Raw genomic sequence first — 51,927 nt, 5'->3', positions numbered from 1 at the left:
ACCTTCGGCTGAGGCTTGGGTTTCTGGACGGCAAGATGGGCCTTGTGGACCACCTTCGTGTCCGCCGGCGCCGCCACCTTGCCCTTGTGGAGCGCCTGCTGCGGCGCCGCGTTGCCAACCAGCGTGACATCGACTGCCTCGGAAGGCGGGGCGTTCAGCTTCTCCGTCGGCAGGACGGCGACGAGCAGGAGAATGATCGCCAGATGAGCGATTCCCGAGACGATCGCACCGCGCCGAAGCTCAGGTTCCATGGGTCGATCCCGTCTCAATCCATCCGCCTGCCGGTGATCCCGTTCCGGCTGGCTCAGCGTTTCGTGGCCGTCGGCTGCTGGGCGAGCAGCGCGACCTTGGTGAACCCGCCATTGGTGATCGTGGCCATCACCTTCAGCATCGTGCCGTAGGGCACTGCCGTGTCTCCACGCACGAAGATGCGGCGGTCGGTGTTGTGCTTGGCGATCTGTTGCAGCGTCGAAACCAGATTGTCGAGCTGGACCGACGAGTTCTGCAGATACACCGAGCCATCAGCCTTCACCGAGATGGTGATCGGCGTCGCGTCGGTATTGACCGGCTTCGCGTTGGCGTGCGGCAAATTGACGGTGACGCCGGAGGTGATGAGCGGCGCCGTGATCATGAAGATGATCAGCAAGACGAGCATCACGTCGACGAGGGGGGTGACGTTGATTTCCGCCATGGGCCGGTAACGACCGCGCCTTCCGCCGGATTTCCGATCGAGCAGACCGCCGGCCATGGTCAGGTGCGCTCCTCGGCCTGGCGGGAGAGGATCGCGCTGAACTCGGCGCCGAAGGCCTCGAGGCGCGCGGCCAGGCGGGCAAGATCGGTCGACAGCTTGTTGTAGGCAAGCACGGCCGGAATGGCCGCGACGAGGCCGATCGCGGTGGCGAACAGCGCTTCGGCGATGCCGGGCGCGACAACGGCGAGATTGGTGTTGTGCATCGCCGCGATCGCCGAGAACGAGTGCATGATGCCCCAGACCGTGCCGAACAGGCCGACGAACGGGGCCACCGCGCCGATCGAGGCCAGAAACACCATGTAGCGTTCAAGGCGTTCCATTTCCCGCATCGTCGTGACGCCCATCGCCCGGTCGATCCGTTCGGCGACGCTGGAGCGCACCACGTCGGCGCCCGCGATCCGGCTGGAACGGCGCCATTCGCCCATGGCGGCGCCGAAAACGGCCGCCATCGGATGGCCCGGTTCCGCGCCTTCCTGGTCGTAAAGCTCATCCAGGCTGCGGCCGGACCAGAACTTGTCCTCGAACGCGTTGGCCTCGCGGTTGACGCGGCGGATGCTGAGCGACTTCTCGATGATGATCGCCCACACCCAGACGCTGGCCGCAAGCAGCAGCACGATGACGACCTGCACCACGAAACCCGCATGCAGGAACATGCCCAGCAGCGAGAGGTTGGTGCCAGGCGCCGCGAGCCCGGCAGTATTCACAGCCTGATCCACGTTCAGTCCCCTTCCACGGCCGCCAGGCCGTCTTCTGTTTTGCCGCCCGCGACAGCGTCATCGTGCATCCGCACGAGGGCGGCGCGCATCTCCGCCGGCAGGCGCGCCGCTCTCCCGCTCGCCCGATCGACGCAGGCGAGCTGCAGCCTGATTCGCACCAGCGTAATGGCGTCGCGCCGGATCGTCTGGTCCAGCGCGACACGCGCGGCGGCAACCTGCCGCACACGGGTCACGACGGTGATCAGATCATCGAGTCGCGCGGGCCGCTCATAGTCGATTTCCGCGCGGTGCACTACGAACATCCGGTCGTGGACATCTACCATTTCCGCGTGTGGCATCCCCAGCGAACGCAGGGCTTCCGACCGCGCCCGCTCGGCGTAACGCAGATAATTGGCGTGATAGACGATGCCGCCCGCATCGGTATCCTCGAAATAGATTCGCACGTCGAGCCGGTGCTCGCCGCCGCGAAGCGCATTTTCCAGCATGTTCGAGACGTCGTTCATGGGTCGAACGGCAGATCCGACTGGCCGGGAGCAGCGGTGGGCGGCAGCAGGCCGAGATGCGCCCAGGCCTCGCGCCCGAGCATTCGACCGCGCGGGGTGCGGATCACGAACCCCTCCTGGATGAGAAAGGGCTCGATCACGTCTTCGAGCGTGTCGCGCGGTTCGGACAGTGCCGCGGCCAGGGTCTCGATACCGACCGGCCCGCCATTGTGGTGCTCGGCGATGCGGCGGAGATAGCGCCGGTCCATCGCATCGAGCCCGCGCTGATCGACGTCGAGCCGCGTCAGCGCCGCGTCGGCCGCCGCGCGGTCGACCCTCGCCGTGCCCGCGACGGCGGCGAAGTCACGCACCCGCCGCGTCAGCCGGCCGGCGATCCGCGGTGTCCCGCGCGAGCGGCGGGCGATTTCCGCCGCGCCATCCGCCGTGATGTCCATCTCCAGCAGCGTGGCGGCGCGGGTGACGATCAGGGTCAGTTCCTCCGGCGTGTAGAAGACGAGCCGGAGCGGAATGCCGAACCGGTCGCGCAACGGATTGGCGAGCAGGCCGGAACGCGTGGTCGCGCCGATCAGCGTGAACCGCGGCAGGTCGATCCGCACCGATCGCGCCCCGGGCCCCTCGCCGATGATCAGGTCGAGCACGAAATCCTCCATCGCGGGATAGAGAACCTCCTCGATCGAGGGCTGCAGGCGATGAATCTCGTCGATGAACAGAACGTCCCTCGGTTGCAGGTTGGTCAGGATGGCCGCCAGATCGCCCGATTTCTGGATGATCGGCCCCGAGGTCGCCCGGAAACCAACCCCCATCTCGCGCGCGATGATCTGCGCCAGCGTGGTCTTGCCCAGCCCCGGCGGGCCGTGCAGCAGCACATGGTCGAGCGATTCGCCCCGGCCGCGCGCCGCGGCGATGAATATCGCAAGATTTTCTCGGCTTGCTTTCTGCCCCGTGAATTCCGCGAGAGTTTGCGGCCGCAGGGCGGCTTCCGGCCCGTCCTCGGCATCGCGCGCGCCGGAGAGCAGCGCCCGGTCTTCCGCGCCGCTCATCGGGCGAGCCGCCGCAGCCCGCCGCGGATCAGCTCATCCAGCGCCGCGTCCTCGCCGGCCTCCGCCTGCACCGCGGAAAGGGCCGCCTCTGCTTCGGCACGGCGGTAGCCGAGATTGACCAGGGCCGAAAGCGCGTCGGCCAGCTTCCCCTGCGGCGGAGCGACGGGCGGGGCCGTTCCGGTCGGGATGAAGGCCGAGCCGGTCGGCATTGCGGCAATCCGCTCGCGCAGCTCGGAAATCAGCCTTGCGGCAAGCTTTGGGCCGACGCCGGGCGCACGGGTGATCGCCCCCCGGTCGCTCGCGGCGATGGCGCTGGCGAGCTGGTCCGGCGGCAGCGCCGAAAGCAGGTTGAGCGCCACTTTCGCGCCCACGCCCTGAATGGTGGTGAGCAGGCGGAACCAGTCGCGCTCGGCGGCATCGATGAAGCCGAACAGGGTGATCGCATCCTCGCGGACCTGGGTTTCGACGAGCAGCGTCGCGCGCGCCGGCGGCGCCGGCAAGGCGGCCAGGCTGCGCGCGGAGCAGAACACCACGTAGCCGACGCCGCTCACATCGATCAGGCAGCGCCCGTCCTCGATCTGCTCGGCCGTGCCGCAGAGCCGCCCGATCATGCCGCCGGCACCCGGCTGGCGGTGGCGAGATGATGCGCATGGCAGATGGCGACGGCGAGTGCATCCGCCGCATCGGCGCGGGTGATCGCCGCCCCCGGCAGCAGGCGGCGCACCATGAGGGCGACCTGGTCCTTTTCCGCGGCCCCGGTGCCGACCACGGCGCGCTTCACCGTCTTGGCGCCGTATTCGGCGACCGCGATTCCCGCCCGCGCCGGGGCGAGCAGGGCGACGCCGCGGGCATAGCCGAGCTTGAGCGTCGCGGTCGCGTTGCGGTTGACATAGGTTTCCTCGACCGCCGCATGGTCGGGCGCATAGGTCGCGAGCAGCCGGGCGAGGGCGGCGTCGAGCGTATGCAGCCGCTCCGCCACCGCCGCCGCGCCGTCGGTCGCGATCACCCCGTCGGCGACATGCCGCAGCCGGTTGCCATCGGCGTCGATGATGCCGAAGCCGGTGAAGCGAAGGCCGGGATCGATCCCGATGATGCGCGCGCGAATCGGCATGCTCACGGACTATAAAGGATTCCGCGCCCCCCGTCCGGTCAGGCGGACAGTGCCTGCATCACGTCGTCGGGAATCTCGAAATTGGCGTAGACGCTCTGCACGTCGTCGCTCTCCTCGAGCGCGTCGATCAGCTTCATCACGCTGCGGGCGGCCTCCTCGTCGAGCGGCGTGGTGGTGGTCGGCCGCCAGTCGAGCTTCGCGGCTTCGGGCTCGCCGAATTTCTGCTCCATCGCGTCGCGCACGGCGAAGAAGTTTTCCACCGCGCAGATGATCTCGTGGCCCTCGTCGGTGCTCTGCACGTCGTCCGCCCCGGCCTCGATCGCGGCTTCGAGCATGTCGTCCGCGCTGGCGGCCGCGGTCGGATAGCGGATCAGGCCGATCCGGTCGAACATGAAGGCGACGGAATTGGTCTCGCCCAGCGCGCCGCCATGTTTCGAGAAGGCCGCCCGCACGTCGGAGGCCGTGCGGTTGCGGTTGTCGGTCAGCGCCTCGACGATGATCGCGATCCCGGACGGGCCGTAACCCTCGTAGCGCACCTCCACGTAATCGTCACCGCCGGCGCCGCCCGCCGCCTTCTTGATCGCCCGCTCGATCGTGTCGCGCGGCATGTTCGCCTGGCGGGCGGCGGCGCAGGCCGCGCGCAGCCGCGGGTTCGCTGCCGGGTCGGGCAGGCCGGTCTTGGCCGAGACGGTGATCTCGCGGATCAGCTTGGCGAACTGCCTGGCGCGCCGCGCATCCTGCGCGCCCTTGCGGTGCATGATGTTCTTGAATTGCGAATGTCCGGCCATCAGAAAATCCATGATTCATCGCCGGTGCGCGCCCGCGCGCGTCCCGGAAGTTTGGTCGCGGCCGGCGATACCATGTCCGGCCCGAATTTGATATGCCCCATCGGCGACCCGTTTTTGCGGTCATGATCGGGGGATGGATGGAGAGTGCGTCGCTGGGGCTGGCGCATCGCGCATGACGGCTGCTGCCCGCCGAGACGCGCCGCCGCGCGATGACGCGGGTGGCGGGCCTCATCGCCGGCCGGCCGGATCGCCTGCCGCCGGCGGCGAGCGAGGGCATCGTGGTGGCCGGCGATATCGACGGGGCGAACGGCCTCGCCGAGACCAGCCGGATCATGGACACGGTGTTCCGTCAGATCGGCGTGGGGCGCGGCACGCTCCAGCTCGGCCTGCCCAGCGTCACCCCCGCGCCGGGCGCGCTGCCGCCCGCCGATGCCGCGATGCTCGCGGTGGTGAACGCGCCGATCCTGCCCGTCGGCCTCGCCCGCTGGCCGCGCGCGCTGATGCGGGGCCGCCGGGTCATCGGTCTCTTCGTGTGGGAACTGCCGGCGGTGCCGGCCGCCTGGCACGTGGGGGCGAAATTCGTCCACGAGATCTGGGCGCCGTCCGCCTTCTGCGCCGAGGCGTTCGAGCCCCTGGCGCCGGGCCGCGTGCGCGTCGTGCCCTATCCGCTCGCCGCCCTGCCACCGCGCCCGGTCGAGGGCGGACGCGCCGATTTCGGCCTGCCCGACGGCGCGCTGGTGGTGCTGGTCGTGTTCAATCTCGCGTCCAGCCGCGTGCGCAAGAACCCCGAGGGCGCCATCCGCGCCTTCCGCGCCGCCTTCGGCGACCGCCGCGACCGGATGCTGGTGCTCAAACTGTCCGGCACCTCGCTGTATCCCGAGGACCTCGCGGAGATCCGGGCGATGGTCGCGGATGCGCCGAACATCCGGGTGATCGACGAGACCATTCCCGAGCCCGCCCTGCGCGGCCTCATCGCGGCGAGCGACATCGTGATGTCGCTGCATCGCGCCGAGGGGTTCGGCCTCATCCCGGCCACCGCGATGCTGCTCGGCCGCCCGGTGGTGACCACCGGCTGGTCCGGCAACATGAGCTTCATGGACGCGGACAGCGCTGGCCTTGTGAAATACGATCTGGTGCCGGTGAACGACCCGCGCGGCACTTACCGGCTGGAGGGCAGCCGCTGGGCGGAGCCGGACGCCGGGCATGCGGCGGCGCTGCTCCGGCAACTGGCCGACGATCCCTCCGCGCGGGCCGCACTCGCCGCGCGCGGGCGCGAGACCGCGATGCGCGCGCTGGGAGACGCGCCGGTGCGCGACGCGCTCGCCGCCTCCGGCATCCGATGAGGATTCTCACCTGGCAATGGGGACGGCGCGGCGCCGGGCCGCGCTTCGCCGCCCTGCTCCATGCGGCACTCGGCCGCCTGCCGGCGACCGAATCGGTGCTGTCGCTCTCGGCCGAGGCGGAAATCCTCGGCGCGGCGGATGCGCCGGACTGCGCCTGGCGCTACCCGACCTATTCGAGCGCCGCCGGCGCGCTGGCGCGGCTACTCACCCTGCCCCTCGCCGGGCGCCGCGTTCGGGCGGAACTCGACCGTCTCGCACCGGATGTGGCGCTCTGCGCCATGCCCGCGGTGCTCGACCGGCTGATGGTCGCCAATCTGCGCGTGCCTTACGGGATCATCGTGCACGACGCGGTCTCGCACCCCGGCGAAAGCCTGAGCTTCCGGCTGGTGGATCAGGCGCGGCTGCTGCGCGGCGCGGCGCTGCTGGCCACGCTCAGCCAGGCGGTGACCGACGAGTTGCACAATGCCGGCGCGGTCCGCCCCGGCCAGCGGGTTCTCACCCTCACGCATCCGCCGATGCCGGTGGGCGACGGCGCGATGCCGGCCCCGCCCTTCGCCCATGGCGGCCGGCCGCGGCTGCTGATGTTCGGCCGGCTGCTGCCCTACAAGGGGCTCGACCTGCTGTGCCAGGCGATGGCGGATCTCGGCCCCGATCCCGGGTTCATTCTCAAGGTGGCGGGCGATGGCCCGGATTCCGCCGAACTCGGTCGCCTCGGCGCGATGCCGCATGTCGTGGTCGACCGGCGCTGGATTCCCGAGGCCGAACTGGCGCAACTGATCGGCGATTCGGATGCGCTGGTGCTGCCCTACCGGCAGGCGAGCCAGTCCGGCGTGGCGGCGGCGGCGCTCGCCCTGGGCCGCCAGGTGATCGCCACCGATGTCGGCGGCCTTGCCGAGCAACTGCGCGACGCGCCGCAGGCGATCCTCTGTCCGCCGGATGCCGGCGCGCTGGCCGATGCCCTTCGGCGCTGGCGCGACCGGCGCTTCACGCCGGGGCCGACGCCCGCCGCCGATCCGATGGCGGCATGGACGGCGATGGCGGCTCAGTTGCGCGCCGGGCTGGGCGCGATTTCGGGCGCGGCCTGAACCGGCTTCACCGACCAGACCAGCATTGCGGCGCCGGCCAGCATCACCGCCACCATCACGAACGGCGCGCCCGGAAACCGCCACGGCAGGACGCCGCTGAACGCCTCGAACACGGCAGCCCCGGTCAGCGGCGCGACGATTGCCGTCAGCCCCTCGATGGAGGAGAGCGCGCCGTTCATCCGCCCCTGCTGGTCCGCCGGTGCTGCGCGCGAGAGCATGCTGCGGATCGCCGGATTGGCGATCGAGCCCAGCGCCATCAGCCCCACCCCGGCGAACAGCCACGAAGCGGTCGGCGCAACGCCGAAGATCATGTAGGCGGCCGCGTTGCAGGCGAAGCCGACAAAGGCGGCGCCGCGTTCGCCAAGCAGTGTCACGGCCCGGCGGACCAGACCGAACTGCACGAGCGTCGACGCGATGCCGGTGCATGCGAAGAAGATGCCGTTCTCGCGCGGCCCCCAGCCGAAGCGCAACGAGGCATAGAGTACAAAAACCGCCTGGATCGCCCCGAGGCCGAACCATCGCACGCTCCACGCCGCGGCGAGGCGCCAGAGGCGCGGCACGGTGGTGAGCAGCCGCATGGCGCCGAGCGGTGTCGCTTCCCGCAGGCGAAACGGCCGCCGCCGCTCCGGCGGCAGCGATTCGGGCAGGACGAAAATACCGTAGACCACGTTCACCGCGACCAGCCCGGCCGAGACCAGAAAGGGCAACCGCAGATCGATCGCGCCGAGAAACCCGCCGATCACCGGCCCGGTGGTGAAGCCGAGCCCGAACGCGGCGCCGATCAGGCCGAAACGCTGGGCGCGCCGTTCCGGCGGGGTGATGTCGGCGATATACGCGCTGGCGGCCGAGACGTTGCCGGCCGTCGCACCGGCGATCAGCCGGCCGACGAACAGCCAGAGCAGGTTGGGCGCGAAGGCGAGGAGCAGATAGTTCGCCGCACTCCCGGCGAGGGAAACGAGAATGAGGCGGCGGCGGCCGAACCGGTCGCTCAGCTGGCCGAGCACCGGGGCGGCGAAGAACTGCGTCGCCGCGAAGGTCATGCTCAGCACGCCGACCCAGAGGGCCGCGTGCGAGGCGGGTGTTGCGGACAGCTTCTCGACGAGATCGGGCAGAATCGGCGCGATGAGGCCGAAACCGATCGAATCGATGACGAGAACCGCGAAAATGAACCCCATGGTGAGATCGATCCATCCCGTTCAGCAGAGGGCGGGTAGACTGATTCGAACCGGAAGGGGAAGTCTGGCTCCCGGAGTAGGACTCGAACCTACGACCGAGCGGTTAACAGCCGCTTGCTCTACCAGCTGAGCTATCCGGGAACCGTGAAGCGCCTCATAGCCAAGCCCGTGGAGAATGGCAACAGGGTCTGTTCATATCGGCCCTGCCCGATCGACGGGCCGGCCGCCGGCGAGAGGTGGCGATGAAGAAGAGACGGAGAAAAAAGGTGGTGGCCCTCCCCGGACTCGAACCGGGATGCCCGCAAGGGCGCGCGATTTTCGTACCACTTCGGCTTTCGCCGCCCCATGCGGGTTCGTGGTCTGGACTGTCCCTTCACCATACCCCGGCTTTCGCCGGAGGTTTAGGTGCCGCCCGTCCAGTCTCTACACCTTCCCGTTTCCGGGCTTGGCTCGGGATTAGCAGTGAAGCCTTCCCCGACTTTGAGCGGTTCTACGCCGGGCATTTCCACCCGGGCACCCAATTTACGATGAGTCGCGTTCGTCTACCATTCCGACAGAGGGCCAACGGACAAAGTGTATACTCAACAGCATGCGCTCTGCAAAGGGCCGGATGCCGGAGCGTCCGGTCATGCCGGCTGGCGCGCAGGTCCGGGCGGTATCGGGCCGCAGGTTTCGCGAGGACGTCACACAAGGCGGATGGACAAACCGGGGCGGACGGAGCTAGGCTCTGGGCGAACAACTTGTATAGATATCTATTTATGAGAGATGCCTGATATGTCCCGCGCCGCATGGCTTGGCGTCCTCGCCCGGGCGACATGTGCTGAACTGGCGGCCTGCCTCGCCGCCGTGCCGCCTTTGGCCGGCTTCGTGAGGCTGCGCGGCCCGGAAATCGGCATGTCGATGGTGCGCGGGCGGATCGGCGGCGGCGGCCCCCCATTCAATCTCGGAGAGATGACGATCGCCCGTTGCAGCATCCGCGACGAGGCGGGCCGCATCGGCCACGGCTACGCGGCGGGGCGTGACCGCGATCTCGTCGAACTGATCGCCAGGCTGGACGCGGTATTGCAGGACGAGGCGCTTCATCCGCTCTACCATGAAGCGGTCGTCGTGCCGCTGGCGGCGGCGCAGACTGCGCGCCGGGCGGCGGCCGAGGCCCGCGCCGCGGCGACGGAAGTGCGCTTCTTCACCCTCTCGACGATGCGGGGCGATCTGCCATGACCCGCCTTGAGCCCGGATTCGCATCGCCTCTGGCGGCACAGGCCTGTTTTCGCGCCCTGCTCACCGCGTTTGGCGCCCCGGGCCGGATCGTTGCGCTGCCCCACGTGGTTGAACCGCCCGCCGGGCTTTCGCCGGCCGCCGCCGCCGTTCTTCTGACCCTCGCCGATCCCGCGACGGGCGTCGCCCTGCCGGCACAAGCCGCCGCGCGGGACTGGCTGGCGTTCCACACCGGCGCGCCGCTCGCCGCGCCGGCGGATGCCGCATTCTGCGTCGCCGCCGCGCGGCCGGCCCTCGCGTCTTTGCGACAAGGCAGCGACGAGGTTCCGGAAGATGGCGCAACCCTGATCCTCGATGTTCCGGCCCTCGATGCCGGCCGCCGCTGCCGGCTGGCCGGGCCGGGCCTGGCGGCGCCGGTGACGGTGCCGCTGCCGGTGGATGGCGCCTTCGTGGCCGAATGGCGGGCGCAGATGCGCCGCGCGCCTTGCGGCATCGACGTCCTGCTCTGCGCCGGCCACCGCGTGATTGCCCTGCCGCGCAGCCTGTCCATCGAGGAGGCCTGACATGTATGTGGCGGTCAAGGGCGGCGAGGCGGCCATCGATGCGGCGCATCGCTGGACGGCCGATGAGCGCCGCGGCGATCCGTCGGTGCCGCCTCTGGCGCTCGACCAGATCGCCAACCAGCTCGGCCGCGCGGTCGACCGCGTGATGGCGGAGGGCGCCCTGTACGACCGCGAACTGGCCGCGCGGGCGATCCGCCAGGCGCAGGGCGACCTGATCGAGGCGGCGTTCCTGCTGCGCGCCTATCGCACGACGCTGCCGCGCCTGGTCGATTCGGAGCCGGTCGACACCGCGGCAATGCTGCTGAAGCGCCGGATCTCCGCCGTTTTCAAGGATCTGCCGGGCGGCCAGCGCCTGGGGCCGACGACGGACTACACCCATCGCCTGCTCGATCTGTCGCCGGATGCGCCTGACCCGCCGCCCGCGGAGCCGCGTGCGGAGCCTGTCCCGCCGCCCGCGCCGGTGCCGCGCGTGACCGATCTTCTGGGCGCGGAATCGCTGATCGAGCCGGATGGCTCCGGCGAACGGCCTGCCGGCGACCTGACCATGGAACCCGTCTCCTTCCCGGCCCCGCGCGGGGTGCGCCTTCAGGCCCTCGCCCGGGGCGACGAGGGCTTCCTGCTCGCGCTCGGCTATTCCACGCAGCGCGGCTACGGCAACAATCACCCCTTCGTCGGCGAACTCAGGGTCGGCGAGGTGCCGGTCAGCATCGTGCCGCCGGAACTCGGCTTCGCGATCGAGATCGGCGACATCACGCTCACCGAGTGCCAGATGGTGAACCAGTTCATCGGCAGCCGGGCGGCGCCGCCGCAATTCACGCGCGGCTACGGGCTCTGCTTCGGCCATGCCGACCGCAAGGCGATCGCGATGGCGCTGGTCGACCGGGCGATGCGCGCGGACGAACTGGGCGAGGATGCCGCATCGCCGGCGCAGGACGTCGAATTCGTCGTATCCCACTGCGACAACATCGAAGCGACCGGCTTCGTCGAACATCTCAAATTGCCGCATCACGTGGATTTCCAGAGCGAGCTGGAAACGATCCGCGCCATGCGGGCCGCAGCGGGGGCCGACGATGCAGGGCTATAATTTCGCCTATCTGGACGAGCACACGAAGCGCATGATCCGCCGCGCGATCCTCAAGGCCGTGGCGATACCGGGCCATCAGGTCCCCTTCGCGAGCCGCGAGATGCCGCTGCCCTATGGCTGGGGCACCGGCGGCATCCAGCTGACGGCGTCGCTCCTCGGCCCGGACGACGTTCTCAAGGTGATCGACCAGGGGGCGGACGACACGACGAACGCGGTGTCGATCCGGCGGTTCTTCGCCCGCACCGCCGGCATCCGCACCACGACCCGCACGGCCGAGGCGACGGTGATCCAGACAAGGCACCGGATTCCCGAGACGCCGCTGCGGGAAGGACAGATCATCGTCTACCAGGTGCCGATACCCGAGCCGCTCTACCGGCTCGAACCGAGCCGCGCCGCGGCCGCGCAGATGCACGCGCTGGCGGATTACGGGGCCATGCATGTCAGGCTCTACGAAGAGATCACGCGCCATGGCCGCGTCGCGCTGTCCTACGATTATCCGGTCATGGTGAACGAGCGCTATCTGATGTCGCCATCGCCGATTCCGGCCTTCGACAATCCGAAGCTGCACATGAACCCGGCCATGCAGCTCTTCGGCGCGGGGCGCGAGAAGCGCATCTACGCGGTGCCGCCGTTCACGGCCGTGCGCTCGCTGGATTTCGAGGATCATCCCTTCGACCCCCGCCGCGCGGATGCCGCCTGCGCGCTGTGCGGCGCGCGGGAGACCTATCTCGACGAGATCGTCTCGGACGATCGCGGCGGCAAGATGTTCGTCTGCTCGGATACCGATTGCTGCGAGGCGCGGCGGGAGACGGCGCCATGACGCTGCTGCAGGCGCGGAACCTCCGCAAGCGGTTCGGCCCGGTCGCCGCGCTGGACGATGTTTCGCTGTCGCTGCGCCGGCGCGAGATCGTGGCGATCGTCGGCGAGAGCGGGTCCGGCAAGTCCACCCTCCTGAACGTCCTGAGCGGCCGCATCGCGCCCGATTCGGGAACCGTGCTGTATGACGAGGGCGAGGGCCTGTCGCCGATCGCCGGGCGCGGCGAGGCGCGGCTGCGGCACCTGCAGCGCACCCGCTGGGGCTTCGTCCAGCAGGACCCGCGGCAGGCGCTCCGGCTTTCGGTCACGGCGGGCGGCAATATCGGCGAGCGGCTGATGGTCTCCGGCGCCCGGCACTACGGCGATATCCGCGCCACCGCCGCGCGCTGGCTCGAAACCGTCGAGATCGATCCGGCGCGGCTCGACGATCTGCCCCGCACCTTCTCCGGCGGCATGCTCCAGCGCCTGCAGATCGCCGCGACCCTGGTGACCGAGCCGGAACTCGTCTTCATGGACGAGCCGACCGGCGGGCTCGACGTGTCCGTCCAGGCGCGGATTCTCGACCTGGTGCGCGGCCTCGTGCGCCGGCTCGGCCTCGCGGTCCTCCTCGTCACGCACGATATCGGCGTGGCGCGCCTCCTCGCCGACCGGCTCGTGGTGATGCGCCACGGCCGCATCGTCGAGACCGGATTGACCGATCAGGTGCTGGACGATCCGCACCATGAATACACCCAGCTCCTCGTCTCCTCGGTGCTGCCCGCATGATCGTGCTCGACGCCGCCGGGCTTGAGAAAACCTTCGTGCTGCACCTGCAGAACGGAACCCGGCTGCCGGTGCTGCGCGGCGCCGGGCTGACGCTGCGCGCCGGCCGGTGCGTCGCGCTGACCGGCCCTTCGGGTGCCGGAAAATCGACCCTGTTGCGCGCGCTCTACGGAAACTACCGGGTTAGTGTCGGATCGATCCGCGTCCGCCATCGCGGCGCCATGATCGACATGGCCGATGCGCCGCCGGAGCGGGTGATCGAGATCCGGCGCGAGACGCTGGGCTATGTCTCCCAGTTCCTGCGCGCCATGCCGCGCCTCGCCGCGCGCGACGTCGTGGCCGCGCCCCTGCTCGACCGTGGCGCCGCCGCGGAGGCCGCCGCCGCGCGGGCGGGGGCGATGCTGGACCGGCTCGGCATTCCAACCCCCCTGCATGCCCTGCCGCCGGTGACCTTCTCGGGCGGCGAGCAGCAGCGCGTGAACCTCGCCCGCGCCTTCGCCTGCGAGTGGCCGATCCTCCTCCTCGACGAGCCGACCGCCTCGCTCGATGCCGCCAACCGGGACATCGTGATCGGGCTGATGCGCGAGGCGAAGGCTCGCGGCGCGGCCCTGCTCGGGATATTCCACGACCGGCACGTCCGCGACGCCGTGGCGGACGAAACGCTGTCGCTCGAACCCCTGAAGGAAAGCGCATGACGACGTTCACCAATGCAAGGCTCGTGCTGCCCGACCAAATCCGCGACGGCAGCCTGTCCGTCGCGCAGGGCCGGATCGCGGCATTCGGCGGCTCCGGCGCGGATGTCGACCTCGAGGGCGATTACCTGATTCCGGGCATCATCGACCTGCACACCGACAATCTGGAACGGCAGACCCAGCCGCGCAACAACGCGCGCTGGCCGTCGCGGTCCGCCCTGCTGACGCATGACGCGCAATGCGCTGCGGCCGGCATCACGACGGTGTTCGACGCCCTCTGCCTCGGCGATATCGGCTTCGGCAAGGCCCGCAACCAGACCTTCGAGGACGCCTTTGTCGACCTGCGCGCCCTGTTGCCGCTCGGCGCCCTGAAGAGCGAGCACTTCCTGCATCTGCGCTGCGAACTCCCCGCGCCCGAAATGCCCGGCATGCTGGCCCGCGCCATCGACGACGATCGCGTGCGGCTGATCTCGCTGATGGATCACAGCCCCGGTTTGAGCGGGCAGTATGCGGATGTCGAGCGTTACCGGCAGATGCGGCGCGACGAGGGCGTCGCCGAGGGCGAGCTCGACACCATCATCGCCGAGTTGCAGGACAATCATCACGCCTATCACGGCCCGAACCGCGCCTTCGTGATCGCCGAGGCGCGGCAGCGCGGCATTCCGCTCGCCTCCCACGACGATCACACCGAGGCCGATGTGGCGCGCAACGCGGAGGAAGGGATCGGGATCGCCGAATTTCCCGTCTCGCTCGCCGCCGCGCGGGCCGCCCGCGCGCGCGGCATGCGCAGCATCGCCGGCGCGCCGAACATCGTGCGCGGCGGGTCGCATTCCGGCAATGTCGCGGTGCTCGACCTGGTCCGCGAGGGCCTGCTCGATGCGCTGGCCTCGGACTACGTGCCGGCGTCCATGCTGGAAGCGGTGTTCTGCCTCGCCGCGCGCGAGATCCTGCCGCTGCCCGCCGCGATCGGGCTGGTCACCGCGGGGGCCGCGGACATCGCCGGGCTCGACGATCGCGGCCGGCTCGCCGTCGGACTGCGGGCCGATCTCGTGCAGGTGCGGGTCTACGAGGGTCTGCCGGTGGTCCGGTCCGTCTGGCGGGAGGGCGTGCGCATTGCCTGAACCCCACCGCGCCGCCGTCTACTACGTTCCCGAACCGGATGATCCGCTCTGGTCGCGGGGCTGCGCCTGGCTCGGCCGCGATCCGCTGAGCGGAGAGCGCCTGCCCCAGCCGCCGGTCGCCGGACTCGAGGGCATGACGGAGTCGCCAAGGCGCTACGGCTTCCACGCGACGCTGAAGCCGCCGATGGCGCTGCGGCACGGGCTCGACGCCTTCATCGCCGATGCGGCGGCGCTCGCCGCGCGGTGGCGGCCCTTCGACCTGCCGCCCCTCGACATCGCCAACCTGCACGGCTTCCTCGCCCTGTGCCTCGCCGGGGCTTGCCCGCCGATGCGCGACCTCGCGGATGCCTGCGTCGCCGAACTCGATCACCACCGCGTGCCGGAGGACGCGGCGGCGCGGGCGCGGCGCGCCGAAGGCCGCCCCGCCGCCGAGCGCGCGTATATCGAGCGGTGGGGCTATCCGCTGGTGTTCGATGCGTTCCGCTTCCACATGACGCTGACCGACCGGATCGCCGACAATCCGCTCGTCCCCGCCGCCGCCGCGCATTTCGGCGAGACCCTGGCCGCGTCGCGGCGCGTCACCGGGATCGCCGTCTTCGTGGAAGAGGGCGCGGGGGCGCCGTTCCGTCTTGCCCGCCGCCTGCGCTTCGGCGCCTGATGCCGCGATCGGGCCGCCTCGTGCTGGTCGTCGGCCCGTCCGGCGCGGGCAAGGATACGGTGCTGCGCGAGGCCAGGCGCCACCTCGGGCATGCGCCGGACATCGTGTTCCCCCGGCGCGTCATCACCCGGCCGCCCGATCCGGCGGAGGATCACGAACCGGTCTCCGACGATGAGTTCCAGCGCCGCGCCTTCGCCCTCTCCTGGTCGGCGCATGGCCTGAGCTACGGCATTCCGGCAAGCATCGTCGGCGATCTCGACGCCGGGCGGATCGTCGTGGTCAACGTCTCCCGCGCGATCGTGGCCGATGCGCGGCGCCGCTTTCCCTGTTTCGTCGTCGCGGTGACGGCGGCGCCCGCCATCCTCGCCGCGCGGCTCGCGGTCCGGCGGCGCGAAACCGCGGCCGAAATCGGCGCGCGGCTGGCCCGCGCCGCGGCCCCGGTCGAGGCCGATGCCGTCGTCGCCAACGAAACCACGCCGGAAGCGGCGGGGGCGGCGTTTCTCGGCATCCTGCTCCGCTGCCGCGACCTGCCCTGCCTGCCGTGATGCGGCGGGCGCCCCGCCGCTAGAGCACTTTCCGATCCTGTTGGATCGGATAACGATACTCTACGGCTCGAACACCAGTTGCACGCGCGGCGCCGGATAGATCGACAGGCCGAATTCGATCGGCGCCCCGCCCTCCGCGATGTTCAGGGATTCCGTGGCCAGCAGGGCGTCGCTGCGGGCCATGCGCAGCAGCCGCGCCTCGCGCGCATCCGGCTGGCGGGCGCAGACGCGCGTCCACTTGCGCGTGTAGTCGGCGATCCCGAGCGCGGCCAGCGCCGCGGTGATCGACCCGCTGTGCCGCAGCGCCTCCAGCAGTCCCGGCAGTGCCCGCGCGGGGAAAATGTGCCGCGACAGCGAGATCGGCGTCGAATCCGCCGAGCCGATGCGCTCCAGCAGGATCACCGGTTGCGCCGGCGCCAGCCGCAGCGCCTCGGCGGCGGCGGCGGCTTCGGGCAGGGTGTCGAGGGCGGTTTCCTCCAGCATCAGGATATCGCCGAGCGGCGTGCGGTTGTGGCCGCGCACCCATTCCGAGAATCGCGGCCGCTGGCCGATCCGGTAATCCAGCACCTCCTCCGCCACGAACGACCCCCGTCCATGCTCGGTGCGGATGATGCGCGCCTTGGCCAGTTCCTCCAGCGCGCGGCGAACGGTGTGGCGGTTGACGCCGTAGCCCTGGGCGAGCCGCGCCTCGGTCGGCAACCTCGTGTCGTGCGGGTAGACCCCCTCGCGAATGTCGCGGGCCAGCGCGTTGGCGATCTGGCTCCAGAGGGCCTCACCCCGTTTGCGTTCGAAATCCATGCCTAGCAGATGCCGGAAACGGCGGCCCGAATCCAGAGATGGCCGGCCTCAGGCGGCATCAGCCCGCTTGCCGCCGCCGGGGCTTCGGTGCCGCCGCCGCCGGCGCGGCCGGGAACCGGGCGGGCGCGGGCGGCGAAACACGCCGGACGTCCGCCGGGTCGATCACCCGCAGGTCGCGATACACGCCGCCCTCGCGGCTGAAATGCGGATTGTAGAACGGGTCGCGTTTCAGCGCTTCGTCCCATCTTTCGCGCATCGTCTCGTTTTCCAGCATGAACCGCGCCAGCTTGCTCTCGTCGAAATCGTCGCCCCGGCTCAGGCTCTCGCGATGTTCGCAGACCGCGTCGGCGCTGAAGATGATGCGGTATCCCGCCTGCCTGATCTTCATGCAGAGATCGACGTCGTTGAACGCCACGCTCAGCCCGTCCTCGTCGAAGCCGCCAGCCGCCTCGAACGCCTCGCGGCGGACCAGCATGCACGCGGCGGTCACCGCAGAAACCTCGCGGCAGGCGATGGCATTGGCGATGTAGCCCGGCTTGTCGGCCGGCAGTCCGCGGAAACTGTGATCGGCGATCCCGCCGACACCCAGAACCACGCCGGCATGCTGCACGGTCTCGTTCGGATAGAGCAGTTTCGCGCCGACCGCGCCCACGCCCGGATCGGCCAGCGCCTCGTTCAGCATCGTGCGCAGCCATTCCGGGTCGCTCACGAACACGTCGTTGTTCATGAACAGCAGAAATGGGAAGCGCGCCGCCTCCACCCCGCGATTGTTGATGCGCGAGTAGTTGAACGGCTCGGCGATGCGGATCACCCTCGTGTCCGGCAGGTTGCCCTGCTCGACGGCGAAGCCCTCCGCCTCCTCGTCCTGCGACCAGTTGTCGAGGAGAAGAATCTCGTAGCGCGCGCCCCGCGTCACGTCCCGGATCGCCTCGACGCACGCGCGCGTCATCCCGATATGGTCGCGATACGGGATCAGGATCGAAACGCCCGGGTCCTCGCTCATGCGGAAGCTGGTGCGATAGCAGGTCAGCCCGCCCCGCCGTTCGGTCCGCGCCGCCAGGCCCCGCCGCTTCAGGTGCGCGGCGACGGCGGCGGCGCCGGCCAGCGCCGCCTTCGGCTTGGCCGCCCCGGAGCCGGCGGTCGACTGCGGCGTGATCCGCCAGTGATACAGGATTTCCGGCACATGGTGGATCTCGTGCGCGCCGAGCCGCTCGACCAGGCGCAGCAGCAGGTCGTGGTCCTGCGCGCCGTCCAGATCCGGGTCGAGCCCGCCGGCGGCGCGGACCAGCGCCGCCTCGGCGACGACGAGATGGCAGATATAGTTCAGGTCGAGCAGCAGCCGGTAATTGAAGTCCGGCTTGAAATTGGGCTCGGAAAACGCGCCGCGCCGGTCGATCTTGTCCTCGTCGGAATAGAGCAGCCGCGCCCCGGTCGCGGCCTGAGCCCGCATCATCGCGTCGAGCGCGCAGGGTTCCAGCACGTCGTCATGATCGAAGAAGGCGATGAAATCGCCCGTCGCCGCCTCGATCGCGCGGTTGGTCGCGGCGGCGATCCCGGCATTGGCCCTGCGCGCATGCACGCGGATGCGCGGATCGGCGTCGGCGAGGCGCTTCATCAGCGCGGCCAGCCGCGCATCGCCGCTGCCATCGTCCACCAGGATGAGTTCCCAGTTCCGGTAGGTCTGCGCGCGCACGGAATCCACCGCGGTCACGAACTCGCCGTGATCGGGCCGGTAGACCGGGCAGATCACCGAAACCAGCGGCGCGTCGGCGCGCGCGCCGTAGCGGGCGGCGATCCGGGCCCCGGCGAGGGGTTGGCTGCGCGCGGCCCAGCTCCGGTAGCTCGCCAGCGAATGGCCCTCGGCCGGCAGCACCGCCTTGAGCTCGCGCCGCAGCCGGTAGGCGTAGCGGAACAGGTCGTCCGCCTGTTCGATCAGCCCTTCGATGCGCTCGCGCTCGGCCGAGCCGGGCATGCGCAGCTCGACCGGGCTGCCGCGCAGGGCGACGCGGCCGGGCATCACGTGGAAGTCGAAGCTGAGCGTTCCGCCGCTGCGCCGAAGCTCCGGCGGCGGCGACCACGAGAAGCCGCAGGCCGGGTCGGCGCCGAGCGCCTCCGCCACGTCCGCCCGGAACTGGTCGGCCATCAGCTCGGCGACCGGCTGGCCGTTCGTCGACACCACGACGCGGGCGCCGCCCGCTTTCTGCCCCGTCCGCTCGTCGACCTGCAGCACCCAGCCCTGGATCAGCCCGTCCACCAGCCCGTCCAGAACGCCGTCCACGCGCACCTGCCGCGCGAGGCAGAAATGCAGCTCCGGCAGCACGAAGCCGCCCCGGCCCGGCAGGCCGACCGGGCGGCCATCCACGGTGGCCAGGGTGAGGACGTGGCGAAGCCCGTCCTGATGCATGGCCGGGATGGCGAACTGGAAGCCGACCTTCGTGTTCGGCAGGCTCAGCCGCCGCAGGTCCGGCCGGTCGAGATCGCACTGGATCACATCGGCGACCTGCCCGTCGATCAGCACGCGCAGCGCCAGCGGCCGGTCGATATCGGCCGTATCCACCGCCCATCCGGCCAGCGTCGCATCCTCGATCCTGTCGAGAAACCCGAGAATGGTCGACGCGGGCATGGTCGGCGCGGGCGCCGCGCGCGGCGCGGAGGGTTTGGACTTCGCGCGTCCCGCTCCGCTGGCCGGCAATCTGGCCATGGAAATCTCCTTGTCTGAAATGTCGTGCGCCGCGGCACGGCGCGGCCTCAAATGCGGATTCGACGATGCATGTTTTCTAACCGCCGGACAGTCCGGCGGCAAGCGATCGGCCGGGGGTGCGGCCGGCGAGTTGCCAAGCCCGGCACGATTGCCTATACCGCCCCCTTCCAGCGCGATCAGGTCGCGAGCCCGGGCCATTTTGGCATGCCCGGCCGCACGCCGCGCGCCCGGCAGGCGTCGGGTATGGACGAGAAGGAGTATGAAATGCCGAAGATGAAGACCAAGTCGTCGGTCAAGAAGCGGTTCAAGATCACCGCGACCGGCAAGGTGATGGCCGGCCACGGCAACAAGCGCCACGGCCTGATCAACCGCTCCCAGAAGATGAAGCGCACCAATCGCGGCACGATGGCGCTGCCCGAGCAGGACGGCAAGACCGTCAAGCAGTGGGCTCCCTACGGTCTGGATTGAGGAGCGATAGACAATGGCACGCGTCAAACGGGGTGTGACGACCCACGCCCGTCACAAGAAGGTTCTCAAGCAGTCCAAGGGGTTTGTCGGCCGTTCGTCGACCAATTACCGGATTGCGCTCGAGCGTCTCGAAAAGGCGCTCCGCTACGCCTATCGCGACCGCCGGAACAAGAAGCGCGAGTTCCGCGCCCTCTGGATCCAGCGCATCAACGCGGCCGTGCGCGAGCAGGGCATGACCTACAGCCAGTTCATCGCCGCCCTCAAGGCCGCGAATATCGAGCTGGACCGCAAGGTGCTCGCCGCCATGGCGTTCGACGATCCGGCCGGTTTCACCGCGATCGTCGAGGCCGCGAAGGCCGTGCGCGGCTGATCGGCTAATCCGGTGCCGGTCCGCGCCCGCGGATCGGCACCAGGTGCCGCATGAACAGCGCGGCACAGGACGCCCAGCTGTGGCGTTCGGCAAAGCGCCGGCAGTCGGCGCGGTCAAGCTTCAGGGCGGCCAGCGCCGCCGATCCCAGATCCTCATCGAGAACACCGACCGGCGGCGTCGCGCCCCCGATGATGTCGGCCGGCCCCGCCACCGGAAACGCCGCGACGGGCGTGCCGCTCGCCAGCGCCTCGAGCACGACGAGGCCGAACGTGTCCGTCCGGCTCGGAAACACGAAAACATCCGCGCTGGCGAACAGGCTCGCCAGGTCCGGGCCGTGCCGCGTGCCCAGAAACACCGTCCGCGGTCCCGCATGGCGCCGTTCGAGCGCCGGCCGGGCCGGGCCATCGCCGACGATGAGCTTCGTGCCCGGCAGGTCGAGATCGAGAAAGGCGGGCAGGTTCTTCTCCACCGCGAGCCGCCCGACCGAGAGAAAGATCGGCCGCTCGTAAGGCAGGTCGATCGCCCGGCCGGGGTTGAAGAGGTCGGCATCCACGCCACGCGACCAGAGCAGCGTGTTCGAAAACCCCCGCGCGCGGAGCTCGTCGGCGAGCGAAACGGTCGCCACCATCGTGCCGGCGCCATGCAGATGGAAGCGCCGCAGCCAGGCATACGAGAGCCGCCGGGGCAGGGCGGTCCGCGCCGCGAGATAGTCGGGAAAGCGGGTATGATAGGCGGTGGTGAACTGCCAGCCCCGGCGGCGGGCCAGGCGCGCGGCGGCGACGCCGAGCGGCCCTTCGGTGGCGATGTGCAGCGCGTCCGGGGCAAAATTGTCGACAATCCGGCCGAGCCGCCGGCCCGGCGCGACCGCGAGGCGGATTTCGGGATAGAACGGGCAGGGCAGCGTGAGGAACCGGTCCGGCCCGACGACGAGCACCCGCTGGCCGAGCCGCGCAAGCTGATCCGCCAGCATCGAGAGTGTCCGCACGACACCGTTCACCTGGGCGTGCCAGGCGTCGGTGACGATCATGATTCCGGCGGGATCAGGCAGGTGCCGCATCCATTGCGCCGGGCTGGGCGGTCTCGCCGCGGGGAGCGAGGAAGGAGAGCCGGTTGAGCGCGGCCCAGTCGAGCAGTTCGAGCCTTCCGTCGTGATGCTCGACGAGCGCCGTGCAGCTTTCCACCCAGTCGCCGTCGTTGATGTAGCGCACGCCGTTGACCACGCGCATTTCCGGATGATGGATATGGCCGCAGACCACGCCGTCGAAGCCGCGCGCCGAGGCCTCGGCGGCCAGCGCGACCTCGAACCGGTCGATCGCCTTCACCGCCTCCTTCACCTGGCGCTTGAGATAGGCGGAGAGCGACCAGTACGGGTAGCCGAACCGCGCGCGGGCGATGTTGAACCAGCGGTTGAGAACCAGCGCCCCGGTATAGGCCCAGTCGCCGAGAACCGCGAGCAGCTTCGCATAGCGCACGACCGAGTCGAACTGGTCGCCGTGGATCACCAGCAGCCGCTCGCCGGCGGCGGTGACGTGCTCCGCTTCCTCGGCGAACCGCACGCCGGCGATTTCGAGCCCGAGATGAAGATAGCGCCGCACGAGTTCGTCGTGATTGCCCGGCACATACGTGATCTTCGCGCCGGCCCGCGCATGGCGGAGCAGCAGGTTGATCACGTCGTCATGGTGGCGGTCCCAGTACCAGCCGCGGCGCAGCCGCCAGCCGTCGATGATGTCGCCGACGAGGTAGATGTGCTCGGCGCTGGTCCGCCGCAGGAAATCGGCGAGGAAATCCGCCCGGCTGCCGCGCGTGCCGAGATGGATGTCCGAGATGAACACGCTGCGATAGCGGATGATCGCGCCGGGGACTGTCATGGCGCGCTCACTACGGCGTGCCGGCGCGTCGCGCCTAATGAAAGTCCGGTGACAGGGCCTCGATCTTTACAACGACATGACGCACTGCGCCGATAAAGGCGGGCGAAATCAACCGCCGACCTGGGCCGTCCAGTCCTGCAAATTGTAATAATTGGTGACGCGCGCGATCTTGCCGTCGCGCACATCGAAGAAGGCGCCCGCGGGCAGCACGTAGCGCTGGCCGCGCGCCTCGGGCAGCCCGGCATCGGTCTTCAGATATTCGCCATGCACCACGAATTCCGCCGCGGCGCGCCGCCCGTCGGCGCTGGCGAAGACGACGATGTCGGTCAGGCGCTCGCGATACGAGACATTCATGTGATCGAGAAAGGCGGCGAAGGCGGCACGGCCGGTCTCCCGCTGGCCCTGGTTGATGTCGTGCGCGACATCCTCGCTCAGCAGGTCGAGCATGCCCTGCGGCCGCCCCTCATTGAACGCGGCGTAATAGGCTTCGATGAGGGCCCGGGTCGCTTCGGCTGGCGTGCTGTGCATGGTCATCCATTCCTGAAAGGAGCGGATACATTCCAGACTTTGCGGCGGGCTTCAAGGCCGCATCCCCTTGCCGGCCCCTCGGCCAGAGATTACCCTATACGTAAACTTATTGGAGCGAAACATGAGCCAGCCCGAAAGCCGCCAGTTCCGTCTGATCCGCCGCCCCGTCGGCCTGCCGAAGCGGGATGATTTCGAATTCCGCGTCGAGCCGGCGCGCCCGCCGGAAGCCGGCGAAGTCATGGTCGGCGTCGAATACATCTCGCTCGACCCCGCGATGCGCGGCTGGATGAACGAGGGCAAGTCCTACATCAAGCCGGTCGGGCTTGGCGAGGTGATGCGCGCCGGCGCGATCGGCACGGTGATCGAAAGCCGCGCCGAGGGCTTCGCCGCCGGCGACGTGGTGACCGGCCCGCTCGGCGTGCAGAGCGTCGCGACCCTCGCCGCGAAGGACTGCCTGAAGGTCGATCCGTCCCTGGCGCCGAAGCCGCTGTTCATTTCCACCCTCGGCATGCCGGGCATGACCGCCTATTTCGGCCTTCTTGCCGTCGGCGAGCCGAAGCAAGGCGAGACGGTGGTGGTCTCCGCCGCCGCCGGCGCCGTCGGCGCGCTGGTCGGGCAGATTGCGAAGATCCAGGGCTGCCGCGTGGTCGGCATCGCCGGCCGCGAAGACAAATGCCGCTACATCGTCGACGAACTCGGGTTCGATGCGGCGATCGACTACAAGACCGAAAGCGTGCCCGACCGTCTGCGCGAAACCTGCCCGAACGGCATCGACGTCTATTTCGACAATGTCGGCGGCCAGATCCTCGACGATTGCCTGGCCCGCATCAACCTGCGCGCGAGGATCGTCATCTGCGGCGCGATCTCGCAATACAACAGCACGACGCCGGTGCGCGGGCCGGCGAACTATCTCTCGCTGCTCGTCAATCGCGCGCGGATGCAGGGCATGATCGTGTTCGACTGGGCCGACCGCTACCCCGAAGGCATGCGGGCGATGGCCGGCTGGCTGAAAGAGGGCAAGCTGAAGAGCCGCGAAGACATCGTGGACGGACTCGACAATTTTCCCGAAACGCTTCTGAAACTTTTCACCGGCGAAAATTTTGGAAAGCTTGTCCTGAAGGTCTGAAATGACGATCGGCGGTATTGGGGACTTGCACTGATGCCGCCGATATGCCACGAGGCCGTCACAATTTAGTGACTGGCCCCGCTGGGGCCGACGAGGGGAAAATGTCTTTCATCTTGATCTCGGCCCCCGCCGTTGCGGCGGCAGGCGATCGCCTGTGCAATGGCTGACAATATTCTCGAAGCTCGTGGCCTGTCCAAGGCATTCCGTGGTTTCATGGCCGTGCAGGACGTCGATCTGTCGATCGAACGGGGTAGTATTCATGCCCTGATCGGTCCGAACGGGGCCGGCAAAACCACCTGCTTCAACCTGCTGACCAAATTCCTGCAGCCGAGTGCCGGACGCATCGTGTTCGAGGGGCGCGACATCACCGAGCTCAAGCCGGCGGACGTCGCGCGTCGCGGCATGGTCCGCAGCTTCCAGATTTCGGCGGTGTTCGGGCACATGAGCGCGCTGGAGAACGTCCGCGTCGCCCTGGCCCGGTCGCGCGGCGGCAATTTCGATTTCTGGCGCAGCGAACGCGCGCTTTCGGTCTTCAACGACCGCGCGCACGAACTCCTCTACGATGTCGGCCTTTCGGACAGTGTCGATGTCCCCGCGGCCGAGCTTTCCTACGGCCGCAAGCGCGCCCTCGAGATCGCGACGACGCTGGCGCTCGATCCGAAGCTGATGCTGCTCGACGAGCCGACCGCCGGGATGACGGAATCCGACGTGGCGCGGATCGTCGCCCTCATTCGCCAGATCCGCAGCGGCCGGACCATCCTCATGGTCGAGCACAATCTCTCGGTCGTTTCCGGCCTCTCGGACCGGATCACCGTGCTGGCGCGCGGACGGGTGCTGGCCGAGGGCGACTATGCCAGCGTTTCCGCCGATGAAGCGGTGATCACCGCCTATCTCGGCTCGGAGCATGCCGATGCTTGAAGTTGCCGATCTCAACGCCTGGTACGACGAAAGCCATGTCCTGCACGGCATGAAATTCGAGGTGCGCGAGGGCGAGTGCGTCACCCTGCTCGGCCGCAACGGCGCCGGAAAATCCACGACGCTGAAGGCGATCATGGGCCTGGTGCCGAAGCGGTCCGGCAGCATCCGCTTCCGCGGCGCGGAACTGATCGCCGCCCGTCCGGACACGATCGGCCGGGCCGGAATCGGCTTCTGCCCGGAGGATCGCGGCATCTTCGCGGGCCTGTCGGTCGAGGAAAACCTGATGCTGCCGCCGGTCGTCGCCCCCGGCGGCATGAGTGTCGCCGATATTCACGAGCTGTTTCCCAACCTCCGCGAACGCGCGAAGAGCCCCGGAACGAAACTCTCCGGCGGCGAGCAGCAGATGCTGGCGATCGCCCGGATCCTGCGCACCGGCGCGAAGCTGCTGCTGCTCGACGAGCCCACCGAAGGCCTCGCCCCGGTCATCGTGCAGCAGATCGGCCACATGATCGCCGAGATCAAGCGCCGCGGTTTCACCGTTCTGCTTGTCGAACAGAATTTCCGTTTTGCCGCCAAACTTGCTGACCGGCACTACCTCGTCGAGCATGGCCAGGTCGTCGACATGATCCCGGCCCATGAACTCGCGGCCCGCGCCGAGTCGCTCAACCGGCGACTTGGTATCTGAACCCCAACGAAGGAAACATCCATGGACCTGACCAGAAGAAACCTTCTCGGCGGCGCCGCCGCCGGTGTTGCCGCCGCCACCCTGCCGGGCGCGCGGGCGCGCGCGGCCTCGGCGAAGAAGCTCAAGATCGCGGTGATCAGCGATTTCTCCGGCCCCTATCGCGACATCGGCGGCCCGACCTCGGTGGCCTGCGTCGAGCAGGCGATCGCCGATTTCGGCGCCAAGCAGAAGGGCTACGACGTCGAGGTGATCAAGGGCGATCACCAGGAGAATCCCGGCGTCGGCACCGCTCTCGCGCGCCGCTTCTACGATGAGGGCGCCGACCTGGTGATCGACGTGCCGAACTCGGCGATCGGCATCGCCATCGAGGGCGTCGCGCACGACAAGAACCGCGCCTACATCAACACGAACTCGGCGTCGTCCGAAATCACCGGCAAGTTCTGCAACGCGCAGACCGTGCACTGGACCTACGACACCTACATGCTGTCGCACTCCACCGGTGGCGCCATCGTCAAGGCTGGCGGCAAGAAGTGGTTCTTCATCACCGCCGATTACGCGTTCGGCCACCTGCTGCATGACCAGACCGCGGCGGTCGTCAAGCAGATGGGCGGCCAGGTGCTGGGCAACATCAACTATCCGTTCCCGCAGACGACCGACTTCTCCTCCTACCTGATCCAGGCCCAGTCCTCCGGCGCCGACGTGCTCGGCCTCGCCAACGCCGGCAAGGACACGGTCAACTCGATCAAGCAGGCGCACCAGTTCGGCCTCAACAAGAAGATGCGGATCGCCGGTCTGCTGATCTTCCTGAACGACGTCCACGGCATGGGTCTCGATATCGCCCAGGGCCTGACGCTGACCGAGAGCTTCTACTGGAACCTGAACGACCGCACGCGCGCCTTCATGAAGCGCGTGAAGCCCCGCACGCCGAACAACTACCCCTCGATGGGCCAGGCCGGCTGCTACTCCGGCACGCTGCACTTCCTCAAGGCCGTCGAGGCCATGAACAACATGAAGGACGTCAAGAACGGCGCCGCCGTCATCGCCCAGATGAAGAAGATGCCGACCGATGACGACGCCTACGGCAAGAAGTACATCCGCGAGGATGGCCGCTTCATGTGCGACGCCTACCTGTTCCGCGTGAAGTCGCCCTCCGAGAGCAAGGAGCCGTGGGACTACTACGAACTCCTCGCGACCACCCCCGCGAAGGACGCCTTCATGCCGATGGCGGCAGAAGGCTGCCCGCTGGTCAAGGCCTGAGGCACAGCCTGCCATGAAGAGATCCACGTCATGCTCATGATCCTCGGCAAGCCGGCGCCGCTGCTGTTCGGGCAGTTGCTGCTCGGCATCATCAACGGCTCGTTCTATGCGATGCTGTCGCTCGGGCTGGCGATCATCTTCGGCCTGCTCAACGTGATCAACTTCGCGCATGGCGCGCTCTTCATGGTCGGCGCCTTCGTGACCTGGGGGCTGCTGCATTATCTCGGCATCGGCTACTGGCCGGCGATGGTGCTCGCCCCCGTCATGGTCGGTGCGTTCGGGCTCGGGCTCGAACGCACGCTGATCCGCTTCACCTACAAGCTCGACATTCTCTATGGCCTGCTGCTGACCTTCGGCCTCGCCCTCGTGCTCGAAGGGCTGTTCACCAACGCCTATGGCAGCTCCGGCGTGTCCTATTCCGCACCGGGCATCCTCTCCGGCACGCTGGATCTCGGCTTCATGTATCTGCCGGTCTATCGCGGCTTCGTGGTCGTCGCGGCGATCGTCATCTGCGTCGCGGTGTGGTTCGTGATCGAGAAGACGAGCCTCGGCGCATTGCTGCGCGCCGCGACGGAGAACCCCTCGCTCGTGCAGGCCTTCGGCGTGAACGTGCCGCGCGTGATCGCGCTCACCTTCGCCGCCGGCGTCGCCCTCGCGGGGCTCGCCGGCGTGCTGGCGGCGCCGCTCTATTCGGTGAACCCGGGCATGGGAACCGACCTGATCAACACCGTCTTCGCCGTCGTCGTCATCGGCGGCATGGGATCGATCGGCGGCGCCATCCTCACCGGCTTCGGTCTTGGCATCATCCAGGGCTTCACCGAGGTCTATTACCCGGCGGCGTCGTCGGTGGTCGTGTTCGCGGTGATGGCCGTGGTGCTGCTGGCCCGTCCGGCCGGCCTGTTCGGAAGGGTGGCGTGATGTTCGGTTTCACCCGTGCCCAGGCCGTGGGCTTTCTGCTCATGGCCGCGCTTCTCGCGGTCGCCCCGTTCGTCGTCTACCCGATCTTCGTCATGCAGGTGATGTGCTTCGCCCTGTTCGCGATGGGGGCGAACCTGCTCATGGGCTACACCGGCCTGCTGTCGCTCGGCCAGGCCGCGTTCTTCGGCATGGGCGGCTATGTCGCCGGCTACATGATCCAGACGATGCACGCCTCGACCGAGGTCGGCCTTCTCCTCGGCGGCCTCACCGCCGCCGCGATCGGCGTCGTGTTCGGCTGGCTCGCCATCCGCCGGCAGACCATCTATTTCGCGATGATCACGCTGGCGCTCGCCCAGCTGGTCTATTTCTTCGCCGTGCAGGACACCGGCTTCACCGGCGGCGAGAACGGCATCCAGAACATCCCGCGCGGCGCGCTCTTCGGCAGCATCCCCTTGCATGCCGACAAGCAGATCTACTGGCTGGTCTTCGCGGTGTTCATCCTGGGGTTCCTCTTCGTGCACCGGGTGATCCACTCGCCCTTCGGGCAGGTCGTGAAGGCGATCCGGGAGAACGAGAACCGCGCCATATCGCTCGGCTACAAGGTCGAGCACTACAAGTGGATCATCTTCGTCCTGGCCGCCGCCCTCGGCGGCGTGGCCGGCGGGTTGAATGCCCTGGTCGTCCGCATCGCGACGCTCACCGATGTCGGCAACGTGACATCCGGCCTCGTCGTCCTGATGGTGCTGGTCGGCGGCATCGGCACCGTCTTCGGCCCGCTGGTCGGCGCGGCGATCATCGTCGCGATGCAATACTACCTCGCCAGCTTCAGCGACTGGGTGACGGTGATCCAGGGAACGATCTTCATCGCCTGCGTGCTGGCGTTCCGCCGCGGCGTTGCCGGCGAAGTTGCCTCCTGGCTCAAATTGTCCCTTTAATGCGGGATGCCGACTGACGAACTGCGCGAACATGACGCCACGTCGCTTGCCGGGCTGATCCGCGCCGGCGAACTCTCGCCGGACGAACTGCTCGACGCGACGCTGGCGCGAATCGACTCGTGCGATGGCCGATACAACGCCATCGCCGCCGACCTGCGCGACCGCGCCCGGCGGCAGATCGCCGCCGGCCTCAACGGCCCCTTCGCCGGCGTGCCCTTCCTGCTGAAGGATCTGGGTCACGACTACGAAGGCGCGCCGATGACGATGGGCGCCCATGCCATGCGCCATCACGTCGCCGCCCGTTCCGCTTATTACGTCGAACGCTGCCTGCGCGCCGGGCTGGTCATCGCCGGAACCACCACCTCGCCGGAACTCGGCCTGAAGGCGATCACCGAAACCCGGCTGCACGGCGCCACCCGCAACCCGTGGAATCCCGCGCACACGCCCGGCGGCTCCTCCGGCGGCGCCGGTGCGGCCGTCGCCGCCGGCTACGTGCCGATGGCCGGCGCCTCCGATGGCGGCGGGTCGATCCGCATCCCCGCCGCCTATTGCGGCCTGTTCGGGCTCAAGCCCTCGCGCGGCCGGGTCACCGCCGGCCCCCTGGCCGGCGAGGTGTGGGACGGCGCGGTGGCCGACCATGTCGTGACCCGCAGCGTCCGCGATTCCGCCGCCATGCTCGATTGCCTGGCCGGCCCGGCGCCCGGCGATCCCTTCGTCATCGCCCCGCCGGCGCGGCCCTTCCTCGCCGAACTCGGCGCGGCGCCGGGCCAGCTCAGGATCGCCTTTTCGCTCCGCTCGCCGATCGGCGGCCGCGTCGCCCCCGAGATCGCCGAGGCGACCCGCGCCACCGCGCACCTCCTCGAGTCGCTCGGCCACATCGTCGAGGAGGCCGAACCCGCGATCGACGGCACCCTGCTCGCCCGCTGCTACATGGGCATGTATTACGGCCAGGTCGCCGCCATGCTGTCCACGCTGAAACGCCGGCACGGCTGCCGCGAGTCCGATTTCCACCCGGATACCAGGGCCATCGCGGCGATCGGCCGCGCCATGTCGGCCGGCGCCTATGCCGAGCTGCGCGAGCAGTGGAACGGCTTCGCCCGCGCCCTCGGCGCCTTCCACGAAACCTACGATCTCTACCTCACCCCGACCACCGCACTCGGTCCGGCGCGGATCGGCGAGCTCGACTCCCCGCCCGCCATCCAGGCGCTGAGCCGGCTGATCAGCCGCGCGCGCGCCGGCGGGCTGCTGATCCGCTCCGGCGTGGTCGACGATCTCGCCTTCCGCAACCTCGAACGCACCCCCTTCACCCAGCTCGCCAACCTGACCTTCGTGCCTGCAATGTCGGTGCCGCTGCATCACGGGCCGGACGGTCTGCCGATCGGCATGCAGTTCATCGGCCGCTCCGGCGACGAGGCGACGCTGTTCCGCCTCGCCGCGCAGCTCGAACAGGCCGCCCCCTGGGCCGGACGCCGACCGCCGCCGATCTGACGGCGGGCCGTCTCGTGGGTTGACCAGGTCCCTCTGCCGGCCCACATCGGAAGGGCTGTAACATGACCAGAGGGCCGGCTTCCGTCCCCGCGGGCAGAATCGCGCCGCCGCGGGCACCGAACCTCGCCTGATGCCAAGTGGAGCTGCGCCGCATGAACGAGCCGGCCGCGACGACTGCGAACCGGGCGCCCGCCCCCGTCTCGATCCGCCGCATCGATCCCCTGGCGAGCGCGACGTTCGACGATGTCGCGACGCAAATCGCCGATGCGGCGGATCTGGGGTTCGATACCATCCTGATCGGCGGGCCGTTCGCCACCGATCCGTCGCGCGACGCCGCCTCCGAGCTCGACCCCCTGCTGATTGCGCCCGATGGCGGGCCCTCCATGCCGGCACTCGCCCGGCTTGCGGGCGAGGCCAGGCGGCACGGGCTCGCGATGTGCCTCGAACTCCGGCTCGATCAGGTCGCGCCGGGCGCGGCGCTGGTGCGGCGGCATCCCGGCTGGTTCACCTACACCGCCGACGGGCTGGCGTTCCGCTTCGGCGCGGATGGCGTTCCGGACGCCTGGTGGAACGACCTGGTCCTCCGGCTCCAGGAACACGGTCTGGACGGCCTCTGCCTGCTCGGCGCGCACCGCATGCCGGTGGCGGCGGCCGCGCGGCTGAACCGCGACGCGCGCGCGCGCAATCCGGGCTGGACCGCCATCGCCGCCCCCTTCGGCGCGGCGCCGCCGCAGATCGCCGACCTCGTGGGCGGGGAATTCGATCACATCGCCGCATCGTCGTGCTGGTGGGATGGCGAGGCCGCCTGGCTCGCCGACGATCTCGAACGGATCGCCTGCGCGGGCAACGTCGCCAGCTTCGCCGTGCCGCCGCTCGCGGCGTCGCAAACCGTCGCGGACTGGCGCCTCGCCGTCGCGGGCTTTCTCGGCACGGCCTGGGTGATGAACGCCGCCATTCCACCCCGCCAGCGCGCCGCCGTGACGGCGCTCAACAACTTGCGCCGGGCCAGCCGCGAGGTGTTCGCGGGGCGGCCCTTCAGCCTCGCGCCGCCGCACGCGGCAACGTCCCTGTTCGCCCGGTTCGGCGCCGATGGTCGCGGACTGGCGCTCGCCTGCTCCCCAACGGGTGCCGAGCCCGATCGCCACGAACTGCATGCGTTTCTGGCCGGCCGGGCCGCGGCGCCGGTTCCGGTCCCGCTCGAGGGATGGAACGCCGCCGGCCTCGCCTGGTTCACGACCTCGCCGCTGCCCGCCCACCATTCACCGGAATCCCCGCGCCATTCGGTCGATGCGCCGCGCATCGCGATCGAGGCGATTGCGCCGGCCGTCGATGGCGGGCGCTTTCCGGTGAAGCGGATGGCCGGTGAAGACGTGACGGTCGAGGCCGATCTCCTTTGCGACGGCCACGGCCGCCTCGCGGCCGACCTGCTCTGGCGGATGTCCGGCGAGCCAGCCTGGCGGCGCGCGCCGATGGCGGCCATCGGCAACGATCGCTGGCGCGCCCAATTCGGGCTGAGCGCGATCGGCCGCGCCGAATTCACCATCGAGGCATGGGTGGATCGCTACGGCACCTTCGCCGACGAGCTCGCGAAGAAACACGAGGCCGGCCTCGATGTCCGGCTTGAGCTTGTTGAAGGCCGGCAGTTGCTGGACGCCGCGATCGCGCGGGCCGGCGAAGAGGCCAGAACCATTCTGGCCGAATGCCGAGCGGGGCTCGAACGCTGCGCTCCCGGAGAGCAGGTCGGAAAACTGACCGCGCCCGCCATCATCGCCGCGATGCGCGATGCCGAGGAGCGTCGCTTCCTGGAACGGCACGAACCCGCCTTGCCGATCGATTCCGAGCGTCGCGCCGCGGGTTTCGCGAGCTGGTACGAAATCTTCCCCCGCAGCCAGAGCGGCGACGCCGATCGCCACGGCACCTTCGACGACGTGATCGCCGCATTGCCGCGAATCCGCGCCATGGGATTCGATGTCCTGTATTTCCCGCCGATCCATCCCATCGGCCGGAAGAACCGCAAGGGGCCGAACAACACGCTCGTCGCCAATCCCGGCGATCCGGGAAGCCCCTACGCCATCGGCGGTGCCGAGGGCGGACATGACGCGATCCATCCCGAGCTCGGCTCGTTCGACGATTTTCGCCGCCTGATCTCTGCGGCGGCCGGGCAGGGCCTCGAAATCGCGCTGGACTTCGCCATCCAGTGCGCTCCGGACCATCCATGGCTGGCCGAGCACCCGGAATGGTTCGACTGGCGGCCGGACGGCTCGATCAAGTATGCCGAAAATCCGCCGAAGAAATACCAGGATATCGTGAATGTCGATTTCTACGCCGATGGCGCGCGACCCGCGCTCTGGCACGCCTTGCGCGATATCGTCCTCTTCTGGATCCGCGAGGGGATACGGATCTTTCGCGTCGACAATCCGCATACCAAGCCGTTCCCGTTCTGGGAGTGGCTGATCGCCGATATCCGGCGGAACCATCCCGACGTGATCTTTCTCGCCGAGGCCTTCACCCGGCCGAAGATCATGCACCGCCTGGCGAAGATCGGATTCTCGCAATCCTACACCTATTTCACCTGGCGAAATTCCGCCGACGAAATGAAAAATTACCTCGTCGAACTGACGCAGTCATCGACACGGGACTATTTCCGTCCCCATTTCTTCGTCAACACGCCGGACATAAATCCCGCGTTCCTGCAGACATGCGGCCGCCCCGGCTTCCTGATCCGCGCGGCCCTCGCCGCGACGCTGTCCGGCCTCTGGGGCGTCTATAACGGCTTCGAGCTCTGCGAAGCCGCCGCGCCGCCAGGGACGGAGGAATATCTCGATTCGGAAAAATACCAGATCAGAAGCTGGGATTATGGGCGGTCCGGAAATATCGTGGCGGAAATTTCCCTGCTCAACCGGATCCGCCGGCAGAACCCGGCCCTGCAAAGCCACCTCGGCGTGCACTTCATCGATTGCGATAATGACAACGTCCTGTGCTTCGAAAAGGCCAGTCCCGATCGCTCGAACATCGTGCTGGTCGCGATCAGTTTCGATCCCCGCCAGTGGCAGACAACCACGATCGACCTCCCTCTCGAACGCTACGGGTCTTCCGGGCGGGATGCCCTGCATCTCGAAGATCTCATGCGCGGCGTCGCATTCACCTGGCACGGGCGGCAGCAGGTCGTCGATTTCGACCCGGGCGAACTACCCTTCAGCATCTGGAGGATTCGCAAATGACATCATTAACCGATCAGATCATTCGACCCCAGGCGAACATGTTCGATCCGCTCTGGTACAAGGACGCGGTGATCTATCAGGTTCACGTCAAATCGTTCTTCGACAAGAACAACGATGGCGTCGGCGACTTTGCCGGCTTGACCGAAAAGCTCGATTATATCGCCGAACTCGGCGTGACGGCCGTCTGGATCCTGCCGTTCTATCCCTCGCCGCGCCGCGATGACGGATACGACATCAGCGCCTATCGCGCGGTTCATCCCGAATACGGCTCGCTTGGCGACCTGCGGCGCTTCATCGACGCGGCGCACCGCCGCGGCTTGCGCGTCATTACCGAACTCGTCGTCAACCACACGTCCGACCAGCACCCCTGGTTCCAGCGCGCGCGGCATGCCCGGCCGGGCTCGGCGGCGCGGAACTACTATGTCTGGTCCGACACCGACCGGAAATACGACGGCACACGCATCATCTTTCTCGATACCGAGAAATCGAACTGGACGTGGGATCCGGTGGCGGGAGCCTATTACTGGCATCGGTTCTACAGTCACCAGCCAGATCTCAATTTCGACAATCCGCGTGTCCTGCAGGAAGTGCTGGGCATCATGCGCTTCTGGCTCGATCTCGGTGTGGACGGCATGCGGCTCGATGCGGTCCCCTACCTGATCGAGCGTGACGGAACGAACAACGAAAATCTCCCCGAAACCCACGCCATCCTGAAGCAGATCCGCGCCGCGCTCGATGCCCATGCGCCCGGGCGGATGCTCCTCGCCGAAGCCAATCAATGGCCCGAGGACGCCCGCCCCTATTTCGGCGAAGGCGACGAGTGCCACATGGCGTTTCATTTCCCGCTGATGCCGCGCATGTATATGGCGATCGCCCAGGAAGACCGCTTTCCCATTTCCGACATCATGCGCCAGACACCGGAGATTCCGGAAAACTGCCAGTGGGCGGTGTTCCTGCGCAATCACGACGAGCTCACGCTCGAAATGGTTACGGACAAGGAACGTGATTACCTTTGGGAAACCTACGCGGCCGATCGCCGGGCGCGGATCAATCTCGGCATTCGCCGCCGCCTCGCCCCCCTGCTCGAACGGGACCGGCGCCGCATCGAGCTGATGAACGGCCTGCTGCTGTCGATGCCCGGCACGCCGGTCATCTACTATGGCGACGAGATCGGCATGGGCGACAACATCCATCTCGGCGATCGGGACGGGGTGCGAACGCCGATGCAGTGGTCGCCCGACCGCAATGGCGGCTTCTCGCGCGCCGACCCGGCCGCCCTCGTCCTGCCGCCGATCATGGATCCGCTCTACGGCTATCAGGCGCTGAATGTCGAGGCGCAGGCGAAGGATCCGTATTCGCTGCTGAACTGGATGCGCAGGATGCTCGCCGTCCGCCGCCGGCATCGCGCATTCGGGCGCGGCGGCTTGCGCTTTCTCTATCCCGGCAACCGAAAGGTGCTCGCCTATGTGCGGGAGTGGACCGATCAGGACGGCGGAGAGGAAACGATACTCTGCGTCTACAACCTCGCCCGCACCGCCCAGGCGGTCGAACTCGACCTCGCGACCTTCGATGGCCGGATTCCGCTCGACCTCATCGGCGGCGCGCCGTTCCCGCCGGTGGGCCAGCTTCCCTACATGCTGACCCTGCCGCCGTTCGCATTCTACTGGTTCAGCCTGACGACCGAAGCGGCGATGCCCTTCTGGCGCATCCAGCCGTCGGAGCCGCTGCCCGATTACATCACCCTCGTCATGCGGCTCGGCCTCGCCGACCTCGTTGCCGTCGACAGCCGGCACAGTCTCGAGACCGAAATTCTGCCGCCCTATCTCCAGCGCCGGCGCTGGTTCGCCGCGAAGGACAGGCATGTCCGGAGCGTGACGATCGCCAATGCCCATATGCTCGGCACGGCGGAGGACGATTTCCTGCTCTGCGAAATCGAGGTCGAGTTCGCGGGCGAGGGGAGGGGGGATGTGTATCTCCTGCCGCTCGCGGTGGTCTGGGATGACGGCCCGGTTGCAAGTATCGTCCAGCAGCTCGCCTTGGCCCGCATTCGCCGGCACCGCCGGGTCGGCTATCTGACGGACGCATTTGCGCTCGACCGCTTCTGCCACGACATCATCGCCAGATTGAGGACAAAATCCTGCATCTCGCTCGACTCGGGCCGGCTCAGCTATGAACCCACCGCGCTGATCGACGACCTGCCGCCGCTCGACGATGCGGAAATCCGCCGCTTTTCCGCCGAACAATCCAACAGTTCCCTGATCGTCGGCGACGCCGCGGTCATGAAGATCCTGCGGCGGACGGAGCGCGGGATTCATCCCGAAACCGAAATGAGCCGCTTTCTGACCGACGCGTCCTTTGCGAACATTCCCGCATTGCTGGGCGAAGTCGTGCGGCTCGATCCGGATGGCGAACGGCGCACACTGATCGTCGTCCAGCAGTTTGTCCGCAACCAGGGCGATGCCTGGCAGTGGACGCTGGATGTCCTCGGGCGCGCGGTCGATGGCGCGATTCACGCCGAACTCCGCGACCCCGGCGGGATCGATCCGCTCTCCGGCTATCTCTCCTTCGTCTCGGTGATCGGACGGCGCCTCGCGGAGATGCACTCGGTCCTCGCGCAGTTCGGCACCGGACCCGATTTCGCGCCCGAACGGGCCGGCGAGGCCGAGATCGCGGCATGGGCCGAGGGCGCGAAAGGCCAGCTGGACGCCGCCGTCGCCGCGGTCGAGCAGATGGCCGACCGGGCCGGGCCGGAAACGCAAGGCCTGATCCGGCGCCTGCGCGACGAGCGGACGGCGATCGAAACCCGATTGCGGCGCCTCGCCGAGGCGGGCGCCGGAACCCTGCTGACCCGTGTGCATGGCGACTTTCATCTCGGCCAGGTTCTGGTGGCGCAGGGCGATGCGTTCATCATCGATTTCGAAGGCGAGCCCATCAAGCCGATTGCCGAGCGGCGAAAGAAATCCTCTCCCCTGCGTGATGTCGCCGGTCTGTTGCGATCCCTCGATTACGCGGCCGCCACGGTGGAGCGCGCGGCTTTCGCGGCCAGCGAACGCGGCGAAGACCGTCAGCAGGCCATGATCGCGCGCTTTCGCACCGATGCCGCCGCGGCCTTCATCGAGGCCTATCGCGCGGTCGCGATGACGGCGCCGCGGCCATGGATCACGGAAGCCGCGTGGCGCGATGTCCTGGCATTGTTCATGATCGAGAAGGCCGCATATGAAATCTGTTACGAGGCGGCGAACCGGCCCGGCTGGATCGACATCCCGCTGAGCGGCCTGGTCCGGATTCATGAGCGGCACGAGGGAGGCGGGGATGCCGGCATCGGCTGACGAAACGCTGGACGCGCTTGCGGCCGGAACCCATGCCGACCCGTTCAGCGTGCTTGGTCCCTGCCACGGGCCGCTCGGAACGTTCGTCCGGACCATCCAGCCCGGCGCGAGCGGCGTCACGCTCCTGTGCGGCACGGGTCTGGAACTGCCGATGACCCGCGTGCATGCGGGCGGCATTTTCGAAAGCGCGCCGGTCGAGGCCGCGTCCTACCGGCTCAGGATCGATTGGGGTGGTTCCAGCCAGGAGATCGACGATCCCTACCGCTACGGCCCGCTGCTCGGCCGCGACGAAATCCGCGATCTCGCCGAGGGGCGGAAACTGCGGCTCGCCGAATGCCTCGGCGCCATCCCCGTCGCGATCGGGGGCGTCGAGGGCGTCCACTTCGCGGTCTGGGCGCCGAACGCGCGGCGGGTTTCCGTTATCGGGTCGTTCAACGGCTGGGATGGCCGCCGGCACCCGATGCGGTTCCGGCACGATGCCGGCGTCTGGGAACTCTTCATTCCGGAACTTTCCGCCGGAACTCTCTACAAGTATGAAATTCTCCAGCACTCGGGCGAAGTCCAGCAGAAATCGGACCCCGTCGCGCGGCAGGTCGAGGGCCCGCCGGCAACCGCCTCCATCGTCGCGCCGGTCCCGGCGTTTCGCTGGCGGGATGGCGCCTGGTGTGCCGCGCGCGAAGCCCGTGCTGACAAGCCGTTATCCATCTACGAAGTCCACGCCCCCTCGTGGCGCCGTCACCCGGATGGCCGCCCCTTGCTCTGGCGCGAACTCGCCGACACGCTGATCCCCTATGTGCGCGATCTCGGCTTTACCCATATCGAATTCCTGCCGCTCACGGCGCACCCTTTCGGCGGGTCGTGGGGGTACCAGCCGCTGTCGCAATTCGCGCCGCTCCCCGCCCTCGGCACGCCGGAAGAACTGGCGGACTTCGTCGATCGCTGTCATGCGGCGGGTCTCGGAGTCATTCTCGACTGGGTGCCCGGACATTTTCCGACCGATGCCCACGGGCTCGTCCGGTTCGACGGAACCGCGCTCTACGAACACGAAGATCCCAGAGAGGGATTCCATCAGGACTGGAATACGCTGATCTACAATCTCGGCCGGACCGAAGTCAGGAATTTCCTGATTGCCAGCGCGGTGTTCTGGCTCGAGACATTTCACATCGATGGACTCCGCGTCGATGCGGTCGCGTCGATGCTGTATCGCGACTATTCGCGCCAGCCCGGCGAGTGGATCCCGAACCGCCATGGCGGGCGGGAGAACCTCGAAGCCGTCGCCTTCCTCCGGGAGCTTTCAGCCGCCATCGCTGAAAATGTTCCCGGCGCCATGCTGATCGCCGAGGAATCGACGGCGTGGCCGGGGGTGAGCCATCCGGTCGAACAGGGCGGTCTCGGCTTTACCCACAAGTGGAACATGGGCTGGATGCACGACACGTTGCGGTATGTCGGACATGATCCGGTGCATCGCAAATTCTCCCACCACGACATGACCTTTGGCCTCGTTTACGCGTTTTCCGAGCGCTTCGTGCTGCCGATCTCGCACGACGAGGTCGTGCACGGAAAGCGGTCGCTGCTCGGCAAGATGCCCGGCGACGCCTGGCAGCGTCTGGCCAACCTCCGGCTCTACCTCGCCTTCATGTGGACCCAGCCTGGCAAGAAGCTGTTGTTCATGGGGCAGGAATTCGGCCAGAGTGCGGAATGGAATCACGATACCGAATTGAACTGGGCCGAGGCGGCAACGCCGGAACACGCGGCCTTGCGCCTGCTGCTGCGCGACCTGAACCATCTCTATCGCGACGCCCCCTCGCTGTCGTGCACGGATTTCGATCCGGATGGCTTTCGCTGGGTGGTCGAGGATGACGCGGATCAAAGCGTCTTTGCCTGGCTGCGGCATGTGGGAAATGACCCAAACGCCCTTCTGGTCGTATGCAACTTCACGCCGGTGCCGCGTGAGCGATACCATGTGGGCGTGCCGCTGCCGGGGCGCTGGCGCGAAGTGCTGAACACCGACGCCGTCGAGTATGGCGGCAGCGGCCTCGGCAATCTCGGCGGGATCGACAGTGACGATCGCCCCGCCCACGGCTTCGCGCAGTCGCTGTCGCTGACATTGCCCCCGCTGGGAGCGCTGATCCTGCGTGCGGAGAGCTGATGGCCAGCCTGCCGAAATATATGACCGCGGGGCGGTGCGATCCGCTGGGCGCGACCTGGGACGGGTTCGGGGTCAATTTCGCGGTGTTCTCGGCCAATGCCGACCGGATCGAACTATGCGTGTTCGACAGGAGCGGCCGCCGCGAGATCGCGCGCTACGACCTGCCGGACTGCACGGACGAGGTCTTTCACGGCTATCTGCCCGATGCCCTGCCCGGCCTCGTCTACGGATACCGCGCCCATGGTCCGTATCAGCCCGAACTGGGCCATCGCTTCAACCCGAACAAGCTGCTGCTCGATCCTTACGCCCGCGCCCTGATCGGCGAGGTCCGCTGGTCCGACACGTTGTTCGGCTACCGGCCTGGTGCCACCCGCGCCGACCTCTCGTTCGATCGCCGCGACTCGGCCCAGGCGATGCCCAAGGCCGTCGTCCTCACCGACGACGCAACCTGGGGCGATGACCGCAAGCCGCTTCTGGGCTGGGCGGAGACGGTCATCTACGAGGCGCACATACGCGGCCTGACGCGGCAACGCGCCGACCTTCCGGACGACAGGCGCGGCACCTTCGCCGCGCTGCGCGATCCCCGCATGATCGATCATCTCGTCAGGCTCGGGATCACCGCGATCGAGCTTCTCCCGGTTCACGCGATCCTGCAGGACCGGTTCCTCGTCGAGCGGCGACTCTCGAATTACTGGGGCTACTCGACGCTTTCCTTCTTCGCGCCGGAGCGGCGCTATTTCGCCGAGCCCGACAACCCGGATGACGAGTTGCGCGCCACCGTCCGGCGCCTGCACGAAGCCGGAATCGAGATCATCCTCGATGTCGTCTACAATCATACCTGCGAGGGGGACGAGACCGGCCCCACGCTCTCCTGGCGCGGGCTCGACAATGCCAGCTATTACCGGCTGATGCCCGGCCACCAACGCCGCTGCGTCAACCACACGGGGTGCGGAAACACGGTCAACATCGCCCACCCGCGCGTGCTGCAGATGGTGACCGACAGTCTGCGCCATTGGGCAACGCGCTTCCGGATCGACGGATTCAGATTCGATCTCGCAACGACGCTTGGCCGCGAAGCGGACGATTTCGATCCCTCCGCCGGCTTCTTCGATGCCATCCGGCAGGATCCCGTGCTCTCCCGCCTCAAGCTGATCGCCGAGCCGTGGGATCTCGGGCCCGGCGGCTATCAGCTGGGCAATTATCCGCCCGGCTTCGCCGAATGGAACGCGGCATTCAGGGACGGCGCGCGGCGGTTCTGGCGTGGCGATCCCGGGCAGCGGCCGGAAATCGCGCGCCGGCTGATGGGCTCGCCCGAATTGTTCGATCGCCGCCGCCGGCGTCCCTCGGCCTCGGTCAATTTGGTCACCGCGCATGATGGCTTCACCCTGCGCGATCTCGTCTCGTATTCGGAACGGCATAATTTCGCCAACGGCGAGGACAACCGCGACGGCGCCGAGGACAACGTCTCCTCGAACTGGGGCGTCGAGGGCGAGACCGCGGACGTCGCGATCAATGCCCTGCGCGATCGCGTGCGCCGGGCGCTGCTGACGACTTTGTTTTCATCATACGGCACGCCGATGCTGCTCGCGGGAGACGAGATCAACCGCACCCAGCGCGGGAACAACAACGCCTATTGCCAGGACAACGAGCTTTCCTGGCTCGACTGGACCGCGCTCGACGACGAGTCCGGCACCGGCATGCTCGGCTTCGTCACCGCGCTGGCCGCCGTGCGTCGCCGCTATCCCAGTCTGCGCAGCGCCGTCTTTCTCCACGGTATCGGCATGATCGCGGATGACCTGCCGGACACCGCCTGGTTCGACGAGGCCGGAAACCCGCTCGACAGCCACGCCTGGTCCGATGCCGCGGCGCGCCTGCTGGTGCTGCGGCGCGCCACCGCGAGCGAACGGCGGCGCGAGGCAACCCTGCTGCTGCTGAACGCCTCCGAGGATGACAGGGTCTTCACCCTGCCCGCACCCGCCTTCGCCTGGATCGTCGAAATCGATTCCGCCCGGGCGGAGCAGTCCCGCCGCCCGGTGGACGGCCCCGATCTCACCGTCGCCGCGCGGTCGATGATGATCCTCGGCGCCGAGCTCGCGCCGCCCATCGCATGAGCGGATCGGCATTGCACGCGCTCGCCGAGCGGGCGGGCCTGCAGGTGGTCTGGCAGGACGCGTCGGGCGTCCGGCGCACGGTCTCGCCGGCCACGCTTCGCGCGATCCTCGGCTGCCTCGGCCTCGAAGCGACCACCGACGCGGCGTGCCGCGACACCATGCGCCGGCTCGACGACGAGGACCGCGCGGCCGCGCCCCTGCTCGCCGCGACCGCGGGCGAAGCGCTGACGCTTCCGGCACTCCGCGGCCCGGCGGTCATCCATCTCGAGGACGGGCGTCGGCTCGATGTCACGCCCGGCACGGCTGCCGGCGGGAACGCCACGCTGCCCGCCACCCTGCCGCCGGGCTATCACCGTCTGGAGACGGCCTCAGGCGTCCGCACGCTCGCCATCGCGCCGCGGCGCGCCCACACCGTGGCCGACGCGCTCGCCGCCGCCGGACGGGAGGGCAAGGCGTGGGGACTTGCCGTCCAGCTCTACGGCCTGAGACGCGAGGGCGATTGCGGCAACGGCGATTTCGCCGCCCTGGCCGATCTTGCCGGGCCGGCCGGCCGCCTCGGCGCCGATGCCCTGGCGATCAGCCCCATTCACGCCCTGCACGCCGCCGAGCCCGATCATTACAGCCCCTATGCGCCATCGAGCCGCTTCGCCCTGAACCCGGCCTATGCGCCCCTCGATTGCGCGCCGCTGGCGGAGGCCGGGCTGATCGACTGGCGCAAGGCGCTCTCCCGCCGCGAGGCGCTGCTGCGCGCGGCGTTCGCCGCCGGGCGCGAGGATCCGGCATTCCGCGCCTTCCGCGACGATGCGCCGGCGGGAATCAGGCATTACGCCTTGTTCGAAGCCCTCGTCGCCGAACGCGTCGCCCGCGGCGAGGGGCGCGACTGGCGCGGCTGGCCCGCCTCGTGGCGCGATCCGGCCAGCGCCGATGTCGCCGCGGCGGCCCAACGCCTCGACGATGAGGTGTCGTTCCACCTTTACGCCCAGTTCCGCGCCCGCCAGGGCCTGGAGATGGCCCAGCGCTCCGCGCGCGGCGCCGGCATGGCGATCGGCCTCATCGCCGACCTCGCGGTCGGCGCCGATCCCGCCGGCTGCGATGCCTGGGCGCGGCCGGGCGAGATGCTGCGCGGCGTCTCGGTCGGCGCGCCGCCGGATGCGTTCAACCGTGCGGGACAGAACTGGGGCCTGACCACCGTCTCGCCGCGCGGCCTGCGTCGGTCGGGCTTCGCCGCCCTGCGGGACATGATGGCATCGGCGCTGCGCTTCACCGGCGGCGTGCGGATCGACCATGCGATGGGCCTCGCCCGGCTGTGGCTCGTCCCCGACGGCGCCAGCCCCGCCGAAGGGTGCTACCTGCACTATCCGTTCGCGGACATGCGCCGGATCGTGGCGCTGGAATCGGTCCGCCACCGCGGCATCATCGTGGCCGAGGATCTCGGCACCGTTCCGCCAGGCTTCCGCGCCGAGCTCGCCGCCTCCGGAATGTCGGGGATGGCGGTGATGTGGTTCGAACGCGAGGGCCGCCGCTTCCTGCCCCCGGCCGACTGGCGCCCCAATTCGGTGGCGATGACCACGACGCACGACCTGCCGACCGTCGCCGGCTGGTGGCGCGGCACCGACCTCGGCTGGCGGGAGCGGCTCGGCATCGCCGGCGAAAGCGCCGCAGATCGGGCGGAGGACCGCCGTCACCTGTGGTCCGCCCTCCGGCAATCCGGTTGCGTCCGCGGGCCGCGGCCGCAGGATCGGGAGCCCGAAGCGGTCATCGACGCCGCGGTGGCCCATATCGGCACGGCCTCATCCGCGCTTGCGCTTCTTCCCCTGGAGGATGCGCTCGGACTGCCGGACCAGCCCAATCTCCCCGGCACGACCACCGAACATCCGAACTGGCGACGGCGAATGCCGCAACCGGCCAGCCGCATGCTCGACCCGCCCGAGGTCACCGCCCGGCTGTCACGGCTTGCCCGCGCGCGGAAAACCACGCCGCCACCAAGGTAGATTTTTGCATCTGCCAGATTCCCGCCACTCACTTCAAATCCGGCCCCTCAGCCAATGGAGGCAAGCCGGAAGTACGACGCCTTGCCGGACAAATTGCAACATCAGCCGCCGCTGTATGGTATCTTTCGCAACGCTGAAAATCGACATGAATTCCATACATTTCAGCCAACAACAATTTGTGTCGCTCTATATTCGGCGACGAAGACAAATAATAAATGTCTTTTGCTTTCGAAAGTTTTTTCAGATAGTTTTTTTGAAAACGAGTCGTCAAGTATGGTATCCGTTCGGGTATTCCGATGACCTGGTCGGTATCTGGAAAATACGGAACCATAAATCCAAGAGGCACAGTACCGAGGATCAGCAGCGAATTTTCATATTTCCCGAATTCTCCCTTGTTGATCCCGAAATAGGTTCTGCCAAATTGTTCGCGGCCCCAATTGGTGTCGGCCAATGCGTGGGTCCCATATAGGCTGCCGCCGGCGATCAAGGCGACAAACAGAGCCGCCCCCGCAATGGAGGCGGACCGCATGCGCCTCCACGACAAAAGTCTGGCAAGTGAAACCAAGGAAAAAGCGGGGGCGATTGTTTCAATTGCTGAAAAATATCGATAATAACTAAACATCTTTTCCCATACAATAAAAGAAAGCAATACAAAACTAGCCAAAAAATACATCTCAATAACGGATGGTTTGAACCGGCACGTCGATGATCTTTTTGCGTAAGCCCAAAAATAAACGGCTGGAACCAGAATCAGGACGAGGGCAGGGAAGAGCGTACGAAAGGGAATTTCCAACCCGACCAGATGATTGTCCGTCGTATGATGATGAACAAAGGCAAACCTGAACGGCAGGGCCAGGTAGCCCGCGAAATCCACCGGGAACCAACGGCCATCATGGATTGCACGTGGCGCCATGAAGGGTGAGTGAAAGATGTTGTTGAAATAGGGAAAAATCGGGTTGCGGAAATGCGACCACATCTGCCAGCCGAAATATCCATAGGTCGCCAGAAACGCGACAGCCGAATACGCCGAGAATACAAATGCATTCAGAAGAATGCCCCGGATTTTTGATGGCGACTCGAATATGCCCGTCAGGATCAAGGCGCCGGCGACCGCCAGGGCGTATACCATATTGGTGAATTTCAAGCCGCAGGCAAAGCCGACGAGCGCGCCGGCAATTCCAAAAAACAACAGCCTTCTGTCCCTGAGACCTTCGAGGATACACCAGAGTGCGATGATGATGGGCGTATCCAGAAGCGTGTCGCCCATCGTGCCGCCGATTTCGGACCAGAAGACAGGGCTGATCAATGCGGCCAGTGTTGCGATCGATGAAAGCATGATCCGCTGGAACATGCCGAAACCGTGTTCGGTCATGCGAAAGCAGAGCAACCATACCGCCGACAGGGACAGGGATTGCAGACTGGCAATGATCAAATTCGCCGCGAGGGGAGAAAAATGATCTATCAGGATATAGTAAAACGAATTCAATAGTGGATCCAGGTAAGACTGCACCGTGCAGATCGAATCTGAAAAAATCTTGCCGTTCAGCCAGAGATAGCCATTGAGAAAATGATAATTCAGCAAATCCCAGTTCAGATCAGCGCCAAGCCGAAGAGAGATGCCGCATAGCAGGGCGGCGTTAATGAAAATGACGGCAGGCGCGAGAAAAAGATATCGGCTCTTCTGCGAATTTGGCGCCGTGCTTGCAGGGGCTTGCATGTATCGTGCTCTCTTGTTTGACGGCTCAGGCCCTGGGCGCGTCTGTCTGCAAATCGCCCGGCGGGGCATGATGGAGATAGGCAAGCAGCCTCGTCTCGCGGCGGCCTCGCGTCACGGTGTCCAGGATCAGTCCGGTCGTCAGGCTCAGGGCGCCGGCAATCACGATGCCCGTCGCCAGAACGGCGGTCGGTAGCCGCGGAACCAGGCCCGTGTGCAGATAGGTGGCGATCAGCGGTGCGGCGAGCCGGAGCGCCAGCGCGAACGCGAACACGGCAAGCGCGCCGAAAAACGCCAGCGGCCTCTCGTGGCGCAGCAGCCTGACGATCAGGCGCAGGATGCGCCAGCCATCGCTCCAGGTGCGGAGCTTGCTCACCGATCCGGGGGGCCGCGGCCGATACGCCCCTTCGACATGCGCGATCGGGAGAGCCAGTTCCAGGGCATGAACCGTCAATTCCGTCTCGATGTCGAAGCCCGTGGACAGCACCGGAAACGACTTCACGAACCGCCGGGACAGCACCTTGTATCCCGACAGCATGTCTTCGACACGGTCGCCGAAGATCATCCGCACCGCCCCCGTGAGCAAAAGATTGCCGAAGCGGTGCCCGTCCCGGTAGGCGGCATCGTCCGTCTGGCGCCGTATGCAGTTCACCAGATCGAACGGGCCGGTCCGGGCGCGGTGGATCATCGCCGGCGCCAGCGCCGCATCATAGGTATCGTCGCCATCCGCCATCACATAGAGATCGGCTTCGATGTCGCGGAACATGCGGCGGACGACGTAACCTTTGCCCTGAAGCGGCTCGTGCCGCACCACCGCGCCGGCCTGTCGGGCGATCGTCGCCGTATCGTCGGTCGAGTTGTTGTCGAAAACGTAGATCGTGGCATCGGGCAAGGCGCTCTGAAAAGCATGTATCACGCTGGAAATGGCCACTTCCTCGTTGAAACAGGGAATCAGAACGGCAACGCGTGGTTCGTCAGCCTTCATCGAAACCTCGGTTCGGGGGTCCGCATCGGCCGTATCATTCAGTGCGAAATCATGCAAATTGCACGAATGGTTCCAATATCATGATCTAATGGAATATTTTGAGCGGCTTTCGATTGAACGATGCCATCGGCCGCGCTGTCGTTCCGCCGTGGCCGAGGCGAATTCAGCCGAAATCAGGACAGCAACCGGGGCCGGCGGTTGATGCGCCTGCGGCGCGGTTGTCCGGCGGCCGTCACTCTTCCGTGATGACGCCGAGATGCCGGGCAATCCTGCGCGCGGCCTCCTGCCATGTGTGCCAGGTGATCGAGGTGGGGTCCGGAATGCGCTCTCTCTGCGCGTCCTCCAGCCAGCCCAGAACGGCCTCCGCCAGATCTGCGGCATCGAGACCCGAGAAATAGGTGGCATGCTCGCCCGCCACTTCGCGGAATACCGGAATGTCGCGCGCCAGCACCGGCAGTCCGTGCTGCGCCGCTTCGATCAACGGCAGGCCAAACCCCTCACCCTCGCTGGCGGCGATCAGGCATGAACTCGCTTCATAGATCGCCTCGAGATATTCGTCGCTGATTCCATCGAGCCAGAAGAGCCTCTCGCCGCGCTCGGGGTGCTGGCGCAGCGTGCTCACGATGCGGGGGATCGTCCGCCGCTGAATATCGGGCACCGGCTTCCAGCCTTCCTGCCCCACAATCACCAGGTTGACATCGACCCCCTTCGCCCAGAGCAGCTCGAAGGCGGCGATCGTCTGGAGATACCCCTTGCGCGGCTCGATCGTGCCCACCATCAGGAATGTCGGGCGGCCGCGAATCGTGGACAGGATCCGCTCAGCGCCATCCGGAAATCCGGTCGTCGGCGCCGAGCGTTGAATATCGGCGCCAAGATGAAACCACTCGATCCGTTGTGGTGCGGCCTCTACCAGGGCCGTCTCGCGCCACCTTTTCAATTCGTCCGCGACGGCCTTCGAGATACACACGTTGCCATCAAATTGGCTGACTTTCCGGAGCCATCTCTCGTGGCCATCATCCGCCGCTGGGGGAAAAACATGCGGCATCAGGATTGGCAGCAGGTCATACACAATGAACCAAGTCGTCACGCCTCGGTTCTGCCATGCCTGCAGATGGTCTTGCTGTGCCGCAACAGTGTCGGGAGCGAAATCGAGCCCAAAAAATACGTCGCCAGGCCACGCTTCAACGACGCTGTCTTCTATACCGTCATCCGGCTGACCAAGAAAGCGGCAGGTAAATCGCCGGGCATATCGATACCCTGGCATGTCTGTCGTGGCGTAGACGGGCTCAACCTGCCATCCTGAGGGGGAATTGATAAGCCATTCCCGAAGAACGGCGCGGACGACACGCTCGATCCCGGTCCGCAAGTCGGTCCGCGCCAGCGTTGATACGTCGATCAGTAGTTGTGGACGACGCGGATGTTCCGGGAAGTCTCTGGCCAACGAGGTCGCTAGGCGGGAGCTTTCACCGGGTGAAATCCGCCTTTCCTTCAGGGATCGGATCAAACCATGGAGGCCCCGTCCGGCTTGTTCGTAAGTTGCCTCGATGGCCTGCTCATAAAGCGCCGCGCAGATGGCGGGAGCGTGCTTCTCGCGAATGACGGACCTTGCGCGGTCTCCAATAAGGCGCCTCCGATGGACGTCTTTGGCCAGCGTGTTCAGGGCATCGAGCAGTTCTGCTTGGCTGAATTCATCGGGGAGCATCCAGACTGCGGAGGAATCAAGTTCCGCCATCGTCCCGTGGGCATTCACGATGGTCGGAATGCCGTGATTCATGCAGTCGAGCACGGAGGCCGAGGTCTCGCCACGCGTATTCGCCCGCAACTGGACCGCAATATCGGCGGCGGCGAGGTAGGTCTGAAACAGCGGGCGATCCCCCCAGCCGGTGATCTGCACGGCCTCCCGCGCGCCGGCCTGCGCGATGCGATCGAGCAGCGCCCTGCCATAGGCCGCGCCGTGATTCTCCCCCACGAACACCAGTCTCGCTCCCGGCCTGGATGCGACAGGACTGTCGAGCCAGGCTTCGAGAAGGCGATGATTGAGCTTGGTCGGATCGAGAAATCCGAACGAGCATACCAGAAGATCATCCTCCCCGAGACCGAGTTGCGTTCTGGCCTCGTCCCGTGACGCATCAACAACGGGCGTCCGCACGAGCGGGATGACATTCCAGCCGGCAGAACTGGTGTCCCCGTACCAATGATCCGCCAGGGCCTTCGAGTGTTCGCTATGCACGATGATGCCAAGCGCGTCCTGCAGGATTTGCAGGTTCAGCGGATAGGTCTCGACGGCCGCGCCGTCCCCGCCGGCGATCCAGTCGCAGGCCACGGCAATGCCATGATCGCGCCGCAGCGCATCGAACAGCTTTCGTTGATCGTGACCGGCTCGATAGGCCTGAAGCGACGAGAGATAGAAATCATGCAAGACAACGACGCCCGGAAATTGTTCGAGCAGATCAACCATGTGCGCGTGCAATGGCGAGTTGCCGAACTGGTATACGATACGATCGAATTCGCCCGCATGATCGTGAAACCAGTCGACGGATCTCACCGGCATAGCCCCGCCGGCTATCTCGGCGCCGACGAGCGCCTGACTGGAAATCAGATCGATATCGTAATGTCGTGCAAGCGCCGGCAGCAGATCGGCGCTGTAGTCGCTGATGCCGCTGCGCTCCGGCGGAAGCGGGGACACGAAGGCAAGGCGGCGCTTGCGTTGCGGCAATGGATCGGGCGCAACGCCGGATCCGGCAGCCGGGCGCAGGCTTTCGAACGCCTGAAACGTCTTCCGGGCCACATTGTCCCAGGTGAACAGCCGGGACTGGACGGCGGCGTGCGCTTCGAGTTCACGGCGCCATTCATCATCCGTGGCCAGCCGATGGATCACCCGGCACATGTCATCGACGTCGAACGGATCGAAGAGCGCGTCGTCGCGCCCGATCACCTCGGGCAGGCTCGATGCCCGGCTGCCGATCGTCGCGCGCCCGCACAACATGGCCTCGACCGCCGGCAGGCCGAAGCCTTCATGCCATGAAGGCATGATGAACCCCTGCGACAGGTTGTAAAGCGTATTGAGATCGCTGTCTGACACCGCATCGAGAAGTACGAGACTTCCGGGCCGGAGGCCGCTGCGCGCGGCATGGGTCTCGAAGTCCTGCCGGTCGAAGATCGAAAAATGACCGACGAAGGCCAGTTGGTGCGTGTCGCGCACCGATGCGGGAAGGCGGGCAAACGCCTCGATCAGGCGCTTGTGATTCTTGTGAACGGCCGGTGCGCTGACATACAGGAAAAAGGGATGATAAAGGCCCATGCTGGCCAGCACGGCATCGCGTTCGACCGGCCGAAGCTCGGTCTTGCGGAAGTGACCATCGCTGCCGGTTCCGACGGGGATGACCTGTGCCTCGTCCCGCCCAAGATGATCAACCGCCTCCGATGCGGCCGATCGGGAAATCGCCAGTAGCAGCGACGCCTTTTTCAGATACCCGATTTTCTGTCTGTAGTATTCCGCATAGCGGGGATCGGGGTCGAGGAAGCGGTCGGCGTTCAGCAGCGGAATGAGGTCGTAGAGCGTGACGCTGACCGGACAGCCCGCGCCGTGGCGTGCGATGCTGGTCACCGCGTCATCGATGTAACCTTCGAACAGGCTGGTGACATGCACGATGTCCGGGTTGAGCGACGCCAGGAAGGCCTCGCGGACCAGTTCGGCAAGATCCCGCCGTTCGGCATTCGAGGGATCAATGGCGGCGACCGGGCCGGGCGCATCCCAGACAACGATATTCCCGGCCGGCAGCAGGTTGTCGAAGGCGCGACGGATCGGCTGGATCGTTTCGGGAAACAGCGCGCTCAGGGCAATGATGATGTCATGGCCTGCATTGTTGCGCACGAGCGCTTGCGCGAAGCTGAGCGAATACCGGCCGATCCCGCGAAGGCGGCTGGCGCTCTGTGCGCCCTGCAGGTCCAGGACAATCCGCATGATGCAAATCTTTCGTTCGCGTGAATGCCGTCAGGAATGAATCCAGAGATGAATCTTCTGCGCCCGCGCCGACATCTCGGCCGCTTCCGGAAAGGCCGCGGATCTTTGGGACGAGCGGAGGGCTGCGGAAAGTTTCCGCTGTACACCCGGCATATGGCCGAGGACCCGGACGGCCAGTGCCCGCCGCCGCGGATCCTGCCGAACCCAGTGGGAGAGGGAATGCACGAGCCCCCGCGCGATGCGTCTCGGCCGGCTGCCCGGGGTCAACGTGACCCAGGCATAGCTTCCGTCCCTGACCCAGCGCAGCCTTGCCGCGGCCACCCGGGGGCCGTTCGTGACGCGCCACGAACGGCTCGCATAAATCTGCCGGATCTCGCTTCGCGCCTCGATCAGCAACTGGTCCCTATGGTCGATCTGCCGCAACGCGTCGTTCAATTTCGCATGTATCTGCGCGGCCGCCTGCTGGATTTCGGCCGATCGCGTTTCGGCCTGGCTGGCCCGCTCCAGCGTCTGGCGCAGATGCGTCTCGATCAGGTCGGCCCTCCTCCGCGCCTTTGCCAATTCATCCTCGCCCGCGTTGACCTGCTGCTGAAGCGAGGCGACTTGTTCATGCAGGGAGGTGATCTGCTGCTGAAGCGAGGTGATCCGTAGCCGAAGCGCCGCGCTGCCGCTTTCCTCCGCGTCGAGTCTGTCCTGCAGCGCCTTGCGTTCGGCAGCGGCCTCGCCAAGCACGTGATGGCATATCGTCGACGAGGCGCGCCCGCCCAGTGTGAAATTGTCGAACACGTTGGGGGGAACCTCGAAGTGAACCCGAAGTTCCGGGTGGCCGTGACTGAGGTAGAAGTTATTGAGCCCGTCACGATAGACCAGGTCATATCCCAGCCCGGTCAGCCGATCTTCCCAGGCGGAGAAGGACGGGGTGGAGGTGTTCGGATACGTGCTTTCGACGACGACGATCCACGGCCTCACGTCCGACGGCGCCCAGCTCTCGATGACCTCGCTTTCCATGCCCTCGACATCGATCTTGAGCCAGTGCACCTCCTCGCCCGCGAATGTGCCGAGCACCTGTGACAAGGGGATAGCCGGCACATCGATGCGGCGGACGTCGAAGCCTTGCTCCCGATGCGTCTCGGCGATCGAGGAGACGCCGGTGCTCAGGCCGGTGCCGGGAATTTCGAACAGGGGTATCGTCCCGCCCGCCGTATTGACGGCAGCCTGCATGACGGTCTCGTCAGGGCGCGCCTTGCGAAGCTGCTCGGCATAGGCCGGATCCGGCTCGACATGAACGCCGCGCCAGCCACGCTCGTAGAAGGCGAGGCTCACCGAATCGACGATCGGATCCTGCGCGCCGATATCGATATAGCGGCCCGGCGACACATGTCTCAGAGCGCGCCAAAGTATGACATCCTCAAAATTCTGAGCATACGATACAAAAGCATCGCGATTTATTGCAGGAGTATCCATTGTTCGAACAGCTTTGGGCCTATTTCATTTCTGCAGGGCGAAAACTGCCGGCGATAGACTGTCCAGAGCACGTCCCGATCCTCCCGGATCGGAGGCCGTGCTCGATCATGTCGAAAAACACAGCATCCTCACCCGATCGGACGACTCCATCCGGTCGGATGATGCTCCCGTGAAAGCCTGAGGCCTCGCGTCCCGGTTGCCATGACCTCCTCAGTCTCTTCTCTGGAGGGCAGAGGTATAAAAGAATTAGACAATTTACAAGGAGTATAAAAAAGTTAATTATATGAATATGTTACATAAAAATAATGTAAGAGGGGCAAAAATGTGGGTGACCGTACATTTTTTCCTTGCACCGATTCGGCGCAGGGGAGTCTTTGGGTCATGTGCCTCCGTCCGTCACCCTTTCCGCGCTGAGCCGTGCAGAGCTTGAAGCTCTGCTGGTCGAACTGTTCGGTGAGATCGCCAGCCTGAAGGTGATCGTTGCTGAATTGCGCGAAGAGAATGCGCGACTGAAGGGTCTGAAGGGTCGCCCGCATATCAAACCGAGTGGCATGGAAAAAGGAACAGCGCCGCCGAAGCCCCAGAAGCAGGAGAAGCGTCCCGTTCGGGGCAAGGTCTCACCCCGGGTCAAAGTCGAAGAAAAGGTGATCGGGATTGAGGTCCCGCCAGGAGCTGTTTTCAAAGGTCATGAACCTTTTCTGGTCCAGGACCTCGTGATTTCGGCGACGGCGACCCGTTACCTGCGAGAGCGCTGGATAACGCCGGATGGCCGGACGATCCTGGCACCATTGCCTCAAGGAACCGCAGGCCATTTCGGTCCGGAACTACGCCGCTTCGTGCTGGTGCAATATCATCAGGGTCAATCGACGATGCCGCGGTTGCTCGCCTTGTTGCGATCGCTGGGGATTTCGATCTCGAAGCGGCAGTTGGTTCGCCTGTTGAACGAGAACCATGAGGCGTTCATCGCTGAA

42 protein-coding genes, 1 tRNA gene and 2 pseudogenes are annotated in these 51,927 nt (G+C 67.1%); 26 read left to right on the top strand and 19 right to left on the bottom strand.

What is annotated here, in order from left to right:
* The 8 genes and pseudogenes from RT91_RS09565 to RT91_RS09530 form a co-directional block, all read right to left on the bottom strand.
* Window positions 1–251 (bottom strand): annotated as a pseudogene (locus RT91_RS09565) (hypothetical protein); the annotation flags it as partial.
* 53 nt (window positions 252–304) lie between these two features.
* The gene (gene tolR / locus RT91_RS09560; RefSeq protein ID WP_007423682.1) at window positions 305–748 is read right to left on the bottom strand and encodes a protein TolR; all 444 of its coding nucleotides are present in this window, start codon (window positions 746–748) and stop codon (window positions 305–307) included.
* Window positions 749–750: 2 nt separating this feature from the next.
* Window positions 751–1,467 carry a protein TolQ gene (gene tolQ / locus RT91_RS09555; RefSeq protein ID WP_007423683.1) on the bottom strand — a complete coding sequence of 239 codons (717 nt, stop codon included), beginning with the start codon at window positions 1,465–1,467 and terminating at the stop codon, window positions 751–753.
* 2 nt (window positions 1,468–1,469) lie between these two features.
* Window positions 1,470–1,970 (bottom strand): tol-pal system-associated acyl-CoA thioesterase, encoded by a 501-nt coding sequence (ybgC, locus tag RT91_RS09550; protein WP_035187028.1) that lies wholly within the window; start codon window positions 1,968–1,970, stop codon window positions 1,470–1,472.
* Entirely contained in the window at window positions 1,967–3,010 is a 1,044-nt protein-coding gene (ruvB, locus tag RT91_RS09545) for a Holliday junction branch migration DNA helicase RuvB (RefSeq protein WP_012040398.1), read from the bottom strand. Before ruvB ends, ybgC begins: the two co-directional genes overlap by 4 nt.
* Window positions 3,007–3,621, bottom strand: a complete 615-nt coding sequence (gene ruvA, locus RT91_RS09540; RefSeq protein WP_012040399.1) for a Holliday junction branch migration protein RuvA — start codon at window positions 3,619–3,621, stop codon at window positions 3,007–3,009. The genes ruvB and ruvA overlap by 4 nt, the downstream gene beginning before the upstream one ends.
* The gene (ruvC, locus tag RT91_RS09535; RefSeq protein WP_035187026.1) at window positions 3,618–4,121 is read right to left on the bottom strand and encodes a crossover junction endodeoxyribonuclease RuvC; all 504 of its coding nucleotides are present in this window, start codon (window positions 4,119–4,121) and stop codon (window positions 3,618–3,620) included. The genes ruvA and ruvC overlap by 4 nt, the downstream gene beginning before the upstream one ends.
* Before the next feature lie 38 nt (window positions 4,122–4,159).
* Window positions 4,160–4,909, bottom strand: coding sequence for a YebC/PmpR family DNA-binding transcriptional regulator (locus RT91_RS09530; protein ID WP_035187039.1), 750 nt, complete (start codon window positions 4,907–4,909; stop codon window positions 4,160–4,162).
* 209 nt (window positions 4,910–5,118) lie between these two features.
* Here RT91_RS09530 and RT91_RS09525 point away from each other — a divergent pair, with 209 nt between their 5' ends.
* Both RT91_RS09525 and RT91_RS09520 read left to right on the top strand, forming a co-directional pair.
* Window positions 5,119–6,252, top strand: a complete 1,134-nt coding sequence (locus tag RT91_RS09525) for a glycosyltransferase (protein WP_240314250.1) — start codon at window positions 5,119–5,121, stop codon at window positions 6,250–6,252.
* On the top strand, window positions 6,249–7,337 hold the full coding sequence (locus RT91_RS09520; protein WP_035187024.1) for a glycosyltransferase family 4 protein: 1,089 nt from the start codon (window positions 6,249–6,251) through the stop codon (window positions 7,335–7,337). Before RT91_RS09525 ends, RT91_RS09520 begins: the two co-directional genes overlap by 4 nt.
* On the opposite strand, the gene RT91_RS09515 is transcribed toward RT91_RS09520, so the two are convergent.
* Both RT91_RS09515 and RT91_RS09510 read right to left on the bottom strand, forming a co-directional pair.
* The gene (locus tag RT91_RS09515; protein ID WP_007421764.1) at window positions 7,295–8,512 is read right to left on the bottom strand and encodes a TCR/Tet family MFS transporter; all 1,218 of its coding nucleotides are present in this window, start codon (window positions 8,510–8,512) and stop codon (window positions 7,295–7,297) included. The genes RT91_RS09520 and RT91_RS09515 overlap by 43 nt on opposite strands.
* A gap of 65 nt (window positions 8,513–8,577) precedes the next feature.
* Window positions 8,578–8,653: transfer RNA gene (locus RT91_RS09510), tRNA-Asn, on the bottom strand.
* Between the two features lie 633 nt (window positions 8,654–9,286).
* Here RT91_RS09510 and phnG point away from each other — a divergent pair.
* From phnG to phnN, 9 genes are read left to right on the top strand one after another with little or no spacing between them, the layout of a single operon-like run.
* The gene (phnG, locus tag RT91_RS09505) at window positions 9,287–9,730 is read left to right on the top strand and encodes a phosphonate C-P lyase system protein PhnG (protein ID WP_007421763.1); all 444 of its coding nucleotides are present in this window, start codon (window positions 9,287–9,289) and stop codon (window positions 9,728–9,730) included.
* Complete coding sequence (phnH, locus tag RT91_RS09500) at window positions 9,727–10,290, top strand: phosphonate C-P lyase system protein PhnH (RefSeq protein ID WP_035187022.1); 564 nt, start codon at window positions 9,727–9,729, stop codon at window positions 10,288–10,290. Before phnG ends, phnH begins: the two co-directional genes overlap by 4 nt.
* Window position 10,291: 1 nt before the next feature.
* Window positions 10,292–11,374, top strand: coding sequence for a carbon-phosphorus lyase complex subunit PhnI (locus tag RT91_RS09495; RefSeq protein ID WP_007421761.1), 1,083 nt, complete (start codon window positions 10,292–10,294; stop codon window positions 11,372–11,374).
* Window positions 11,361–12,194, top strand: coding sequence for an alpha-D-ribose 1-methylphosphonate 5-phosphate C-P-lyase PhnJ (locus RT91_RS09490; RefSeq protein WP_035187019.1), 834 nt, complete (start codon window positions 11,361–11,363; stop codon window positions 12,192–12,194). Before RT91_RS09495 ends, RT91_RS09490 begins: the two co-directional genes overlap by 14 nt.
* The gene (gene phnK, locus RT91_RS09485) at window positions 12,191–12,955 is read left to right on the top strand and encodes a phosphonate C-P lyase system protein PhnK (protein WP_007421759.1); all 765 of its coding nucleotides are present in this window, start codon (window positions 12,191–12,193) and stop codon (window positions 12,953–12,955) included. The genes RT91_RS09490 and phnK overlap by 4 nt, the downstream gene beginning before the upstream one ends.
* On the top strand, window positions 12,952–13,647 hold the full coding sequence (gene phnL / locus RT91_RS09480) for a phosphonate C-P lyase system protein PhnL (RefSeq protein WP_035187017.1): 696 nt from the start codon (window positions 12,952–12,954) through the stop codon (window positions 13,645–13,647). Before phnK ends, phnL begins: the two co-directional genes overlap by 4 nt.
* Complete coding sequence (locus tag RT91_RS09475; RefSeq protein WP_012040410.1) at window positions 13,644–14,765, top strand: alpha-D-ribose 1-methylphosphonate 5-triphosphate diphosphatase; 1,122 nt, start codon at window positions 13,644–13,646, stop codon at window positions 14,763–14,765. Before phnL ends, RT91_RS09475 begins: the two co-directional genes overlap by 4 nt.
* Complete coding sequence (locus RT91_RS09470) at window positions 14,758–15,423, top strand: DUF1045 domain-containing protein (protein WP_035187014.1); 666 nt, start codon at window positions 14,758–14,760, stop codon at window positions 15,421–15,423. The genes RT91_RS09475 and RT91_RS09470 overlap by 8 nt, the downstream gene beginning before the upstream one ends.
* Window positions 15,423–15,968: a phosphonate metabolism protein/1,5-bisphosphokinase (PRPP-forming) PhnN gene (gene phnN / locus RT91_RS09465; RefSeq protein ID WP_035187011.1), complete on the top strand. Its 546-nt coding sequence runs from the start codon at window positions 15,423–15,425 to the stop codon at window positions 15,966–15,968. The genes RT91_RS09470 and phnN overlap by 1 nt, the downstream gene beginning before the upstream one ends.
* Window positions 15,969–16,028: 60 nt before the next feature.
* Here phnN and phnF read toward each other — a convergent pair whose 3' ends face one another.
* Entirely contained in the window at window positions 16,029–16,766 is a 738-nt protein-coding gene (gene phnF / locus RT91_RS09460) for a phosphonate metabolism transcriptional regulator PhnF (protein WP_007423840.1), read from the bottom strand.
* 58 nt (window positions 16,767–16,824) lie between these two features.
* Window positions 16,825–19,467: a glycosyltransferase family 2 protein gene (locus RT91_RS09455; RefSeq protein ID WP_035187008.1), complete on the bottom strand. Its 2,643-nt coding sequence runs from the start codon at window positions 19,465–19,467 to the stop codon at window positions 16,825–16,827.
* Window positions 19,468–19,731: 264 nt separating this feature from the next.
* On the opposite strand from RT91_RS09455, the gene rpmI reads away from it, so the two are divergent.
* A complete protein-coding gene (gene rpmI / locus RT91_RS09450; protein ID WP_012040415.1) occupies window positions 19,732–19,935 on the top strand; it encodes a 50S ribosomal protein L35 in 204 nt (67 codons plus the stop codon).
* A gap of 13 nt (window positions 19,936–19,948) precedes the next feature.
* Window positions 19,949–20,305: a 50S ribosomal protein L20 gene (gene rplT / locus RT91_RS09445; protein WP_007421713.1), complete on the top strand. Its 357-nt coding sequence runs from the start codon at window positions 19,949–19,951 to the stop codon at window positions 20,303–20,305.
* Window positions 20,306–20,309: 4 nt separating this feature from the next.
* On the opposite strand, the gene RT91_RS09440 is transcribed toward rplT, so the two are convergent.
* The 3 genes from RT91_RS09440 to RT91_RS09430 all read right to left on the bottom strand — a co-directional run bounded on the left by RT91_RS09440 (window position 20,310) and on the right by RT91_RS09430 (window position 22,707).
* Window positions 20,310–21,362 (bottom strand): glycosyltransferase family 1 protein, encoded by a 1,053-nt coding sequence (locus RT91_RS09440; RefSeq protein ID WP_007421714.1) that lies wholly within the window; start codon window positions 21,360–21,362, stop codon window positions 20,310–20,312.
* Window positions 21,346–22,173 (bottom strand): UDP-2,3-diacylglucosamine diphosphatase, encoded by an 828-nt coding sequence (locus RT91_RS09435; protein ID WP_007421715.1) that lies wholly within the window; start codon window positions 22,171–22,173, stop codon window positions 21,346–21,348. Before RT91_RS09435 ends, RT91_RS09440 begins: the two co-directional genes overlap by 17 nt.
* A gap of 108 nt (window positions 22,174–22,281) precedes the next feature.
* A complete protein-coding gene (locus tag RT91_RS09430; protein ID WP_035187005.1) occupies window positions 22,282–22,707 on the bottom strand; it encodes a ketosteroid isomerase-related protein in 426 nt (141 codons plus the stop codon).
* Between the two features lie 115 nt (window positions 22,708–22,822).
* Between RT91_RS09430 and RT91_RS09425 the strand changes: the two genes are divergently transcribed.
* The 12 genes from RT91_RS09425 to malQ all read left to right on the top strand — a co-directional run bounded on the left by RT91_RS09425 (window position 22,823) and on the right by malQ (window position 42,829).
* Window positions 22,823–23,827: an NADP-dependent oxidoreductase gene (locus RT91_RS09425; protein ID WP_007421717.1), complete on the top strand. Its 1,005-nt coding sequence runs from the start codon at window positions 22,823–22,825 to the stop codon at window positions 23,825–23,827.
* Window positions 23,828–23,986: 159 nt separating this feature from the next.
* Window positions 23,987–24,745 carry an ABC transporter ATP-binding protein gene (locus RT91_RS09420; RefSeq protein ID WP_012040418.1) on the top strand — a complete coding sequence of 253 codons (759 nt, stop codon included), beginning with the start codon at window positions 23,987–23,989 and terminating at the stop codon, window positions 24,743–24,745.
* Complete coding sequence (locus tag RT91_RS09415) at window positions 24,738–25,430, top strand: ABC transporter ATP-binding protein (RefSeq protein ID WP_007421719.1); 693 nt, start codon at window positions 24,738–24,740, stop codon at window positions 25,428–25,430. Before RT91_RS09420 ends, RT91_RS09415 begins: the two co-directional genes overlap by 8 nt.
* A gap of 21 nt (window positions 25,431–25,451) precedes the next feature.
* Window positions 25,452–26,687, top strand: a complete 1,236-nt coding sequence (locus RT91_RS09410) for an ABC transporter substrate-binding protein (protein WP_007421720.1) — start codon at window positions 25,452–25,454, stop codon at window positions 26,685–26,687.
* 30 nt (window positions 26,688–26,717) lie between these two features.
* On the top strand, window positions 26,718–27,605 hold the full coding sequence (locus tag RT91_RS09405) for a branched-chain amino acid ABC transporter permease (protein ID WP_007421721.1): 888 nt from the start codon (window positions 26,718–26,720) through the stop codon (window positions 27,603–27,605).
* A complete protein-coding gene (locus tag RT91_RS09400; RefSeq protein WP_007421722.1) occupies window positions 27,605–28,540 on the top strand; it encodes a branched-chain amino acid ABC transporter permease in 936 nt (311 codons plus the stop codon). Before RT91_RS09405 ends, RT91_RS09400 begins: the two co-directional genes overlap by 1 nt.
* 6 nt (window positions 28,541–28,546) lie before the next feature.
* On the top strand, window positions 28,547–30,028 hold the full coding sequence (locus tag RT91_RS09395) for an amidase (protein WP_007421723.1): 1,482 nt from the start codon (window positions 28,547–28,549) through the stop codon (window positions 30,026–30,028).
* Between the two features lie 152 nt (window positions 30,029–30,180).
* The gene (locus RT91_RS09390) at window positions 30,181–33,249 is read left to right on the top strand and encodes a maltotransferase domain-containing protein (RefSeq protein ID WP_035187037.1); all 3,069 of its coding nucleotides are present in this window, start codon (window positions 30,181–30,183) and stop codon (window positions 33,247–33,249) included.
* Window positions 33,246–36,578, top strand: a complete 3,333-nt coding sequence (gene treS / locus RT91_RS09385) for a maltose alpha-D-glucosyltransferase (RefSeq protein WP_035187000.1) — start codon at window positions 33,246–33,248, stop codon at window positions 36,576–36,578. The genes RT91_RS09390 and treS overlap by 4 nt, the downstream gene beginning before the upstream one ends.
* Window positions 36,562–38,727, top strand: a complete 2,166-nt coding sequence (gene glgB / locus RT91_RS09380) for a 1,4-alpha-glucan branching protein GlgB (protein ID WP_035187034.1) — start codon at window positions 36,562–36,564, stop codon at window positions 38,725–38,727. The genes treS and glgB overlap by 17 nt, the downstream gene beginning before the upstream one ends.
* On the top strand, window positions 38,727–40,838 hold the full coding sequence (glgX, locus tag RT91_RS09375; RefSeq protein WP_035186997.1) for a glycogen debranching protein GlgX: 2,112 nt from the start codon (window positions 38,727–38,729) through the stop codon (window positions 40,836–40,838). The genes glgB and glgX overlap by 1 nt, the downstream gene beginning before the upstream one ends.
* Window positions 40,835–42,829 (top strand): 4-alpha-glucanotransferase, encoded by a 1,995-nt coding sequence (gene malQ / locus RT91_RS09370; protein WP_035186995.1) that lies wholly within the window; start codon window positions 40,835–40,837, stop codon window positions 42,827–42,829. Before glgX ends, malQ begins: the two co-directional genes overlap by 4 nt.
* A gap of 28 nt (window positions 42,830–42,857) precedes the next feature.
* Here the strand turns inward: malQ and RT91_RS09365 are convergent, their stop codons facing one another.
* The 4 genes from RT91_RS09365 to RT91_RS09350 form a co-directional block, all read right to left on the bottom strand.
* On the bottom strand, window positions 42,858–44,546 hold the full coding sequence (locus RT91_RS09365; protein ID WP_035186993.1) for a hypothetical protein: 1,689 nt from the start codon (window positions 44,544–44,546) through the stop codon (window positions 42,858–42,860).
* A 25-nt stretch (window positions 44,547–44,571) separates the two neighbouring features.
* A complete protein-coding gene (locus RT91_RS09360) occupies window positions 44,572–45,528 on the bottom strand; it encodes a glycosyltransferase family 2 protein (RefSeq protein WP_035187032.1) in 957 nt (318 codons plus the stop codon).
* 232 nt (window positions 45,529–45,760) lie between these two features.
* On the bottom strand, window positions 45,761–49,492 hold the full coding sequence (locus RT91_RS09355) for a glycosyltransferase (RefSeq protein ID WP_035186992.1): 3,732 nt from the start codon (window positions 49,490–49,492) through the stop codon (window positions 45,761–45,763).
* Window positions 49,493–49,522: 30 nt separating this feature from the next.
* Window positions 49,523–50,869, bottom strand: coding sequence for an FkbM family methyltransferase (locus tag RT91_RS09350; RefSeq protein WP_240314249.1), 1,347 nt, complete (start codon window positions 50,867–50,869; stop codon window positions 49,523–49,525).
* A gap of 470 nt (window positions 50,870–51,339) precedes the next feature.
* Between RT91_RS09350 and RT91_RS21450 the strand changes: the two are divergent.
* Window positions 51,340–51,927 (top strand): annotated as a pseudogene (locus RT91_RS21450) (hypothetical protein); the annotation flags it as partial.

The organism is Acidiphilium sp. JA12-A1 (assembly GCF_000724705.2).
Taxonomy (GTDB): domain Bacteria; phylum Pseudomonadota; class Alphaproteobacteria; order Acetobacterales; family Acetobacteraceae; genus Acidiphilium; species Acidiphilium multivorum.
Note: the sequence above shows the minus strand (reverse complement) of the source record. Positions and strands in the feature narration are given on the sequence as shown.

Excerpts from the sequence above, each read along its gene's own strand:
- RT91_RS09355 (WP_035186992.1), bottom strand. The coding sequence starts at position 49,492 with ATGCGGATTGTCCTGGACCTGCAGGGCGCACAGAGCGCCAGCCGCCTT.
- RT91_RS09455 (WP_035187008.1), bottom strand. The coding sequence starts at position 19,467 with ATGGCCAGATTGCCGGCCAGCGGAGCGGGACGCGCGAAGTCCAAACCC.
- glgB (WP_035187034.1), top strand. The coding sequence starts at position 36,562 with ATGCCGGCATCGGCTGACGAAACGCTGGACGCGCTTGCGGCCGGAACC.
- RT91_RS09440 (WP_007421714.1), bottom strand. The coding sequence starts at position 21,362 with ATGCGGCACCTGCCTGATCCCGCCGGAATCATGATCGTCACCGACGCC.
- RT91_RS09430 (WP_035187005.1), bottom strand. The coding sequence starts at position 22,707 with ATGACCATGCACAGCACGCCAGCCGAAGCGACCCGGGCCCTCATCGAA.
- RT91_RS09425 (WP_007421717.1), top strand. The coding sequence starts at position 22,823 with ATGAGCCAGCCCGAAAGCCGCCAGTTCCGTCTGATCCGCCGCCCCGTC.
- RT91_RS09490 (WP_035187019.1), top strand. The coding sequence starts at position 11,361 with ATGCAGGGCTATAATTTCGCCTATCTGGACGAGCACACGAAGCGCATG.
- treS (WP_035187000.1), top strand. The coding sequence starts at position 33,246 with ATGACATCATTAACCGATCAGATCATTCGACCCCAGGCGAACATGTTC.
- rpmI (WP_012040415.1), top strand. The coding sequence starts at position 19,732 with ATGCCGAAGATGAAGACCAAGTCGTCGGTCAAGAAGCGGTTCAAGATC.
- RT91_RS09475 (WP_012040410.1), top strand. The coding sequence starts at position 13,644 with ATGACGACGTTCACCAATGCAAGGCTCGTGCTGCCCGACCAAATCCGC.
- RT91_RS09435 (WP_007421715.1), bottom strand. The coding sequence starts at position 22,173 with ATGACAGTCCCCGGCGCGATCATCCGCTATCGCAGCGTGTTCATCTCG.
- RT91_RS09515 (WP_007421764.1), bottom strand. The coding sequence starts at position 8,512 with ATGGGGTTCATTTTCGCGGTTCTCGTCATCGATTCGATCGGTTTCGGC.
- RT91_RS09520 (WP_035187024.1), top strand. The coding sequence starts at position 6,249 with ATGAGGATTCTCACCTGGCAATGGGGACGGCGCGGCGCCGGGCCGCGC.
- RT91_RS09405 (WP_007421721.1), top strand. The coding sequence starts at position 26,718 with ATGCTCATGATCCTCGGCAAGCCGGCGCCGCTGCTGTTCGGGCAGTTG.
- ruvB (WP_012040398.1), bottom strand. The coding sequence starts at position 3,010 with ATGAGCGGCGCGGAAGACCGGGCGCTGCTCTCCGGCGCGCGCGATGCC.
- phnN (WP_035187011.1), top strand. The coding sequence starts at position 15,423 with ATGCCGCGATCGGGCCGCCTCGTGCTGGTCGTCGGCCCGTCCGGCGCG.
- tolR (WP_007423682.1), bottom strand. The coding sequence starts at position 748 with ATGGCCGGCGGTCTGCTCGATCGGAAATCCGGCGGAAGGCGCGGTCGT.
- phnF (WP_007423840.1), bottom strand. The coding sequence starts at position 16,766 with ATGGATTTCGAACGCAAACGGGGTGAGGCCCTCTGGAGCCAGATCGCC.
- RT91_RS09530 (WP_035187039.1), bottom strand. The coding sequence starts at position 4,909 with ATGGCCGGACATTCGCAATTCAAGAACATCATGCACCGCAAGGGCGCG.
- RT91_RS09365 (WP_035186993.1), bottom strand. The coding sequence starts at position 44,546 with ATGCAAGCCCCTGCAAGCACGGCGCCAAATTCGCAGAAGAGCCGATAT.
- phnH (WP_035187022.1), top strand. The coding sequence starts at position 9,727 with ATGACCCGCCTTGAGCCCGGATTCGCATCGCCTCTGGCGGCACAGGCC.
- RT91_RS09400 (WP_007421722.1), top strand. The coding sequence starts at position 27,605 with ATGTTCGGTTTCACCCGTGCCCAGGCCGTGGGCTTTCTGCTCATGGCC.
- malQ (WP_035186995.1), top strand. The coding sequence starts at position 40,835 with ATGAGCGGATCGGCATTGCACGCGCTCGCCGAGCGGGCGGGCCTGCAG.
- RT91_RS09360 (WP_035187032.1), bottom strand. The coding sequence starts at position 45,528 with ATGAAGGCTGACGAACCACGCGTTGCCGTTCTGATTCCCTGTTTCAAC.
- RT91_RS09415 (WP_007421719.1), top strand. The coding sequence starts at position 24,738 with ATGCTTGAAGTTGCCGATCTCAACGCCTGGTACGACGAAAGCCATGTC.
- ruvC (WP_035187026.1), bottom strand. The coding sequence starts at position 4,121 with ATGCCGATTCGCGCGCGCATCATCGGGATCGATCCCGGCCTTCGCTTC.
- glgX (WP_035186997.1), top strand. The coding sequence starts at position 38,727 with ATGGCCAGCCTGCCGAAATATATGACCGCGGGGCGGTGCGATCCGCTG.
- RT91_RS09410 (WP_007421720.1), top strand. The coding sequence starts at position 25,452 with ATGGACCTGACCAGAAGAAACCTTCTCGGCGGCGCCGCCGCCGGTGTT.
- RT91_RS09525 (WP_240314250.1), top strand. The coding sequence starts at position 5,119 with ATGACGCGGGTGGCGGGCCTCATCGCCGGCCGGCCGGATCGCCTGCCG.
- ruvA (WP_012040399.1), bottom strand. The coding sequence starts at position 3,621 with ATGATCGGGCGGCTCTGCGGCACGGCCGAGCAGATCGAGGACGGGCGC.
- phnG (WP_007421763.1), top strand. The coding sequence starts at position 9,287 with ATGTCCCGCGCCGCATGGCTTGGCGTCCTCGCCCGGGCGACATGTGCT.
- RT91_RS09395 (WP_007421723.1), top strand. The coding sequence starts at position 28,547 with ATGCCGACTGACGAACTGCGCGAACATGACGCCACGTCGCTTGCCGGG.
- ybgC (WP_035187028.1), bottom strand. The coding sequence starts at position 1,970 with ATGAACGACGTCTCGAACATGCTGGAAAATGCGCTTCGCGGCGGCGAG.
- rplT (WP_007421713.1), top strand. The coding sequence starts at position 19,949 with ATGGCACGCGTCAAACGGGGTGTGACGACCCACGCCCGTCACAAGAAG.
- RT91_RS09390 (WP_035187037.1), top strand. The coding sequence starts at position 30,181 with ATGAACGAGCCGGCCGCGACGACTGCGAACCGGGCGCCCGCCCCCGTC.
- RT91_RS09420 (WP_012040418.1), top strand. The coding sequence starts at position 23,987 with ATGGCTGACAATATTCTCGAAGCTCGTGGCCTGTCCAAGGCATTCCGT.
- phnL (WP_035187017.1), top strand. The coding sequence starts at position 12,952 with ATGATCGTGCTCGACGCCGCCGGGCTTGAGAAAACCTTCGTGCTGCAC.
- phnK (WP_007421759.1), top strand. The coding sequence starts at position 12,191 with ATGACGCTGCTGCAGGCGCGGAACCTCCGCAAGCGGTTCGGCCCGGTC.
- RT91_RS09495 (WP_007421761.1), top strand. The coding sequence starts at position 10,292 with ATGTATGTGGCGGTCAAGGGCGGCGAGGCGGCCATCGATGCGGCGCAT.